The organism is Vulcanisaeta distributa JCM 11216 (assembly GCF_001315985.1).
Classification (GTDB): domain Archaea; phylum Thermoproteota; class Thermoprotei; order Thermoproteales; family Thermocladiaceae; genus Vulcanisaeta; species Vulcanisaeta distributa_E.
On the sequence record NZ_BBBI01000013.1, the window covers coordinates 1 to 51,678 of the forward strand.

Consider the following 51,678-nt stretch of genomic DNA (forward strand, 5'->3'; position numbering starts at 1 on the left):
TGGCTATGAACCTAGCCCAACTTGGTATTGATACGTACCTTGCGATAACTCGGCCATAATAAGGAGTGATCTATATAGGGATAAGATTGAGACCTTGGGTATTAAGGCATTTATTGGTATGAATATAGTCGATGCGAAGGACTCGGGTGATGGATTAAGGCTCACGCTCGAGAATATAAGAGGCAAAAAAGCTAAGATTCAGAGGAGGGAGGAGTTGATTGTAGACGTTTTAGTGAGTGCCGTTAGGCTACCGGTCATTGACCTGCCAGCACAATTAGGCGTGCCTATCGTCTATGCACCGGAAATTGGAGGTCTCGTACCTAGGAGGGGCTTTACGGGAGATCTCGGGCTTGGTAATGTTTATGTTGTCGGTGATGCCGGCGGATTACTCCCGGAGGCCTTAATCGTTAAGCAGGCTAGGATAACCGCATTAAGTATAGGCGTTAAGGAGGGTTTAGTGCCTGGTGAGGCTCTCGATAAGGAATTAGCCGAGTTCAAGAGGGATTTAGTCACTGTGAATTCCTCGTATTATAACGTAATCCTCAGGTTTGAGCAGGGGCTTCAGGGCAGTGGTTATTATGCCGAGCCCAACGTAGCTCATGCACCCATGTGGGCTGCCGCCGGGTCTATTGAGGATGTGGAAAATGCCCTTAGGAGTGCCAATAGGCAGTACCTATGCTTCTGTGAGGATGTTACCCTGAATGACGTATTAAAGTCGGTCAGGGTATTAATGCATGGTAGGGAGGTCAGGGTTAGGGTTCTTCATGGTGAGGAAGAGGAATATAAATCATTGAGGTTACCGGGCATGGAGAGGATAAAGAGAACCACTGGTTTAGGTACAGGTCCCTGCCAGGGTAAGTTCTGCCTTGTCAGTGCGAATCTAATACTAAGCTTCATATACCAAAAGAAGCCTAGTGAGCTTGGATTGCCGAGGATTAGGTTTCCCGAGGCGCCAATACCAATGGCCACGCTTGCGGGTGGTGAGTGATGAGTGAGGGTCATGGATTAATCTCTTTGACTGCCGATGCCGTGGTTGTTGGTGCAGGTATTGTTGGTTTGGCCGTAGCTATTACCTAGCTCGCAAGGGCCTCTCCGTCGTTGTACTAGAGAGGAGCTATGTTGGTTCTGGGAGTTCAACGAGGAATGCGGGTAGGTATAGGGTTCACTTTGGGAATAGGGAGAATACGGAGTTTGCAATCAGAGCCATTAAGAAATTAGAGTCCCTCAGTGGTGAACTTGGTTGGAACGGAGTCTTTGAGAGACAGGGCTACCTATGGCTTGTTAGGCGTAAGGAGGTTCTTGGGAATTACGAGAGACTTAACGAGAAATTATGGAAACCACTAGGTGTGCCCGTTCAGATACTCACGGTAGAGGAATTAAGGGATAGTTCCCATACATCAATACCCAGGGCATAGTGGGTGCTGTCTATGGTCCCCCCCAAGACGGCGCCTTCCACCATGATTACCTGGTGTTGGGTTATTACGAGAGGGCGCTCGATCTTGGTGTTAGGGTTTATGAGTACTCGGAGGTTAAGGGCGTTGGTGTTGAGAATGGTAGGGTCGTTAGCGTCTCAAGTAATAATGTTTTTGTGAAGACGAAGAATGTGGTATTCGCGGCTGGGGCATGGACTGGCGAGGTCATGAAAAGCACACTCAATATAGATATTCCGATTAAGCCCGTCAGAAGGGAAATTGGGATTACAGAACCTGTGAAACCAATAATTAATACCTACATAATAGATACTGAGACTAACCTATATGTCGGTCAGACAATGAGGGGGGGTGAGATATTGGGTAGTATAGAACTTGAGGGTGGCGAAGGTTTCTTACCCTATGGAAATACCCTTTCCTGGTTAACTGCCTGGGCTAGGGAGACGGTGAAGTTAGTGCCCAGTCTTAAGAGGATTAGGGTTATGAGGGTGTGGTCGGGTTATTACGAAATGACGCCTGACCATAGTCACGTAATGGGTAGGTTAAGTACGTGGCCCGAGGGTGTTTATGTGCTGTCTGGTTTCTCAGGCCATGGCTTCATGTTTGGCCCATACGCCGCTGAGTTGCTGGCTAATTACATGATTAATGGTGTTGTTGATCCAATAATGAAGCCATTTCTGCCCGATCGGTTTACTACGGGGAATCTAATCAAGGAATTACTGGTTATTTAATTTCCTATTTGCTCAGGTCTTCGTATTATTCATGTGTAATTCATGGAGTATCATTTAATTAATGTGTTTGGGTAATTATTAATCGTAGCTAATTATTAACCATGACGATGGAGCAGAGTACTACGGACATTGCAGTAAGTGTTAATAAGGTGGAGGCTGGGGTAAATGAGCTAATAAGTAGGTTAGCCACTGTTGTTGACCCGAGGCTGGTGACCAGGGAGCCTCCAATAGATGTTTTCGATAATGGCGATTCAGTAATAATACTCGCTGACCTACCTGGTATCAGGAAGGAAAATATTAAGGTCAGGTTGGTAGTAATTACGTGGAGATAATGGCCGAGCCACAGCCACTGCCGGCAGTCGGTAAGGCAGCTAGGGTGGAGAGGTTGAGTAATTTCAGGTTTATAGGAAGGTGGAACTCGGAGTGAGACTTAAGGTTGATAGCGCTAAGGCAATGTATAGAGATGGCGTATTACAGATAATTATACCTAAATTAGGTAGTATAGCAGAAACGGAGGTTTTAATAGAATAGTTATGAGTAATAAATAAGTATTTCATCTCTAAAAATCATACGATTAATAATTATTGATTTATTAGGATAAGGTATTTATAGGGGTCTAATTATTAGGTCGTGATGTCTATAGTGAAATTTGAGCCGGAAACCAGGAGGGTTCAATTAACGGGAGGCGCAACCCTAATAGTTTCACTGCCTAAGGAGTGGACTAGGCAGGTGGATCTTAAGCCTGGCGATGAGGTCCTCGTAATACCACAGCCAGACCTATCACTACTTGTTGTGCCTAAGAAGATGGTTAAGGCGCCGCTCCTTGAGTCATCAATAAACGTTACCCAGGACCTATCAAACATAGATCACTTGGAGAGGGTATTGCTGGCTCATTACCTATCTGGTTATGATATATTTAGGCTCAATTTTGACGTATCGACGCTGAACCTTAAGAAACAGGTTAAGGATATTGTACGGAGAAAGCTGACAGGCGTTGAGATTATCGAGGAGGGCAGAAACACACTTGTTATTCAGAACCTCGTTAATGTACCTGACATAAACATTAGGGACATAATAGTGAAGCTTGGCAAGACCGTTGTTGGCATGATTGATGACTTAAGAACACCGATAGAGAATGGTGATAAGGCGGTGGCCACCGACATTATCGAGAGGGATAATGAGGTTGATAAGTTCTACTGGCTCCTAAATAGGCAGTTGAAGAGGGTCCTCGTCAGTAAGCACGCCCTAAGCCTATCTGGCATTCAGGACCCAAGGAGTATTATTGAGTACGCAATAATTAATAAGTCACTTGAGAGGGCGGCCGACCATGCAGTTAAGATAGCCCGAGAGATCGTGAACCTTGGTGATAAGTACATATTGATAATGCCGCAGGAGCTTAGGCAGAAGTTCAGTGAATTGCTTAGTAAGGATTCCGTGATAATGAATAATGTTGGTAAGGCAATGACGGAGAAAGTGGACATGAGGGAGATTAATTACATAATTGATACTGTTAAGTATGAGATACGGTCAGCAGTGGACTCACTCGACTCGTCACTATTAAATTACAACCTAACCACCCAGGCGGCGGCATCCGCTAGGCTAATACTGGATAGTATCTATAGAATCGCTGAGTATGCATCGGATGTTGGCGAAGCATTACTTAACCTTGCAATTGAGCAGTTTGGTTGATTCGACCAAATTTGCTAAAAACTAAATTTTTCAAAAACCATCGTTATTATATCCTCAAAAAAGTAATGAGTTGCCTTAGATATTATTAATTTAAAGCCACATCTTCCCAAATAATCAATTAAATCTTCCCAGTTAGATAATGATGATTGAGTTAGGATAACCATGCGAACTCTGCCTTGGCACACCAACTGCATTAATGACCTGGCTACCTCATTACCATGAGGCCCACCGAAAATCCTCCAATCCTCACTCCAATTACCTGGCAGGTAGGGCGGATTACTAATTACTACGTCAATACGGAATCCAGCCTTAATTGTGTCCAGGAGGTTCGCAGTTATGACATCAGCATATTGATAGAGGCCATTATCAATTAGGTTTATCCTGGTATTCATTGATGCATTGTAATCAATATCAACAGCTAAAACCCACGTAATACCCTCTTTATTAATTACCTCCTCCAGCGCCGCCAGTGTTAGTATACCTGTTCCGGAACCCACATCGATTATACGTAAATATCCGTTATTAGCATAATTATTTAAAACCCAGCGAAGTAGCTCGACAGTTTGCCAAGTATCCTCAGCGGGGGGATATACATCGCCTAGTACTCTGATCCTCATATTATCTAGCTATCTAAAATAATACTATATATATTAATACGGAAGGTATTAGCAGAAATAGCGTTCCAAAGAGTAATGAGTACTCCATGGGTTTTCCCGAGCTCATTGAGAGTACCGTAGAGAGTATTACTAAGCTAATAAGTGGTAAAAATGCCTTAAGTAAGGCGTCAATTATTGAGAGTGGGTAGGGTGGTAACCACGGCGTTATCAACGCCATTATCGTTGGGTATAACGATACCGGTATAAGGGATGTTAATATACCGCTCAACAACTTAAGGTCGATAATCTCGCTGCCGAGTAGGTACCTATAAATAAATAATGCAATGCCGAGATAGGCAAGTACTGATATTATAGTTATGCCTATTGGCATGGAATTCATACCTTCTGCGAAAATCAGGAGTAGTAATTCGTAATTCTGTATGAAAGCCGTGACTAGACCAAGGACTATTATCACCATTGAATAAATAAGTAATGCGTTTGGCCCAAGCCTATACATATTTATTATTAATGGTCTCATCAGTAGTATATCAGTTAGTTCATCGGTTTTTATACTCAGTTTCTCAGTACCTTGGCCAAGGCTTATTATCCCATCGATTTTTTCTATAAGCGTCCTACCTTTACCCGTTATCTTCACATATGGTCCATCCCTGATAATTAAGCCATTAGCTCTTAGTATCTCAACGTCGTAGTAAATAGATGATTGAGGGGGGGCATTCAATTCTCTCCTCAAGTCCGATATCCTCATGGTTCCCCGATTAAGTAATAATCTCAATATCTGCAGTCTCCTTGGCTTCAATACGATATTACTTATATCATCAACGTCCCTACTCATTACAGCAATACCTATAGAGTAAGTATAAAAGAGTTCTTTCTTGGGAGTATTCTGTGGTTAGTTTTGATGATTTGAAGGTTTCACTGAGTACGTACATAACGAGGAATAGGCGGGTTACTTACCAGGACCTGCTGAAGTGGTCATCGAGTAACAAGGTAGGTAATGCACTACTGTACCTAATAATTAGGGAGTTAATTCATGAAAAGAGGTTTAAGGTTTCCGGGGAGTACGTAATTGGAACCATAAGAATTGGTAATAACGACATTAAACTATCAATACCAATGTATATAGAGGTACCTGGGGAAGTCACTAAGCAATCAATACCTACAAGGCGCCAGGCTAGGCAAAGACGCACTAGGAGCTCAAGCATTTTGGAGGTGTTTAGTGAAGATAAGAGGCCGGAGGAAAAGCGAACCACGGTAGAGATTAATGAGAATGTAGTAAGGGAGGTAAGGACAGAGACTTCTAAGGAGGTTAAGCACGAAGATGCGCAGCAAAAGGCTGAGCCTAAGGTTGAGGAGCACAAAGAGGAGGTGCGGAGTATTAATGAGGCGAGAGAGCCGAGAGGGAAAATAAGGAAATAACCAGCTCTATTAATACTGAGGGGGGGACGGGCGCTCCAACGGATTATTCGACAGTGCCCATGGAGGACTTCATGGTAATGCTTAGGAGAGTCATTGAGGAGGAATTACCACAGAACAGGGAGGAGGGTTATAAGGTTGCCATGGCAATGCTCAGTTACCTGCAGAGGTATTGGAGTGTTGGTGAATTGAGGCTTAAGTTCGATATTGCCAAGCAGCTTGGCAGCACTGGTGAGAATATCATGAGGATTGAGGATGGGGGGGTCTTAAGGGCTCTCAGGAGGTTGGGCATTGTGGAGGTTGTGGAGCCTGGCGTTGTTAATAGGGTTAAGGAATTACCCAAGGAATTCGTTAAGGTTAGGCTTGACTCGCTATTCACTTAGTTACGCAGCCACCTGCTTGAGTCTCTCGGGAGTCGTGTATACCTCGGTCCTGTGCCCCCCCTTTGATACAAGCACGAGTACGCCCTTACTGGCGAGAGCCTTAGTACTTGGTATGCAACACTTATTTTTGTGTTAAACCTAGTGGCTACTAGGTACGGTGTCGCATACTCCCACTTGACCACCTCCTTCTCAACATCGCTAAGGAGCTTTTGATCAATGAGTGATGCTTTAGCTGTTGGTCTCTCCTCAGTAGCTGCCTTCTTACCCCTCGCGGCTGGTTTGGCGGGGGGGGCTTGCTGTTGCTTTTCCTGCTTCTTTGCTAATTGCGAGAGTGTTGGTTTCTTCTTTCCACCCATACAGGTCAGTAACCCTACCGCACCTCCCTTTATAAACTATTCTTTTCCTCCGCATGGGAGTTAAGTATTATGCCTATGATTGTGTCGGAAAGGTTTTTTAAGTGCTTTTTTAAATCATGAATAATGCCAAATCCCACTTATCGTATTGAGAATATTGTCGCCACGGTAAACCTCGGCATTGATTTAGACCTGGACAAACTCGCGGAGAGACTCCCAGCGGCTGAGTATAACCCTGAGCAATTTCCTGGTTTGATCCTAAGGTTGCAAAGGCCGAAGATATCAGCATTGATATTTAGGACAGGTAAGATGGTGTGTACAGGGGGCTAAGAGTGAGAATGAGCTTAAGAGGGCCGTCAAGGAATTGGTAAGGCTTCTTAATGAGCATGGGGCTGACGTACCGCTCACACCGGAGATACAGGTGCAAAACATAGTGGCCTCCGGCAACCTGCATGCTGAAGTTGATATTGAGAAGTCGGCGTTAATGCTTGAGAATTCGATGTACGAACCCGAGCAATTCCCCGGCCTGATCTATAGGATGGATGACCCGAAGGTCGTCCTACTAATATTTAGTTCAGGCAAGATAGTGTGCACTGGCGCCAAGAGGGAGCAGCAGGTCAAGGATGCAGTCTTTAAGATACACGACGTGCTTAAAGACATTGGTGCCTTATACGAGGAGGAGGGTAAGGAGGAAGAGGAGTTTTGATGTCCATGTTCCCAGAGGCAGTACCCATAATAGGTCAGGAAGTTAGTCGAGTACCTAATTTAGTATTTACGAATAAGTTAGCAATGGAATTAAGAGGTGAGGTTGGTCCTGCTATTATAAAGAGATTAAGAATGTTGAGTAAGGAGGCCATTGGTATTGTTAGGATCAATGGAAGAATCCATGCCAGACTCCCAAATTCATTAAGTAAGTTTGATAAGGCAATCGTAATACTAGGGCCTGGGGGGGTTGGTGAGTCGTGGCTCAGGTATATAATGAGTCTCTCGAATACTGTAATCGGCTTCACGTTCGACTCACTAATGAGGATTATGAATGCAAGACCGCACTTACTTAATATACCTAATGAGTTGTTCATAGACCCAGTAATCAATGGCGAAACACCGGTACTGCCTAGGGCAATACCAAAGGTTGCCATTGATTGGTTAATGGATTATGTAGACTCGGGGGGGGTGACCTCTACGTGCTGGTACGTGGTGACTCCATAAATAATATCGACTTAATAATGCACTCACGGTTACTTTTCACCTATGATATTAAATTGGCCGAGCTATATAACAGCATTATTAAGGGTAACCTTGCTGGTAATTCAAAGGTGATTGTAAATGCTAGGTGTGATTTTTGTGGTGATTCACCAACACCAATCTGCGCATTGATTTGCTCCGACGTAGACTTAGTTAGGGAGGTTGGGGTTGAGTAACATGAGCTCACCGAAGAGGAAGGGTTCCACGCATGAGAGGGCCTTGGCCAATAAGTTATGGGATATGGGGCTTGCAGTACTTAGGGGGTTGCTCATCGGGCGGCGGTGTTAGAAAGAGGTTTGTGCCTGACATCGTAGCTATAGGCCCCCCCGGCTTCGTACTGGTGATCGAAGCTAAGTATAGGTCCGAGAGGGGGGGTTCCATAAGGATTGAGGGTGAGAAGGTGGAGAAGCTACTGGAGTTTGCGCGTAGGGCGAGGGGTGATGCGTATATTGCCGTGAAGTTTAAGGGCGATGACTGGCGCTTTCTACCGATCACGGACAAGGGGGGTTATCGTTGTGAGACCTGATGACTTAGGCAGTGCATATACACTTGAGCAATTGATTAATAAATACGTGAGTAGATCATTAACTGAATACTTAAGGTAATGTTGATAATTAATCTTTAATATTTTCTAAATCCATGAGTTACTTAATGTCATCAACTATACAGCGGGAGATAAAGGCACTTGTCGACCAGTTACTCAAGACTTCGGAAACTAAATCACTGAGATTTACGCGGGTTAGTATTAAGGCTTCTGACAATGGCTTTGAGGTGAATATAAAGATATACCTTGAGCATCCGATACGCTCAGTAGTGTTTATGAATTGGCAAAGTCAATGGTTAGTAAGTATGGTATTACAATAGACGATATAATGATATACTCACCTCACTCAAGGGCCATTAAGCTCACCTTCACCATTAAGAGGAGGTAATTTGCGGTAAAGCTTATTTATTGCGGAGATTACCCACATATTAATGAGTGCGCAATCATATATTAAATGGCTTGGCCATGCAGCCTTCGAAATAATGCTAAGCGGTAAGAAAATCCTAATTGACCCATGGATCTCCAATCCTCTCTCTCCCGTGTCTCTTAACGAAATATCCAATGTCGACTTCATACTCATAACGCATGACCACTTCGACCACCTGGGCGAGACTATAGATATCGCTAAAAAGACGAATGCCACCGTCGTTGGGGTCTTCGAACTTGTTAATTACCTCAGTGAGCAGGGTGTTAAGAATACCATAGGCATGAACGTCGGTGGTTCCGTAAAGTTAACCAATGAGATCGAGGTTTACGTAACCCCGGCTCTTCATAGTTCAAGTAGGGGGGGCGTACCCGTGGGCTACATAATAAGGGCTCCTGAGGCAACGATATACCACGCTGGAGACACTGGGTTATTTAGTGAAATGGATTTGCTGGGTAGGTTATTTAAGATCGATGTGGCTATGTTACCAATAGGTAGTTTATTCACCATGGACCCAGACAAGCCGCCTACGCATTAACAATGCTGAGGCCTAGGGCAGTAGTACCCATGCACTACAACACATTCCCAGACATTAAGCAGGACCCGCAGCAGTTCAAGGAACTTGCGGAGTCCATGCTCCCGGACATTAGGGTATTTATATTGAAGCCTGGTGAGATTTTACAATTGCCAATCAAATAACCAATTAGTGCCAAGCCCTTAATATTTAAAATCTCTCAAATGCTTCGTTGCTGGTATGGGTAATTTCGATGTTATTGTTGTTGGCGCGGGTACTGCCGGTTCCTATGCGTCATACTTACTCGCCAAGGCGGGGGGGCTTAACGTTGCCTTAATAGAGATGAAGGGTAAAGATAGGGTTTTTAAGACGACGGGTGACGCAATCGGTATTCATCATATCGAGCGAATGGCCATTAAGCCGCCGAGTGACGTATTCATGATTAAGTATGAAGGTGCCGAGTTATTCAGCCCCGACCTATCAATTAAGTATGTAGTGCTTGGTAAGGGTTTTGGACTTGATATGGCTAAGTGGGCTCGGTGGTTAATTAGTGAAGCAGAGAGGGCCGGTGCGCACATCTTTGATAATCACAAGGTTCAGGGACCAATAATTGAGAGTGGCATGGTTTCAGGGGGGGTTAGGGTGCTAAAGCCTGACGGTTCTACGGAAGAGTTTAGAGCCAGGGTGGTTATTGATGCCAGTGGTGTCGGCGCTGTCGTTAGGAGTAGGTTGCCGCGTGAGTGGTGGGTTTCTGAGCCATTATTGCCTGAGGACGTCTCGAATGCCTATAGGGAGATTATCCAGGTTGATTATGATATTGAGAAGCCCGAATTCATAAAGATATACCTAGACGCTAACATAGCGCCGGGTGGTTACTGGTGGTTATTCCCGAAGAGCCGAAATATAATGAATATCGGGCTTGGCCTATGGGGGGGTAAGTTGAGTGAGGAGCAGGGATTGAACCCTAGGCATAATTATGATAAGTACCTCGCCAATAGCCAATACACTAGGGGGGGCAGGAAGATAATACATGTGGGTGGAGGTATAGTGCCAACGCGCAGGCCATTACCGTCACTAGTGGCCAATGGCTTCCTAGCCGCTGGCGATGCGGCGGTCACGGTCAATCCAGTACATGGTGGTGGTATAGGCCCTGCCTTGCTCTCGGCTGAGTTGGCCTCTAAGACGGTGCTGGAGGCCTTTGAAAAGGGTGACTTTACCGAGAGGGGGGGTTATGGAGGTACAATATTGAGTATCTAAGGGCTTATGGGATAAAGCAGGCGATGCTTGATGTGTTTAGGCTCATGCTTCAAACGCTCACTAATGATCAATTGAATAGGGGGGGTTGAAGGCTAGGCTACTCACTGAGGACGAGGTGCTTGAAATCTCCGAGAAGGGCTCGCTGGAGTTATCGCTCATTGATAAGTTAAAGATTGGCCTACGACTAATGAAGGTGCCTGACGTGGCGTCTAAGTTAAGGCTTGCGCTGAGGTATATGGGCGTGGTCAAGAATTTATACGAGACCTACCCAGAGAGTCCCAGTGGTTTATCGAGTTGGTATGGTAAATTAACAAGTGTTTATCGTGATTACGCAGGTAAGCTTGGCATAACTTTGAAATGGTTAAGTAACACCTAGTACCTTAGGTATGTTCTTATCGAAGGGTGGGTAGATAATACCCTTCTCGGTTATTAGTGCAGTCACGTACTTGGGAGGTGTAACATCGAATACGGGATTGAACACGGGGGGGACGCCCTCAGGGGGGGCTATTGGCACACCCCTAATTTTCCTAACCTCGTCAGGATCCCTCTCCTCAATCTTCACATCCTCAACCCTACTCTTCATGTCGAAGGTGGATGATGGCGCTATTGCGTAAAACGGTATGCCAAGCTCATGGGCAATCACGGCCTCCTTAAACGTCCCAATCTTATTATACACATGACCATCCCTGAGTATCCTATCCGCACCAACCATCACGCTACTGACCATGCCCCTATACATTACGTAGCCGACTGCGGTATCCGTTATCAACGTGACTGGTATCCCATCAACCATCAACTCATAAACAGTTAACCTAGCGCCCTGAAGCCACGGCCTAGTCTCCGGCGCAATAACCGATACCTTAATACCCAATGCGTGGGCAACCCTTACAGGCGCCGTGGCGGTCCCAATGCCAGTACCCGTTGCCAACCCACCGGCATTACACTGTGTTAATATTGTGTCTCCATCATTTATCTTCTCAAGCCCATAAATACCCATCATCAACTCCGCATTAAACTCTTCATCGAAAATAGCCTTAGCCTCCATCTTCAAAACCTCAATTAACTCCCTCACGCTCTTAGCCTCACCATTATTCACGGCATCCCTAGCCCTATTATACATCCTCTCCGTAGCCCAGAAAAGATTATGCGCAGTTGGTCTTGCAGCATTGAGGACCTCCCTAGCCCTAGCCAACTCCCTTAGGGCTTCATCAAGTGTTGATTCATTGCTGTGGCTACGGCTAAGACCATCCCGTAAGCCGCCGTTATGCCTATTGCTGGTGCTCCACGTACAACCATCTGCCTAATGGCATCGGCCGTTGATGCGGGGTCCCTCAGCTCTACGTAAACCTCCTCAAAGGGCAATTTCCTCTGATCAAGTAGTACCAGCGTATTGTCATAATCGCGCCAAGTTATTGGCCTTAACCTGGGCTTTATCTTGCTTTTCAATTCCTCAATATTGATCCTCATACCCTACTGATAATAATCAATGGCTTTTAAGTCTTTTTAACAAGCCTTAGCCCAGGTATTTCTCGCGCAGGTAATTCAGCAGGTACGTTGGGTTATACGTATCATTGAAGGACCTTATGAGTAACTCCTTAGGCGGGTATATGGCGCCGTGCTTACAAATCCTATCCCTCAGGAATTCCCTAATCTCATTAAACCTCTTGCTTGCAACCTTGTCCCTTAGCCCAGGGAGTTTCGCGTAGATCATCCCAGCAATGACATTGCCCAATGTGTAGGTTGGGAAGTAGCCGAAGGATCCCTGGGACCAATGAATATCCTGGAGAACACCCTCAGCATCATTCCTAGGCCTGACGCCCAGGTACTTATCCATGAAGTCGTTCCAAAGCGATGGTAGGTCAGACACATCGAGCTTACCAGCTATTAACCCCTTCTCAATCTCATAGCGAAGGGCTATATGGAAGTTATAAGTCACCTCATCAGCATCAACCCTAATGAGGCTCGGCCTAACAATGTTAAAGTACTTGTAAATATCCTCTTCGCCATAGCCCTTAAGGAATGGCAACCTCTCCTTAAGTAATGGGTATATTAAGTGCACGAATTCCCTACTCCTACCAATAACATTTTCCCAAAACCTCGACTGGCTCTCGTGAACGCCCATGGAGACTCCACGGCCGACTGGCGTCATTTCCAGGGATGGGTCGATCATTAACTCATACATTGCGTGACCGCTCTCATGAATTACGGAGAACATCGTTGACCTAAAGTCCTTACCCTCATACCTAGTGGTTATCCTGACATCGTTTATGGACATACTCGTTGTGAATGGGTGTGTGGACACGTCCATGCGGAACCTCGTGCCCACGGGCATATCGAGTATCTTAAGTAACTCCTCATTGATGGACTTCATGGCATTAACATCATAAGGCACATCCTCAAGTGGATGCTTACTTGGGTACCTACTCTCACTCAACACCTTCTCAAGTATTGACTTTAGGTTAGGGAGTAATGTGTTGAATACGTTATCAGCATCGTTAACTGTAAAGCCCTCCTCATACAAATCCAGAAGTGCATTGTATGGGTGTCCCTCATAACCAAGCTTATCAGCAATAACCCTCTCCAGCTCCACAATCTTTGACAGGTATGGTTTAAACTTCTCGAAGTTTGACTCCCTCCTCGCCTCCCTCCAAACCACGGCAGCCTTCGTAGTGACCCTATTTAATTCCTCAATAATCTCAGGGGGGAATTGACGTGTAGTACTTCAACTCCCTCTTCAAAACCCTAATGATGCCCTTCTCAATATCTGTTAAGTCCTTGGCATCCTCATACTTACTAATCAAATCCCTGAGCCGAAGAAGGTACTCCCTACGCATAAGTGCTAAGTAGGCCAATGCTTCGCCGCGCGCAGACGCAGCCTCAACGGGCATATTAACCTCGAGATCCCACCCAAGCAGTGAGTTTGCGTGGTCAATGGCCCACACGAATTTGTATTCCCTGAGTAGGTCATCAATCTTCATTAACACGTTAACCGTAACATCCTACTTAAGCATTTCCTCTATTGCATGAGTTAATTAATAGGGAGATAAGGTTGTATAATCGAATAGCCGTCTTTAACTTACTCAACGATAAATTGCCAAGCCCCCAACTCCCTCCTAACATCGCTTATTAATGAACCACAATTATCCATATTAACCCCCCAGCTTTTCACATACGCAGCTCCAGTCATTGCAAGTCATAATCACGTTCATTACATCCCTAACCTTACCATCACATGACTTCATGGCTAATGTAAATACGGTATTTATTAAATCACCAACTGCATCGTAAATCACGTTCTCAATGACGGTCCTCAATTCATCAATCGTCAGTACGACCGATTCCTCAAGATTTATCACAGAAACTCCTAACTCGTCGGCCAAGGCCTTACTCGAGTCATTACTAAAGCCCCCCCTAGCCACAATTAGGGGCTTCGCGTTTAGTACCTTGGCATTAACGTATGCCTGCCTAATGGCGCTAACGTCGATCTTGCCTGACTTGACCTCAATGGCGTACTTATTGCCCGAGCCATCCTCAGCACTATGTCGACCTCACCAACCTCAACTCCATTAACGGTGACCTTAACTCTCCTACCAAGGACCCTAAGCCCAAGCCTACTCAGTAGCTCAGCCACGTAATCCTCAAACCTAACGCCTACATTAGCCACTAAACTAATATTGCGCAAACCCTTTAATTAATTTTGATATTTCTTAGTCCAATGATGATGGTTTGCAGCCCTGAGTAAATGACGAAACCACTGAGCACTGATTTCATAGCTTAAGATCTGTTTGTGGGTTTGCCATGGCGTTCATTAATGCGTTCCTAAGCTTAACATACTGATTAACCGAATTACTAATAATGCTATTCACCTCATCTCTCGTGAAGGCGCCCGTAACCTTTTGAATAGCCACAACGTTACCACCGGCAATGCCGGTTATATATACGCCATCGGACAAGTCCTCCTCCTCACGGGTTGGGTCAATAAGCAGGAGGTTGCCGATCTTAACGTGGGTTATGGTTAATGGTATTTTATCGATATTAAGTGCAAGTGGCGATCTAACGCCTTTATCTATCCTCAGTATATTGCCTGTGGGGTCTAGTTCGACCTTTGGTAATGCGGTATTCATTAATGCAGTCACGGCCGCTATCGTTGACGCATCCACTAGGTTACCATCGTGGTTGAGCACGTATATGTCGACCCATAGGAACCATGCATGTTTACCTGTGACGATTGACAGCGACTTAAAGTCTAGAAAGCCGCTGTGCCTTATTGCCCTATCCACGACCCTGGCTATCTCAATGGCATTCTCATCCGGTGGCCCCCCCGGCTCTATGTCCGGTGATGCCGTTGGCGCTATTTCCAGGTTCACGATTAACGCGCCCTCGTCTGGCGTATCTTCAAATGGCTTTCCAATCTCAACCTTTACACCAGCCATTACCTTGGTATTGCCGAGGGATACAAGGGAGCTTCCATCTGCGGTCTTTACAACACCAACCCTAATACTTAGTGTTCTATAATCATTCAATCCCCCCCTATTATCAATCCTAACACCCTGCTCAATCATCTTCCTCATGACATCTTGCTTAAGCTTCGGAATAATACCCCCCCTTTCCTGGGTTACACTCAGCATTTAGGGAACTGTCAACTTAAGTCCTTTTAACTTTATTCGTCTATGTATTTTGAGTATTAAACGGTTAATGACATCGAGGTTTCAACGTACTTACCCTTAAGGGTATTCTTCTCGAGCTTATATATCTGCTCGGCAGCCTTAAAGGCAAGGTCAACGGCTTGGCTAACCTCAGCGGGGTCCATTCACCATCGGCTTGCATTAACGTTATTAATCCACGTCCATACATAATGGCCAGTGGCATATCGCCCTCACCATACTGATCCTCAAGTTGATTAAGGTCAACGACTATGGTCCCAGAAACCTTACCTATGGAAACACCAACCAGTAAGTCCCTCATTGGTATTCCGGCGTCTGCCAACGCTAACGATGCAGCCGTTATACCAGTGACTCTGGTACTGCCGTCGGCCTGCAGTACCTCTATATAAACATCAATCGCCGTTCTCGGGAACCTCTCAAGAATAACCGCCGGTTCAAGTGCTGTCCTAATGACTTTGGATATCTCTATCTCCCTCCTGGATGGTGTTGGGCTTTTCCTACCCTCGGACGTGCTAAATGGGGTCATGTGATACCTAACCCTCAGTATGGCTTTGTCGGGCAACTCAAGGTGCTTCTGAGGCACTTCCCTTGGCCCATAAACCGCAGCCAATATAACAGTGTTACCATAAGCAACTAACGCGCTGCCCTCGGCGTTATTTATCACGCCGACCTCCATCCTAACGGGCCTATGCTCGCTTGGTAATCTACCATCACTCCTCTTGCCATTGGTAAGCAGGGTACTGGAGGTTGCTTACCCATTGGTCTTCATTTCTAACCTTGAAATATAAAAGCATTTTTAAGGGGTGGATTTCCTCAATTATTTATATGGTCACAATTAGGGAGGCCCGGGAAGGCGATGTAGATGCATTGGTTGATCTCGTAATTAGGCTAAAAAGGCTCAATAGTGAGTTCGATCCACTCTTCAGCGCTAGGAATGACTGCGCAGAGCGTGCCAGGGAATATCTACTGAATGCGCTACGTAATAGCAAAAACTACCTAGTACTTGTTGCCGAGGACATGGAGGATAGTTGGTGTGTTGAAGGCGGACATTAGGGAACGATTATTCTACTCACCAAGTATTGAGGGCGCAATTGTGGACTTCTACGTAATGCCTGAGTACAGGCGTAAGGGGGGGTTGGGTAGGATGATGCTTGAGAGAGCCATAACAATACTCCGTGAGAGGGGGGGTGCCCAGTTAATAACGGCGGAATTCCCAACCCAGAACCAGATAGCCGTAAACTTCTACAACAAGATGGGGTTTAGATCACTCGTTAGCATCTACGCGAGGGAGACCTAGGTCAGGGTAGGTCAAAAACCCTCGCAATCCAATCCCCCCCCATTTTATTACCAACCATTACGTAAACCTTAACCCTTGGGCACTCCTCAATTATCACAATAGGCACAATTATCATGCTAAACAATAGGTTGTCAGCTTTTATTATCCTTGTTGCCACGGGCTCCAGTTTATCCACGGCCTCCCTAGCCTAGGCGCATAGTTATTATTTGCTGTTATGACATCGCCAATCAATGCACCAATGGGTTTACCGCCCTGTATTATCAATACGTGGTCATTACTTAACTGCGTGCTGGTTAGGCTTAGGTTTATTGTGATGTCAATATCACTTAGAAGGCTCGTTAGGTGAAAGCCCTTATTGCTCACTAGGTGGTTGAAGATTGTAATTACTTGATTTAATGTGCAGCCCTTAGGTACGTCTATTGCCATAAAGCAACCGCCGTTTTTCAAGTATTTTTCTAAGGCCCTGGAATACTGGAGGCACCTAAACTCGTCACTGTTCATTATCATTTCCAATAAATTACCCGTGTAATTTATCTCATCCCTTCTAGTGAGGTTCAGTAGTTTTATGGCTTCATTGATTGATAAACCCTCGGCTAACTTATCAATAACCTCCCTCAATGCGCAATTCCTAGTGGCTAACCTATACAGTAGGTTGGGTAATTCCTGGCTACCACTAATTATAGCCTTGCCCAGTTCCTCGGCTTCCTTTGTTAATTTACCCTGCTTCCAAAGACCCAATGCTGATAGGGTTGGTATGATTACCCTGTAATTCGACCTACTAAGCCCGTGTGAGTCCAAATACTTCATTATGCCTCAGTGTCATCACCCTGCCTATTTTTCACAAGAAATGCCACTATGTCGAGAAGCTTAGAGATTGGTAGCCTAATGTACCAACCCCCCCTTAGGGTACACGGACTCGATCTTAGGGTATCATCACCCTCCCTAATCGTTAATAAATCCCTAACCTCAGTGCCTAATGAACTAATGAGCTCATTGATTGACCTAGCCTTAAGAATGCGTGTTACCCCCCCATCACCCTCAATAATCACTTGATACTCACCACTCTCCTGAATAATCCTAATACTCAAGTCCACAGTTTATCATTGCCCCGACAGTATTTAAAGCACTCATTCTAATCATAGTGGTAATACCCGTTACTGCATTAACAAGTCTTGCAATGCAAAAGGCCCTGTGAATAAAAATGCTTTAAATGACTTAGATCTAGAACACCCTTGATATGGCAGTTGACGTAGTCACGATATTAGAGGTATTAATAGTAATAGGTACATCGCTATGGGCACTGCAATACCTGGTTTCAAGGAAGACCCATGCATATGAAAAGCCAATGTTAATCAACGCCCAGGTGGAGAATCTACCAAAGGTCTCAATCGTACTGCCCGTTTATAAGGAGAGAAGGCAAAGCATTGAGAAAACACTCGACAGTATATCGTCACAGAACTACCCAAAGACACTCCTCGAAGTTTTGATAGTAATTGATAAAGATGATGTACGCACACTCAACGAGGCGCTGAAAGCCACCGAGAAATTCCTGGGCTCACTTAATATCAAGTTAATTATTAACGAGAAGACGGGACGTAGGCTTAAGGCGGTTGCCATGAATACGGCAATAAGGCATGCCGGCGGTTTAATCATTGGGTTTTATGATGCTGACGACATGTTCCCAAGGGACCAAGTCCTCAACGCAGTCCTCCTAATGCTTGAGCGGAACTACGCAGCCGTGGGCACCAGGGTATATAGGTTTAGGGATAGCGTGCTTGGTGGATTGATGTACCTGGAGTCAATAGTTTGGTATAACGCGATAATACCATTTCTTAAGTCCACGGTCAAGATAACGCCACTATCCGGTGAGGGTCTCTTCATAAGGAAGGACCTCGTTGACTCAATACCGCAGAGTATGGCTGAGGACGCATTATTATCACTGAAGTTATCCAGTCGCGGTTACTCAGTGGGCCTACTGGATTCCTATGTTTATGAATTAGCGCCTGTGAACATAATCAGCTTCATAAAACAGAGGATTAGGTGGAATAAGGGTTATGCCCAGACTTCGTTTTGATACTTAGGCAGGGTATCCAATGGAACTATGCCTTTAGGGTGCTGGCGCTGTACATATTAATAGCACTGCCCTCGGCCCTACTGCTGATTTCCGTGATTGGCTTCATCGCGGTTGCCTACATGACCGTAATAGGGAGGGTGTTTACGCTAGGTTCCCTATACCAGTTAGTGCTTGCTATGATCGTCTCCGAAGTCGTGGTTTTATACCTAATGCGTGACTTCATAAATGAGAGCATGAACATTGGGAGGGCAATAATCCTATTGCCAGCATATTGGTTATTGCTTGGTACCGTGACGATAACATCACCGCTAATGCCAATCAATAATTGGTTAAAGACAAATCGTTAAATACTCACTATCCCCACATTACTGGTGGGCGCCACCTTACTACTCATCACCACTTGATAACCAACTCTCCTGGCCATCCTATCGATGATGTTTACCACGGTATTCAACTCATCATGCGTGAGCCCCCAGGTCAACACTATCAATAAGCAACACGGAACCTGGTGGTGTGAGTATTAATTGAACAAGTATTGGTAGTAGGGCTCTCATTTTAAGACCGGCATGAAACATGGGGGGGACCCACCTATTACTTACCTTAATATAGCCCGAAACCCTCTTTGGAGCCGTGAAACCCGCCTTAATGCCCTCTATGCCAAGTTCATTAATTAAGTTCATTAACTCATTGTAAACACCCTCGTACTCAGGCCTTGTCTGTATCACGGAAAGTTGATGCACGGTGTACTGACCATCAGATCCCACGGAATTACTCGGTAGATCCACGGTGGTTTCATAATCCCTCTTCCACCAACAAACCCTGCCCTCACCAAGATAGTAAAACTTATTCTTGAGCATGTTCCTCAGGATAAACGACAGGGAATAAGCCCTCCTTGATGCATCCCCATCGCATACCATAAATGCATCCTCATGCATGACATGTGTCGGTGCCATACAAAGCCTGGTGTTTACAGGGTACCTCATGAAGCCCTCATTACCGACCTTCTCAACCACGGCCACCAACTCATTGTCTAGGTACAGCTCCTGGCGAACCCAATAATCCCTAAGTCTAAAGTTATAGTGATAACCAATGACGGAACCCTTACCAAGTTCAAAACCTATGCTACGCCCAAGGTTCTCCCCCCCATCCTCATCAACCTCATAATAAACACCAATCGTTATCACCTCATCGGGGTCCAACCCATAGGCCAGGTCCTCAGGTTCATGAATAATCAATAAATTACCCTCAAGGACAAGCCACTCCTCACCCCCCCTGCTCTGCATTAGGAGTGCCAGGGCCTCCATCAAGCTCGTCTTACCTGATCCACTGCGCCCAACAATTACCGCATTGCCATCCAGGTTAATCGTTACCCCCCCACTACCCAGGCCCTTGAATCCCTTAACTATCGCCCTTATGAGTCTCGTCATCATCATCAACCAATGCGTAGGCTATTATTAATATTCCGCTAACATTACCAAGACTAACATTACTAACGTTAATACCCATCTGCCTAATACTGCGTGATCCAATAACATTACTTAACTCACTTAATGCCTTGTTCAGTGTTTCATCAAGTCGATTCAGCGCCACATCAAATTCAACACCCCCCCTAACCAACTGACCGACGTTTACGTTTAGCGGTATAAACTTCCTAACATGCACTATTCTGGTCATCAAACCCAACTATTCACTGAAGGATAAAATACCTTTCCGTCCGGATAAGCCTTATATTTGATTCAGGTAAATGCTGCATTAAAATGGAGGTTGTATTCACGCCATGGCGTTGGGCTTACATAAGATCAACAAATAGTAAGGGTGGTGAATGCGTGTTATGTGCATACCTGCATAACAGTGACGAATTAGTGGTTTACAGGGGGGGTAGGCAGTGCTTTATTGTTATGAATAAGTACCCATACAACATCGGCCACGTAATGATAGTGCCCAATAGGCACGTACCATCAATCGCAGACTTAAGCAAGGATGAGTTGAGCGAATGCAGTGCGCTGCTAATGGCGATTATCAAGGCGTTGGCTAAGGTTCTGGGTATCGGCTATGGTGATTTTGACATTGGCATAAACATTGGCAGGGTTGCCGGCGCGGGCATTGAGGAGCACGTGCACATACACATTGTTCCCAAGCCCTCAGTGGTATCCTTCAAATCAATAGATGCGGGGGGGTTTGTTATGGAAAGGACCAGGGAATTAGCGGGCAAGCTTAGGGAAACGATTCCACAATTCATTAGTTAACGCGTTAATTACCCTGGGTATTCTACGGTCCAATACCTAATTAACCATGATACATTCACGACCTATTCAAGAATGTACTTTTTATAAACGCTTAATTCAATGAGAAGTGTGCCATTCACAGGTGAGCCATTAAAGGCGTTACTCACGGATGTAATCACACCCAAATACTTGTACTCACTAATGAATTCCCTTAAATGTGGATCAGTAACCAATAGCGAGTTCCCAGTGCTAACAATAGGTACTGGGACAAGGCAGGTACTCCTAATAGCCGGTTTCTCAATAAATGATTATAGGATAAGTAATACACTTGTTTACATGGTGCTTAATAAATGCATGAACCACGTATACCCAATACCCACATTTAGCGCCTCACAATTAGGTAAGTGGTCAATTAGAATAATACCCATGGCAAATCCCTGGCCCTTCAGCTCATGGGACATCATTCGAGGTAAAAGTGGGTTTTACACAATTGATGATGAGGGCATCCCTGTAAGGTATGATGCATTAACACTCAGGAGTAGGTACTCAGTGAAGCTACATAATATTGTGCATGAAGTAAATCCCGAGCTCATAATAATGCTCATAGGCTCCGATAAATGGTCAATAACAACCCCCCCAGAACTAATAAGGATTAATGACTATAACACCGAAAAACCAGACCCAGCTGACTTCATGCACCACTTCTCCTATGAGAATTACCCCCCCACAATAATACTATCAATACCCAAGGATGCCGAAATGCGTGAAATAGCCAATGAGGTCGCCCGACTAATTAGGGAATACAACGTCAAGCCACGGGAAGTCAAGCCCCCCCTCGAGGTCGTGGTTAAGGTTCACGGTGACATTGATAACATATCCAACGTACTTAAACTCCATGGTCTTTTAGTAAGTGCTGACGGGGATAAGCTAGTTATTAAGGCGAGTAATAGGTCTCAGTCATTATTAAATGCATTGGTAGATAATGGTTTAATTGAGTATTACTTCGATGTCGAGATCTCAGAAATTCACCTTCAATAATCCCTACATAATTTAATAAATAATTAAATAGTCAAGGTGCAATACTTAGAAAACTTAATTATTCCCCAACCCAAAGTAATTAGACTATGGAGAAACTTGCACTTGCATACTCAGATAAATACCTGGACTATAACTTTGGCCCATGGCACCCCCCCTTCAAACCGCATAGGGAAAGGCAACTAGTGGAGTTGCTTAGGGAACACGGTTTATTGTTCCTACGTTGACCTGGTAGAACCCAGACCTGCCTCAGATGAGGAGTTAATGCTTGTCCATACGAAGGATTACATTGACTATGTAAAGAGGGCGAGTATAAATGGTGTTGGTTACTTGGATTACGGCGATACACCGGCCTTTAGGGGAATTCATGAGGCGGCGGCCATTAGGGTTGGCGGTACATTACTCGTAACAGAGCTCGTTAACGGGGGTAAGTACGTTCACGGCTTCAACCCAGGCGGTGGATTCCACCACGCAAAGCCCAGCGAGGCTGCGGGCTTTTGTGTGTATAATGATATAGCGATCGCCGTTAAGTGGCTTAGGAAGCACGGTATTGGGCGCGTGGCTGTGGTTGATGTCGATGTTCACCATGCTGATGGTACGCAAGTAATCTTTAACAGTGAGGATGTGCTCTTAGTATCGACACATGGTTATGACGGTCAATTCTACCCAGGTACTGGCTGGATTGATGAGGATGGCATTGGCGCAGGCAAGGGTCTTAAGGTGAACATACCATTACCGCCGCACACGGGTGATGACGTATACTCCATGGTTATTGACGAGATAATAAGGCCAATACTTGACAGATACTCACCTGAGTTTCTTATTCTCCAATTTGGGGGGGTTGACGCACATACAGGTGATGAGCTGGGGGGGATTCTTGATTTAACCACGGAGTCTTACCTTAAGGTCCTCGGTACCATTCATGAGATGGCCCATAAGCATGCCGGCGGTAGGTTAGTCCTGACAGGTGGTGGGGGCTATAATATCTGGAACACGGTTAAGACTTGGTTCCTTGCCACGGTATTTCTCACGGACCCAAATAGGCTTGGTCAGTTCTCGAATTACTTTGACCAAGAGCCCACAAGGACTCCAGGCCGTTATTATGAAGAGGCATTATACATAATTGACGCAGTAAAGCAAAGATTTGGCTTATGAAACTACTCAATATGCGATACCCTCTTTGTCTGGAAGGACCTTATCTTAATTATGATCCTGTACCCACAGTATGGGCAATGAACACCGGGTGTTATCATATCCTCAAGTGAGAATACCCTACCGCACCTGAGGCACATGTACATCTTTCGACCGGCAACCTCACCAGTGGTCTCTTCACCAACCTCTCCACTCAATGTACTAGCTGGTTCCCTCTCACCACCCTCCTCAAAGAATTCCTCACTCACGCCGTATTGATGAAGCAGACCCCTTAAATTTGTTTTGCATTATTCTCTGAACCCTATCCTCGGCGTTGATTCTACTCAGGACTGGCAATACTCCCGTGGCCACGAAGCCCTGCCACGACCTATCACCAGCAGCCATCAACTCCCTAATCCTCGTACCACTATAAACCTCCTTATTAAAGAATGGCGTATTAAGGACTTTAATGCCGCCGTACTCAAGACATAACTTCGTAAACTCATCGTTTGTGTAGCTATGTCGAATGATGGACATTGCTCACGAACATAGGCATGCCATAACGCCGAGTCACCCCCCCTTGTGTCAGGTACTGCGCAGTACATGACCTTCTCGATTAGGTTCAACTCCCTGAGCATTGAAACAAGCATCTCAATCCTCTCTCCAACAGTGAACGGATTCCTAGGCGTAAACGACTCATTCGCTGACCCAATGGCAATAACCAACTCATCATGCCTACTCAATATCCACTTAATTACTTCCTCATGCCCTCTATGCAACGGTTGAAACCTCCCAACAAACAATGCCCTAACCATACAGCGCCAGTTAATGAGGGGGGGTTATTTTATCTATTTCCTAAATGATTATACTTAATAAGCATAAGGAGCAGTAATAATTATATGGTTAGTATTAAGGAGACCGAGGTCGTGCTCATCGAGGCCGTCCAACCCTTCGACATTAACTCACTAGGTAATTTATTCGGTGGCCGAATGCTCGAGTGGATGGCCAACATAGGAACAGTAGCCGCCACCCGATTCTCAAGGGGGGGTCCAGCCGTCCTCGCATACCTAGACAGACACTTCTTCATAAGACCCGTCAGGCTTGGCGAATTCGTAATACTCAAGGCTAGGGTTGAGTATGCCGGTAAATCATCCATGGAAGTCCGTATTGAAGCCTCGAAGGAAAGCCCAGGTGGTAAGCAGGAATTAGTGACGATGGCCACGGCATCCTACGTGGCTGTTGATGAATATGGCGTCCCAAGGCCCATAAATAACGTACTTGAGCCCACTAATGAGGAGAGGCAAGTCTACGAGGAGGCCAGGAAAAGATATGAGGAGAGGAAGATAAAGATTGAGGATAGGAAACTTAGGAGATTTGACCTTACAGACCCAACTAAGGGACTTAGGTGGCGCGTTGAGTCTAGTCGCTGGGCCACTCCGTCGGATGCCTTCATCGGTAACCTAGTGTCTGGCGGTAGGTTATTGGCCTGGCTCGACGAGATAGCCGGCCTACTCGCGGCCAGGTACTCAGGTGGTGCCGCAGTGACGGGTTCCGTGGATGAGACAGCCTTCTACGCGCCAATTAGGGTTGGGGGGGATATAGTCACGATTAGGGCTGGGATTACCTACGTTGGTAAGGCATCAATGGAGATAATGCTCGATGTAATTGCCGAGGGAGCTTATGGCCAGGCTAGGCATGTGTGCACGGCATACTATACGTACATTCACGTCGACAGTAGTGGAAGGCCGGCGCTATTCCCGAGTACGTGCCCAGCAATGACTATGAAAGGAAGTTGTTCATGGAGGGCGAGAAAAGAAGGCAGGTTAGGGATGAGGAGTTGGCGAAGATTAAGAGGATGTGGACGAGCCCTGGGCCTTAGTGCCCACCTTCTTCTCCTTATACTGAGTCACTATTGATCTAACCCTATCGGTTAACCCGCTCGTGTGGCTCTCGCTCTCTATCAACTTTATTATCCTGGCAATAAATGTTTCATCCCCTGGATCTTTACACCTAATCCAAACCCTACCATTCTGGCCGACAGTCACGTCGCAGTCAAGCTCCTCACTGAATATGCCAACCATTGAGCCCCCCCTCCTACCGATCACCCTAGCCACCTTACTCGCATCAATCTCAACCAGCGTCCCACCCTCAATCCTACCAAGCCTAGCCTCCTTAAGGGTCAATGTCACTGGGTAATCCTTGGTTAGGTTGAAGTCCACAATCCTGGCGAGTACAATATCCCCCCCAATGCCCAATAGGCTTTTTAAATCAACAGTCGTTAAATCAACAGGCTTAAGAGTGGCCTCTTGAACAGGTAGGTATGCCGAGTATGGGGATTTAATGTCGATAACCCACCCAGTGAGTCCAATATCAACCACGTAACCAATAACCACATCCCCCCCAACCCTCGGATTATAAATACCACTAAGTGGTATGACCTCCACATCCCTCTCACCCCCCTGATGTTTATGAGCCCAACAACCGCCGAGTAGGCAATATTACCATCCCAGTAAACACCGCCACTGACGTTGTAATCCCTAGTGGCCACGGCATCCCCCCCAGGCAATACGATCTGCCTATCACTTACGTACAGAGGCATAATTAAGATAATCCTGTGGGTTCCCTATTTTATTTTTAATCCCAAGCCAGTGCTATGATGTGGAGACTATCTTAACATCGCCAGAACCGTGGGTTAATTCATTAACCTTGGCGATTATCGTGTCCTGAAGCCCAGCGGGAACCTCAAGTTGCATCACCAACGAGCCATCACCCTCAAACCTCTCCTTAACCACCCTACCCATCCTCGCCAGTGTATTCCTAACCTTATGGGCATGCTCAGCGGGGGCCCTAATCTCGAGGACACTAACGGCCACCTTAAGAGGCAAAACCCTCTGGAGAGCCTTTATTATGGCATTAACCTGCTCCTCCACGGGCTTAAACGGGTCTATGGCGACATCGACCTGCTGCATGGCGGCCTCAACCCTCTGCGGAGGTACTGGGGGGGTCCTAGTTCTCGTGTCTATGCAATTCCTACTAATCCAATCAATTATCTGCTTCCTCTTCTGCTCAATGAGCCTCCTCCTCTGCTCAGCCGTGAGTGGTAACTCGCCATTCTTGACAATGAACTCAGCCACCTTCCTGGGGGGGTCCGTAGTCTTGAAAACCCTCATTAACGACTCCTCACTCGCCCTGAGACCCTTCCTGGCGTCCTTATATATGGTGTCCGTTATCAAGACCTTATCAATGCTAACAGACTTACCAAGCCTTAGGTCAAGGGCTGCGTCTGGGTCAACGAGTATCTCGAAGACGTAGCCATCCTTCTCATACCTGGCAATCACATAATTCCTCCTACTCATATTTATCTAGCCCTATGCAGGGGGGGAATTTTTAATTCTTCCACAACATGGCCTACGGAGCCCTCCACCTGGCAACCCTCAGGGTAAGCAATGTACCGACAATACACCAGGCGGCGCTGGAGATGTATGCAATGCCTATCTGCAATGCGGAATAATGCGTCACACCGACGGCGTTTTGTATAACCATGGCGGTGGCCGAGGTCGGCACCAAATACGCAACCCACCAGGCGCTGCCTAAGTACGTGGCCGGGTAATAAACAGGGGGGGTAGTACGCCGAGCACGAGCGTTAGTAGGCTGACGACGGCCCAGGTATACCTAATGTATGTGAATAGAGTCGATGTGTAGAAGGCTATGGAGGAAGTAGCGTACCAAAGGAGCACTAACGAAGCCGTAATCTCCAGGATACCCAACAAATCAATTGTCGTCTTAAGCGCCATTAATACTGTGAATAAGACAATGCCGGGCAGTGTAAATATGACCTCACTGAGTGCGAGGCCTATGGCGTAAGCCAGCGGGCTGGTTGGCGTAGCCACAATCATCTGCTGGAACTTAAGTTCAAGCCTGTAATAGGCGGCGTCGCCGATTAGGGCCGTGCCGCTTGATAGCATTGTCCAGACGAGACCGCCGATTATGCCCATGACCATGCCAATGCCCCCGGTAAAGCACTGTGAGCAGTATTAACAGGGAAATAGGCGTTGCCAGGGTGGATACGGTCCAAAGCGGCGACCTAAGTATCGGCAGTAACCCATTAAGCCAGGCAAGCACCAGGACAGCCCTTAATTGATGTCTCAAACCACCCTCAACTTTCCTCATTCTCCTCACCCAGGACCTTACAGTCACGAGCACGTAGTGCTCCAGGGACTTGGGCGAGACCCTAATGGCGCCATCCCCAACCTCATCGAGGGAATCTACGAAGGAGAAGCATGAAGAACCAACCCGAATACACGATCCATTACTCATGGATGCTGGGTACTCAACAACATACTTACCAGGCAGTTTATTAACGAGTTCGCTAGGCCTGCCACGCGATACTATCAAGCCACTATCTATCAGGAAAACCATGTCCGATATTTGCTCGGCCTCCTCAATATAATGGGTCGTTAGAAATATCGAAGCCCCACTATTACTATACCGCCGCAGTGAATTCCAAACAACGCGCCTAGACGCTGCGTCAAGCCCCCCCACCGTTGGCTCGTCAAGAAACACGACCTCGGCATTCGAGGCAAGTACGGCGGCGACCAGGACCCTCCTAGTCATGCCACCGGACAATTGATAAATGGGCGTGTTCCTAAGGTCCCACAGGCCAAGCTCCTCAAGTGAATCCCTCACGGCCTTTCTCGCGTCATTCCTGGGTAAGCCACGAAGCAGTAAGTATGAGTAAACAAATTCGTGAGGGGGGGTCATGTAGGATATGGGCCTAGCGTCCTGCGGAATCACGGCAATCCTACGCCTAACCTCAGAGGCTTGACTAACGACGTTGAAACCAGCGACGTAGGCCTCGCCACCATGAGGCATTAACTCGGTCGTTAATATCCTAATGAGTGTTGTTTTACCGGCACCGTTTGGGCCCAGCAATGTGGCTATCACGCCATAGCCAACGTCGAGGTCTATACCCCCCCTTAAAACCTCCCTGGCCCCCCCGAACCTCCTTATTAATCCCCCCCTAACCATTATTGCCTGCATTTACATGGCTTGTTGAGGGACCTCAAATTTAAAAAGGGTTCTATGCATATGCCGTTTGAATGGGCGATCCAAGGAAGCAAGGAAGAAGTACCTGGGCGGTAAGCCAAGGAGGCTTTGGAATAGGCAGTTGCTTGAGGAGGAGCTTAGGCTAATTGGCGAGTATGGCCTCAGGAATAAGAGGGAGCTTTGGCTTGCAAGGACGATACTCAGGGAAATAAAGCATAGGGCTAGGTCACTATTGTCAATGCCCGCCGAGCAGAGGGCTAGGTTGGAGGCCGAGTTTAAGGCGAGGCTGTTTAAGGCCGGTTTCATACCGGAGCAGGACATACCACTCGACGCCGTGCTATCGCTAGATGTTAGGGCAATACTGGATAGGAGGCTCCAGACAATGGTCTATAGGAAGGGCCTGGCGAAGACTATCTACGAAGCGAGGCAATTGGTGACTCATGGCCACATAGCGGTTGATGGTAGGGTCGTTAGGTCACCAGGTTACTTAGTGCCTAGGGAGCTTGAGGAGAGGGTGACCTACGCAATGACAAGCCCAATACTAAAGAGATTACTGGCACAGCCACAGCAGGAGGCGCAGCAGGCTCAAAGCCAATCAACCTAAGGAAGGTTTTTATTCAAGTTCATAGACTACACACCGTGGATACATCATTAATCCTAGGCATCATTGGACCCATAGTCACCATAGTCACGATTTTGGGTACGACACTTTACTGGCTCGGCGGCAAGTTTAGGGAGATTGACATGAGGTTCCAGCAGATAGATGAAAGGTTCAAGCAAATCGACAGAAGGTTCGAGGAAATAGATAAGAGATTCGAAAAAATTGACGAGAGATTCGACAAGTTAGAAAAGGACCTGAAGAGTTATGTTGATATGAGGATTAATGAGTTGAGGAATTACGTTGATGAGAGGTTTAATCAGGTTAATACGAGGATTAGTAGATTGGCTGAGGCATATAGTGATTACCAGGAGTTCTTCGTTGAGTACCTCACTGCCGAGGGCTTGTTGAAGGCTGAGAAGGCCGCAATGCTCCGTAATGAGGCTAGGAGGGTCATGAGACTCGCGGTTTCAGGCAACCCGTTGAGTAAGGAGGAGTGGGATAGGATTAAGGAGCTTCTTGATAAGGATGAGTTAACGCTTGAGGAGGCCCTTGAACTCCGCGAACTGGCTAGGAAGGTGGTTAGGGAGTACGGGGGGGAGTACCCAGAGGCCTGGAAGCTTCATATATACGCAAGTATAATGGTTGGTGAAGCCATTAGGAGACAGTCGCAGCAGCAACAGGGGGGGCAGAAGGAGCAGGAGAAACAAAGGCAGTGCTGATACACCAATTTTAGTGCTAATAAAGCAGTGCTCCTCTCTTCTTCCTAACCAACCTGCCGGTGCCTGGATCAACCACTAGGTTTAACGTCTCCAGGGTCGTCTGCCCAATGAGGACCTTATCCAAGCCATCAATTATCATCACAGGCACGACCTTCCTACGACCCTCAACCTCTATTAACGCGGCACTCGCCACATACTCAACCTCACCCCTGGCGGTCTCAGCAACATCCCTATAGAACATGGGTAACCTTAACTCATCGGCTAATTCCCTGGGCACCGCCGTATCCGTAGCGCCAGTATCGACCAAGGCATTCACATCCTTAATTACGGAGCCGTCTAGCGAACCAATCCTAGCCCTAACCCAGACCTCACCCATGGCCATTTAAACACATTGAATTAGTTAAAAAATAAGTTTTAATCCCACCTAAAAGACCCTAACGGCATTCCTCAGGAACCACACATACGGCGGCTTATCCCTATCCCTGGCACTAACGACTTTAACATCGAATAGGTACGCCAAGTCACCAAGCCTATCCTCGATCTCCTCTATTACCCTGACCTTAACATCCAATGGGTCCCCCCCCTATCAATCACCAGTATGATATCCACGTCGCTCGAGCCCGTGACCCTACCCGTCACCACGGAGACAAAGACGTAGCACTCAACGCCGTACTTCCTGAGTATCGGTGAAACCTCGCTAATCAATGATCTCCAATCCTGAGCAGCCTAATCCTCCTCATAGGCTCCATAACCTCCTCACCAACACCACCTCCTAACTGATTAGCCACCAGGCCAGCAACGACCTAATGTTGCGCGTCCCTGGCGGCTCAACCCCCCCGAGCTTTATGAGTAATGCCTTAATTGATAATTGAGCAGCTATCTCAGCATTAACCGACGCGGCGGTGTAAAACCCTCTCAAAGGATACCCTGGCAGCCACTATGTACTCCTCAGCCCTCCTCATGAAGTCCTCCGCAACGTCAAGGCTTATGAAATTAGCAAGGCATTTCTTCCCCCCCATTCAGGGTAATAAACCTACTGATGCAGGGCTAAGAGCAGCACACCCGCCCTCTCTAGCTTACCCGTGGTTGGGTCTACCCTCAGGCCGAAGGTCTCCAACGTGGTTACCCCCCCAATGAGCACTTGCTCAACCTCATCGCTAATTAAAACCACGTTAGTCCCCCCCTCCTCACCCATCAACCTAATAACTGCCACACTCTCCTCAAGCATTGCCTCACCTCTCGCGGTCACCACCCTAACGCGCCTACCGGTGCTGGCAATGCCAAGCTCCTCAGCGGTCCTCTTGGGGATTACTGTGTACGTGGCGCCTGTATCCACAAGCGCCCTGAACTTACTAACTCCCTTACTGCTGATTACCTCAACATCCATGTATACACGCCCCACAATTAACTTAGAGCCATTGCTCATTAATATGGATTTCGGAAGACTTAAGTATTGGGGGGGTGATACTTAGTATCGGGGGGGTGATACTTGCTCTTCAGTACTGAGCCAAAGACCTCACTAAGCGAGCTCTTTGATAGGGAGGTCGAGATAGAGAGGTTTAGGAGCGGCCTTAATGAGCGGTTGGTCCTCGTGCTTGGGATTAGGAGGGTTGGTAAGTCAAGCCTCGTGCTCTCGGTACTCAACTCCCTGGGCATTGACTACGTATTCATCGACGTTAGGAAGCTCTATGACAATGTCTCGAGGAAGGTGCCTACGGAAAGAATATACAACGAGTTGAAGTCGTCGCTGAGCAGGCTTAGCTTTTGGGAGAGGATTAAGGGAGTAATTAATGAAATCGACGTATCCCTCGGACCCATTAGGTTTAGACTTGGCTCTTCGAGGATTAGGGATGGGATTGCGAAGATCCTTGAGGCAGTAAATAGTGCCGGTAGGCGCGTTGTGCTTGTCTTCGACGAGGCCCAGTACCTTAGGTACTCAACGACCGGCCTCAGACCATTACTGGCGTATGCCTATGATTACCTAAGGAACATAACCCTCGTACTCACGGGCAGCGAGGTTGGTCTCTTACACGACTTCCTGGGGGGGCTTGACGACCCATCATCGGAGCTCTACGGTAGGTACTACTTCGTCATTGAACTTAAGCCATTTAATAGGGAGAGATCCATTGAATTCCTAAGGAGGGGGGGTTCAGGGAGTTGGACATTAACGTGGATGATAGGGTAATCGAGAGGGCAGTCGATGAACTGGGCGGTATTGCGGGTTGGCTCGTTTACTTTGGCAGGCTTTACCCCCGAGAAGGGTGAGGACGCAATCAACGAGGTTAAGGAGATCGGCGCCAACCTAGTTAGGACTGAGCTTGAGGAGTTATTCTCAAGGAGTCAGTACTACCGGTACATAATGGAGGCCGTTGCCGTGCTCGGCAGGGCCCGGTGGAGCGACATCATGAGGTACCTAATGGCTAGGGCGGGTGGGAGACCAACCAACGCAACACTGTCCCGGGACCTAAGCAACCTGGTTAAGATGGGTTTCCTCGCCAAGGATGGTGATTGGTACAGTATCCTGGATCCAATAATTAGGTATGCCGTGCTTAAGACGAGGTAGTTAATTACGGCATCCACAGTTTTTCATAAATATTCTCCCGCTTACCTATAATGATCACCCTTATGATGCGTTGCGTATGGTTTATTTAGTAGATTATCCCGTAATCACCCAACCCTAGCTCGGCATAATCCCCTGAGCGTTCCCTTAGGCTCCTTCTCGCAAATTGGGTTGTTGGCTAGTTCATTAATCCTCTATAGGATCCCATCACGCACATCATTAGGGAGATTCCTCAATGACCTCTCTGCCTCTCGCGAAAACTCCACCCTGTAATTATTCATTGCTTAATCACGTCCTCCTCCCTCAATGTTTCATATGTCTCGTCACTGATTAGTAGGTCTAGCGTGTCTATGTACGCGTCAAGCTCCTCCGCATATGCCCTAGACCACTGGGCGAGTGCGTTAAGGTTTTCCCTCCTGAACTCCCTAACAATGCCCAGCACCGCGGTTGTTGCTGAGTACCACGCGAATATTGTAGCCATTAGGTAGGCCGACGTTTCACCAACCTCATTAAGCGCTCGTTTGTTAATCCTGTCCATGAGGCCATCAAACCCATACTTAACCACGTTATTTATGACCCATTGGTCATGCTCAATGAGTATGGATAATGCGTAGACGAGGTCCTCGGCACGTGAGTAATTAGTTGCCCTAATCAACCTAGCCAATTCCCTACCAAGCGCCAACTCGACTCTGCTAAAGTCATTAATGCTGATCCTTCCCAAACCAATATTGCCGGATACGTGCTGGGTTAGCTTGATTATTGGGTTTATGATCTTAACCGTAAATGTCGAGAGATTTGTCAGGAATGCGTTGCTGAGGTTGTCGGTATTCAAGACTGTACGAACCCCCCCATTATCTAACGCATCCCTAAAGGCACTCAGGGTATTATCTATTAAATCCCTTGGTATGCCCAGGGCAGTCACGTAATCAATGGGCTGCTCAACAACTAATGCCGCAGCTCCACCAAGCCCCCCCACAGGCCTTGGAATCAAGTACTGCTGCAATACAGCCAGCGCCTCCACATTAGTTTCTGCTTAATTTCTCTTAAAAATCATTCTCGGCCTAGGCCAATGCAGTCATTGTAGTGCCTTATTAATTGAGTTGGTAGTACTTTATCGATGAGGGACAGGGGTTCGCTATCGACAATACTTGCCGGAGCATTAGTACTAATTGCCCTACTCATGGGTATTGGCATCACCGTTGAGGTTATGTCCACGGTAATAACCCTGGAGAACCTAGCCGCTAATCACGTGAACACGGTGGGCAGGGCAGCCGCCACGTACAGCGGCTTAATAACGCAGGGAGTGCATTAATAAGCACCAAGGGCCCTGTGACGGTGATCGGCGCCGTGACGCCAAGTGGCTTTGAGACAGTTAACCTAACGACTTATGAATATGTAAACAACGGCACAGAGCCCGAGCTACTACTAACCAATGTTGGGCCTGTGATGCTCGACCCAACGCAACCAGTTACGAATAACCCAGCCCCCCCAGTCACTGACCCAATTAGCTACTACCTATACCACTGGGTCTCCGCGGTAGTAACCACGGGGCAGAACCAACAAAGCCAGTACACGGGAGTCATAATAACACTGGGCAATAACTACTACCTACTACACATAGACCCCCCCAACTACATAGTCGGCCCATTAAACAGCTTAAACACATACGTAACCAAGGACTACGGCATTGGGCAATGGGGGGGCTGCCAAGTATTATATGGGGGGGCATGGGTGTCGGTGGTTCATGGACCACATGCCCAGCGCCACCACCTGGGCCAATAAGCACGGCCGTGTATAACGGGTACTGGCCCCAGGTAACAATTAACCCCATTAATGACACGGCAATAGGCATAGACATAACGTTCCTAAACGGCACGGGCTTCATCAGGCAACCACAGTACTTCACCCTTTACGTACTAAGCCAGGACAGCGCGGCTTGGCTAAGCCCAACATGCCAGGGAACACACATAACAACCCAGATATCCAACCCAAACCCACCATACAACCCACTACCAGCGCCGAATAACTGCACCTTCGACATGACCTGGATACAATACCCAAACCAACAGGGTATTGCATGTTACAACCACGGCTGGACTTGGTGCGTGCTGCCACAGCCAGTAACCTACAGCATCGTGATCAATATGAACAAGCAATTACCCAGTAAGTACTACCTGGTAATGGTAATTACTTACCCACAGGGATACCCAAGCCAATGGTTTATATGGAACATCACAGGCACGACGCAGAACTACCCAGTATGGCTCGATGCACCGGGTCAACCAGCATTAATTGAAACACCGAGCTAATCCATAATCAATCAATTCTTCAATAAAAACGCAAACAACTATATATTAACCACGGCATTATAAATATTATATTTATTTGTTTCACGAAACGAGGCAGTTCCACGAGGCAGTTCAACGGCCTTTCCAAACGAGTCCCTTATAAACCCAGCCATGCAATGGAGTGCGATGACCAGGTCCAAAACCAATTGGACACTACCTAAACTAATAATACCAGTAGTAACTCTACTAGTAATAATAGGAGTAGTTGCTGGGCTGGGACACCCAGCCCTAGCGCAAACAACGTATGGACTACGGACCAGTATCAGTACCACTACCGCCAAAGACCTACACCTACACCCTGTACTGGAACCTAACAGACGCAAGGCTCGAGTACGGAGCAACACCATCATGTTCAGCCTGCTACACCAATCTAATTAATTACATGGCTCCCTGGTACTTCACCGCAGGCAAGTCCTTCACAATATACATAACCAACGCAAGCGACGTCTACTACTGGAACGGGCAACAATTCGTACTATACTCATTAAGCCCGGCTGTAATGACGGCCACGGCTACGGCTAACGCAACGGGCGGCGTCACCTGGACCGTGAGCACAACACTAACTGGCGGAGTAACACCAAGCCAGGTCTATGCCAACTGGACAATAGCAATAGTCCTAAACGGCTACGGAGGGGCCAATTGGCTAGTATTCAACGTAACATCAGTATTCATGGACCTACAGGACCTAATGATGAACCTAACAAAAGTGAGCACCAGCAGTTACATACCGTGTCGCCATCAATAGCAAAGAACTTAATACCAGCGGTCACAACCACAGTAACATACACACTACCAAACAGCACTACTACATATACTGCATATGCATACCCACTCTTTAGGCCGGTCTACGGCGGAACTCCGACAAGCTACTACGTCGTGCTTCCAGACCTCTACTTCTTCTTCCTATACGTTGGTGCAACCACAAGCACATCAACAATATATCCATTACCATCAGCACCACAGCTAGAGGCATCAGTAACCCTGGGCACTGGCGTAACGGTCTTTGGACCAACCACCTCCAACAGCACGGTATCGGGAGCCAGCCAAGCCATCTATGGCACTGGCAAATCATACACAGGCTTCGGCCCAATCTACTACGTAACAAATGAATTCAGCGGCCTCAACTCAGCAGACCACAATTACCCAAGCGTCACTGCCCAGCCAATAACAATAACAGTGAGTGAGGTCTACCCAAGCGGCCAATCAGTAACACTATTCAACTACACGACAGCGAACACGAATAATTACACCACACCGGAGTCATTCAATGTAGCCCAAGCCTACACCTGGAGCTACACCGGAGGCACTCCAGCAGTAATTAGTCTATCAGCGCTATGCAACGCGGCAGGCGTTGACCCAGCACTACTCGTTGGAGTCCCTGTTGTTGAGTTCTACCTTGGTAATGTCACTGACCTGAAGGGTAACCTAATAATTGGTAATGCCACGTACATACCCAACCCAATACTTGCGGAGAAGCTATACGTTAAGTGGTTGCTCGCAACGACGCCGACGGCTACCGTAGTCAGTGAGAATTACCTGCGCTACTACGAATCAACACCAGCCCTACTACCCGTGGGCTACTTCAGCGGCACTGGGCCTGGAGCACCGACCCCCCCGCAAACCACTGGATTCCCAACTCCAGAGCTCTACATATTCTATGAGAACCAGCCAGTGTTTACGGCCTCGATATCTATTTCAAGTGGGTCAACGGTAACTCAGGTAACTGTGAATAACATAACCGTGGCCTTAATGCCCGTCTTCATAAACATAACCCAGTATGCATCCGGAGTTGCTGCGGCTAATCAGTTACCGCTAAGTCCAAACATAGTGCCGTACCTGACGATTTACTACACCTTCTCAACAACGCCTGTGATAAGCCCAACGCCATCAGCAGGTGCGGTCCAGGGTATGCTATACTACGAGGAACAGGTGTGGACCAACGAGACAACCTATGGAACCTACTTCCCGGCCGCAATAGGTCAGTTCCCACCGTTTGAGGAGTCGTCAATATCCGGCGTGCTTGTAACACCTGAGGTTGATTGGTTCGTGGCGCCGCTACTCACGGGTAAAATAACCGTCTCAGGAACTGGGTCAGTTAGCCCATCAATAACAGTAACCTCACAGCAGGTCTACTACTACACCTTCTGGCTGCAGTACAATGGCATGACCGTGGGCTACGGAATATTCGAACTTGGTTACCAGCCGGGCAGCATCTACAATGAGCAGTACAAGATGGCAACACCAGAGATGCCAATATTAGACGTGTACCCAGTCAGTGAGAGTAACACGACATTACTGTCCTTCTATGACAACGCCACCGAGCTCGCCGTAATGACACCGACCGGCGTAATGCCAAGTGGCAGCATAGTCTTTGCCAACGTGACTGTGGAGAGGGCCTTCATAGCAGCCACATACACCGTCTATAACGTGCAGTTCCTCAATCTATGCAATGATACTATAACCGCCGGTACGGTCTACGTGAGTGAGTTAACGCCAAGTGGTGCAACGGTCTCATTACCGCCGGTGCAGTTGAGTTCTGGGGGCCTATATCATGAAGATTACGGCACCAATGGCTCTGCAGATATCCTCAGTATCGGGCGCACCATACATAGTGACCGCATCGCCAAAGTTCAACTTCACGTTGAACTTCTACGGCTACATAATGCCGAGTGTAGGCTATACCACGAGGCAGCCCGAGTATAACTATGTGCTGACACCAGGAATTATTAATGTGATTTACTTCCCACTAATTGACATAAACATACAAATACTGAGCCAGACAACACCGCAGTACCCACTGTGGGGGGGCTTCGCAGTCAGCGTCTACAACTACAATGGAACATTCGAGATGTGGCATGCAATAACCAACTCGAGCGGTCTCGTGTACGTAATGAACGTGCCACTCAACGCCAGTTACATACAGCCGCAGGGCAAGGCATACGTGATGCTTAAGGTGAGGACGATAAGCCCAGCCACGGACAGCGCCTACTCGTACGCCCAAGTATCATATGAGTACGGACAGACCTACGAGAACTACACAAATGCAATGAATATACCAAGTGGGTACTACGCATACACGCTGGGTACTAGGGGGGGTCCATTTGATGAGGACTTGGTAATTTACTACCAGCAGTTCTCAGTGCCTGTAACAACGACATGCGGCCAGGTGTTTAATGTCACGGTGCCCGTGGAGACATTGAACATATACGTAACTGACCTGAAGGGCAACGTACTGAGCAGCCAGCCAGTCTACCCATGTGCCACGCCGAGTTACTGCCCAAGCTTCTACTACAACGTGACCCTAGTGCTTGCCGACCAGTACAGCCCATACGACCTAGCCAGCCAGTGGGCAGCATCAACGCCGGCCTTCACATTCTATAACAACCTAACTGACTTCAGGGTTGTTGGGCAGACCTGGATGCAGCCTATCTACAAGGCATTAGAGAGTGAGTTCGAGTCGTTAATGAATACCGCCACTTATGAGTACCAGTACGAGAACCTAAGCTTACCGCTATACGCAATGTGGTACACTGGTAACTACAGCTACTACATACTAGCAGCATTACTGGCCAACTACAGCACTGCATCGCCGTACGCAGTGTTCAGCTTCCCATCAATAGTGCCTCATGAGGGCACCGTATTCGTGAGACTATTCATGCCAGGACAGGTATTCCCAATGAAGGTCTACTACCTAGGGCAGGAGGTATTCAACAACCTAGTCCCAGTGCCACAGCCCAACGAGATTGCCGTGGTGACACCAAACGGGCAGGTGCAATACGTGACAAGCTATACTGTTTATGAGGGCGGTATTGGCAGTCTCAGTACCGCCAGGCAGCATAGTCATTGAGACCAGCGTCTACCCAGTCACCTTCAACATAACCAGCAAGAGCGGACTATACCCAGTGGGCAACACCTACCTAGGCCTAACATTCACTGACGTGCTCTACAGGGAGTACGTAATGCCAGGAACAACGCTGGGCACGTCGACGGCCCAGCAGTACATAAGCAACATACTATATCCATTTAGTAACGCAATCTTAGCTAATTCAATGGGTTATAGCTCGGGAATACTAACGCCGAGTGAGATTTACGCGATAATGAATAATGGCACGTACGCAATAGTCGAGACTTACGGCGCGACAACGATGGACTATAACCCGAGGACGGTTTTAGGCTATGAGCCGGTTAACAACTACTACTCAATGGCTGGCTACGTACTGCCAGACCTAATGGGCTTCTTCGTCAACTCCAGCAGCCCGACAACGGGCCTAACGCCGCTATACATGACGAGTATATTCCCGAACGTATTCAAGCCAGCACCATCTATCGTGGTCTTCAACCTAACAATGGGTATACCGACATACTCAACAATACTTGGCACGACAGCGACTGCCTACCCCCCCAACGACACGCTACTATACGCACCAAGCGCATCCTACAGCGAGTATAGGCTATTGATTAACGAGACACTGCTGCCGCCAACCTACGTATCGCTCAATGGAACGAGTGGACAACCATCAGCAACGCTGCTAGAAACAATATATCCAACAACTTATGCTGCCGAGATTTCACAGCAGTACTATTCAGTGATTAACTTCACGTATGTAATCCCATCATACGTGTACCCAGCAAGCTATAGGCTGTGGGAGGCCTACATAAACGCCACTGGTATGTCATCAATAACCAACGCCACAATAGGCATATACGCAGCCAACGCCACTGGTTGGTACTTCGTATACAGCGTTAATGAGACATCACTATTCCAGGAGGCAATGACAAGGACAATACCGCTATACCTACCACTGAATGTGGCCGAGATAGAGAGTACAGTAGAGGGTGCCAATGCCATTGCAGTAGTGCTATATGTCTACGGCAGTGGCTCACTGTACATATTACCACCGGCGGCGGCTGCTGATCACGTGCACGTGCAGTACCCAGTACTAAGCACTGGATTCGGCGGTACAGTCGAAGAATACACATCAGCTAATCTATACGTGAATTCCACAGGCACAGGCACAATGACGATAACGTACTCATACCCAGTTCCCAACACTGAGTGGTACCCATACTTCGGAAGCCCACTGACAGTTGTAATACCAGTACCAAGCAGTGGTGAGGCTGTTTTCGACCTACCATGGTGGGCACCAACCACCGGTGCCTACGGCACGAGGATAGCCAGGTTCTGGGTCATGGGCGCATCAAGCGGTAGCTACCTAGTAACGCCGAACATTGGTTATGGAAGCATAACCGCAGTAATAACACCAGGCCAGTACACGCCAACGGCGCCATCACCACTGCCTGAGCTAGCCATAAGCAGCTATGTGCTATTGAACTACATAACGCCTGAGCAGGGAGCATCGACGGTCTACACTGGTGAGATACCGCCAGGCACAGTATCAAGCAGCGGCTCACTGTACATGACTGCGATCGGCGCTGGTACAGGCGGTACATCAGCACCAATGCTAATGTACGATACGCTATTCCCAGAGAACCTGTGGAACGTGACAATGAGTACTATGCCGGCCAATGGTGTGTACAACATTAGGACGATTGCCCTGGAGAGCGTTGACATATACAACAACGCCTCATTCCCAATATTCGTGACTGGCTTCACATACTCATCAGCAGGAAGCAGCTACCCACTGAGTGTACCAACACTGAGATTGCCCCCCCAGGAACAATTGCGGAGATACCTGCCCAGTACATCTATGGTAGTAGCTATGAGTTCTCATCAACATGGTGCGACCTAGGCAACTACACACCATACATACCAGACCTATCAGCAGTCTTCTACTACACACCACCCAACGCCACCTTCTACCTAGCCAACGGCACGCCATTACCATTCACTGTGTACCCGAACGGCACAGTCGCCATTGGAACCCACACCTACAGCATAAGCCAACTGGAGGTACCGCTACAGTCACCAAGCATTAACTTCACAACGCTGTATGCAGCAGTGAGTTGGATAACGTGAATACCACGGCGACAGTACCGCAGTACCCAACCACAACGCCACCATTCGGCGAGTACTACTACAGCTACTCAAGTTCGATAGTTGGTGCTCAGGCAATATACTATGACCACGAGGCATACCCGGTCAATGGCAAATGGGACATCGCTGGTTATGTAGGTGTTCCATCAATACCGAACCTACTACCAAGTGCGAGCAGCGATACTGAGGCTAAGATGGTGTTCACATACCCAACAATACCACTGGCCGCAATTGAGGACTGGGACGGTAGGCCACTGCCCAACCAGATGGTCGTTGAGTACGGAATGGGCACAACACCGGTGCTCTGCGCAGGCACTGCACCGGTTGCCATTGACTTCAGCGGCGTTAATGGGCAGTTACTGCAACCACTACCTGCCGGTAATAGGACCGTGGTGTACTGGTACGACAGTTGCCTACTGTACACAATAACTGGCGGCGCTTACCCATTCATTAACGTATACGACACAAGCATACAAAGCGATGTGAATAATTTAGGTAACCCAGTCTTACAGGCGGCTGTTGAAACCCACGTGGTGCCGGCCACAATATACCTAAAGAGCGCCACAGGCACTGGAATACCCGGCGCCCTAGTTGTCGTGTTTGACCAGCCAACAATGGGCAATGAGTTCCTAGGCTTCAACATAACAGGCACTGACGGCTCAATAACACCCGTTGACTACAGGATATACCCACCAGCCACGAGCCAGCTACCACCAACCAACTACTACGTAGTCGTGTACTACAACGCCACTGGTGCACCACTGACGTGGCAGGAGATACAGCAGGCAGTAAGCAGTGGAGAGCCGCTTTACCTAGTGCCCGTGTTTGAGAACACATTCAGTATACAGAGGACCGTGACGGCCACAGAGGCCATCGAGTCCTTCACACTAAGCAACATACTGACCACGGCGAACATAGTCGTTGTACTATCGAGCTTCGGCCCAGCGCCAGGCGTTACCCTGAGCTACAGCGTATCCGAGCCCGAGTGCCCAGTGACCATATCAACAATATCAACACCAGCCACAATCGTTGGTTATACATACACAGTATCGCCATTGGTGCCATCGCCAAGTACATGCACAATGACCACGGCAATCAAGCCCACGATGGCTACAACGAATGCGCAGGGACAAGTGTCGACCAGCACGTTCGTGGTGCCAATATCACCATTCACAGCCCAGGTAACTGTAACGGTACAATCATGGAAGGGCATACCGCTGGGCTACACCTACACCTACTACGTAACGAGCAGCAACGCATCAACACCAATACAAGTGTCAATACCTGCCGTTGAACTAACAGTGACTCCCGTTAGCGCCAGCGGTGCACCACTGGGCACTGAGCTACGGTGAATGTAACGTGCCAGACACCGAGTGGTCCAGTTACAGTGGCTAGCGGCGTTGGTCAGCAGAACGTTGCAATACCAATACCGAGCAGCGGATCAATAACATGCACAGTAACTGGCTATAGCTATGGAAAGAGCGCGAGCACCACGGTGACGCTAACGAGCAGCCAGGCCGGGCAGACAATGACGCAGACACTGAAGATACCAGTGAGTGGGTACTACATACCGGGCGTGGGCTTTGTGCCCGTGAGCACGCTGATACTGCTGGCTGTGGTGATAATAATAGTGGTGATACTGATAGTGATACTGCTGATTGAGTACAGCAACTGGAGGAGGAGGAGACTAGCCGGCTTGCTGGGTCCGCCGAAGTAAGGGCCTTAAATACATAAGCCGCCTTAAAATCAACCCTTTCCCTTCAAATCTTTTCTTTTTCCTTTCCTTCTCCTTCCTCCCCCCCAGAACCAACAACCTTATATTCCAGTCCCGTGAGTTAAGTAGTAGTGGGTAAGGCAGATAAGGTCAATAGGGATGAACTGCTCAGGCTTCTCAGGGAGGATGAGGAGCTTAGGCTAGCCGTGATGGGGCTTCTGGGTATTACTGACATTCAATCATCCCTTAGGCAGTTAATAAACGCCATTAATAAACTTGCGGAGGCCCAGACAAGGTCTGTCAATGCGATGCAGGGTATTGCCGAGGGTGAGGCCAGGATTACGGAGATGCTTGGTAAGGTCACTGACATGTTGGCTAAGATAAATGAGATGATTATGGACCTGGCGGAGACCCTGAGTAGGACCATCGACATGGTTGATAGGCTTGCCAAGGGCCAGGAGGGGGGCTCGGCAACGCCATTAGGCAATTAGCGACGTACAGAGGATCACTTGGGAAGCCGTTAAGCAGTTAATTGATGGTGAGGGCAAGGTACTCGACCTACTCAAGCAATCCCTCGACTCCCAAGGGAGACTTTGGCAGGAGGTTAAGAACCTGCAGGAGCAGGTCAAGGCACTCCAGGAGGGCCAGAACAACGTGTTAGCCGAGATAAGGAGGTTAGCTGAGAACCAGGCCGGCCTATTGCAGGAGGTTAGGAGACTTGTTGAGGGTCAGGAGGCCCTTAGGATTGACGTGAACAAGCTTTGGGAGGAGAACAACAAAATATGGCGGGAGCTTAATGAATTGAAGGCAGTTCAAACAAAAATGCTTGAGGATAACAACAAGCTTTGGGAAGAGGTGAAGGCGCTTAGGGAGGGTCAGGAGAGACTTTGGGAGGAAGTTAAATCGCTCCGTGAGGGTTATGAGGCGATTAGGACTGATGTTAATAGGTTGTGGGAGGAGAATAATAAGCTGTGGCAGGAAACAAAGGCCTTAAGGGAGGGTCAGGAGAAGTTATGGCAGGAGGTTAGGGCTTTGAGGGAGGACCAGAACAGGCTTTGGCAGGAGAACAAGAGGATCAACGAAAACATAGAGAGACTTTGGCGGGAAGTTGATGCACTAAGGGAGGTGCAGAACAAGCTCCTTGAGGAGAACAATAGAATTTGGCAGGAAATCAAGGCGTTACGTGAAAGCCAGGACAGGCTTTGGGAGAGGTATGATAGGCTTGATAGGAAGTTATCGGCGATTGGCGCCAGGTGGGGCGTGCTTAGCGAGGACGCCTTCAGGAGGGCTGTCGAGGAACTGCTCAGCGGGGGGGCTGGTTATAGGGTTGAGAAGTGGAGTTACAATGACACTGAGGGCTACGTATTCGGCTACCCAAGCGTCGTTGACCTTGACATAGTGGTTAGGGATGACAAGGCCTTCGCCGTGGAGATAAAGTCCTCGGTGAGTAGGGGGGGCGATGTCATGGCGTTTAGGCGCATTACTGAGTCTACGAGAGGGCCACGGGCAGGAAACTAGACGCCAGGTACCTAGTGACCTACTTCATTGGGGGGGAGAGGGATGAGAAGGCAGTGATTGAACTCGCAAACTCCCTGGGGGGGATAAGGATCATAGAGCCTGAGGAATTGACGATACAGTGAGCGTGGTTTTCATGAAGGCTTAGAAGAACCCTCTTACTGAATAAGTACTTCAGCGAATTCAGGGATGCGCGTATTGATAGGGGGGGCCTTGAGGAGGAGGCGTTTAGGAGGAGAAGCTACCATTAATACTCGAGAGACTCAGCAACTTGCAGCGTTGGTAATCCAGGGCAGGTGGGCATTGAGGAGTTGAGGATTAGGTTAAGGCCCGTGTTCGAGAGGCATGACGTTAAGTACGCGTTCCTATTCGGCTCGAGAGCCAGGGCTGGGGGGGTGGGTAGGGACTACGACATCGCCGTTTCAGCAAGCCTCAGGAGCGCCCTGGAGCTCGGTGGGTTAATAGTGGACATAGCCGAGGCGCTGGGCGTCACCGAGGACCCAATCGACGTAGTACACCTAGAGAGCGTGGGTGCCTCAATCCTCTACTCAGTGATTAGTGTGGCGTGGTGATCTACGGTAATGAGGACGAGGCCATGAACTACCTATGGAGGAGGTACCTGGAGTTCCTGGACATCAACGAGTACGTAAACCACCCAGAAAGGCGCGCAGGCACCTAACAGAGCCAACACCACAGACCGAGGTCTCAACAAACTAATGACCAACCAGAACACCAAGCCACTGGATAATGAGGACTAGAACAGAACCCAGAATTAATCAACAGTCAAACCCAGAAATACCCAAGAACACCACCAAGCAATTAATGATTAGTACCAATCACCAGGACAATAAACCCAGCAAAACCATGAACAGGAACAAGGACCTCACACTGGCGAGGAATTCACGATAGTTAACACGGCATAGGGAGGTCATTGAGCTGCCCTGGCTGGTTAGGTTGGTTTTTCTTCCTTGGTTGTTTTTAGAAATTTCTAACGTGGTGGGCAAATACGCAATTACTCATGACGGGCCGTGCTCTGTTGGGACTTTGGTTATTGTACTTGGTCCCTGTTTCCCGGTCTCGTGCCTTGTCGTTCAGCGTGTTGGGTGTTTCCTTTTTGGTTCTCATTGCGTTAGTTCCTTTAGCGTTCTCCTCATGGCTTCCTTGTGGAGCGGGCTTTGCCAGGCTATGTACTTGCCGATTCCTAGTTTTGGGTCTTTCCCTGGTGGTGGTTCGTCGATCCATAGGTATTCGTGTCTCTCGGGTATGTCGTCAATTATTAGGTTTAATTCAACGAGCCTGTCCATGAGGGGGCATTCTCTCACTGGTGAATAATGTGTCTGGGTCCTCGATGGCGTCCAGGAGCCAAGCCCTCTCATCGCCCGAGAGGGATGATACAAACGCCCTCAACCTCTTCCTACTAATCACATCATTAACCACCTTCTCAATATTCCAACCAGCCTCGTATAACTGACCCAATAGTTTCGGGTTTCCACCAGTTATTCTCCAGACCTCATTGAATTCCGGCTTATCTCCGGGTATCTGCTCATAAAGTTGCCTAAATCCCTCCCTAGACATGTTCCACATCGCCAGTAAATCAGCCCACCTATGCCTACCGATCTCGCGCCTCGAAACACCCTCGCTGGTGGCTGCTATCGTGATTATCCTCTCGTACATATCTGGTGGGTACTCAATTAGGTTCAGTAGGGCCTTAACGTACAGCGCGGACTCCCTGACCCCCCCAATCGCCTGGAATGCATCATCAACGATGATCGCCACCTTGCCCCTAGTTGCCTTTATTAGGTCGTAGGCCACGTTGTAGGCTATCCAGGCGATTCTGGCTAGTTCGTTTTGTGCAATAGCTCCTTAATCAGCTTAAGAAACTCCTCCCTAAGGTCGTTAATACCAATCTCCGCGAGAGCAAGCCTATTAACCGGGTTCACATAAACAACCTCAAACCCCCAAATCCCTAAGCAACTCCACGGACTGTAGGAGCCAAGCCGTCTTACCACAACCCTCAGGCCCATAAACCACCCTGAACCACACCCATCCCACGCCCGGCCCAATACTCAATAAGCCTGAGGGCTTGTTCCCTATCCGTGAACCCAACCTGCAGGTCCGGGGCCAGATTCAGCCTAATCCTCCTCACGTCAATCCCAATTAAAATTAGTAAGGCTGTATAAATACTCCATCATGCCGTATAAAAATAACGAGTCGTAAGGCCCATTAAGGCGGACAACGCCCACACTAAGGCGTTTATAGCAAGCACAGCCACATCACCTCGAGCCAGCCCATGGCCAACCCAACAACGGCATCACCCACACTGACTGAACAAGTGATTAAGCCATTAATAGGGCCTGGCTGAGTCGTGATTTTTACGTGTTTTCTTTTGTGCGTTTAGAAATTTCTAAACGTTGGCTTAACACATAAACCCAACGCGGTGCTGGTGTGTTTGAAGCTGGTTATCGCTATTCCCTGCTTAATGGGGGGGGTCTAGGAATAGTTAATTAGTGATGGTGTGAGTGGTGAAGTGCCGTAGAGGTAGGTCTAGAATGACGAGTTTACTACAGGTGAGTGAGTAATCCTCAAAATTAAGTAAATAAGTATTTAAGGAGCTGGTTGGGTTTTGAGGTGTGGAAGCCCTTGAAAGGCCTTTGCCTAGGCCTACGAGTGAGGATTACGTGGTGGTTAGGCTTTTGGAGTCGTTGGTTGAGGCTAGGTTAGCGCTTAGATTTCTTGACGAGGGATTAGTCAGGAATGCCGCAGGTAAGGCTTTCCAGGCCTGGAGGGCGTTTTTGGCTGCCCTGCTTAGGCTCGAAATCGATAAATTACTTCAAGTGGTCAAGACCGAGGAGGAGAGGAAGTGGCTCATGGAGAGGGCCGTGCCCAGGGTACCAACAACGAGGTTGGTCAGGCTATCCCAAATGCTTGAGGAGGTTGGTCATTACGGATTATCCGCATGGACCGCGGTAGCCCTAGAACTACACGACTACCAATACAACGGCCCAGACCCCGACATGGCACTATCAAAGTTCAGGGATAGAGAGGAGGCCGCGGTGGCCGTGGTGAGCCTCATAAAGGAGTTAGTGAATAGAATCGAGAACCTAAAGCCAAGGATAAAGTGGAACGACGAACTCGAAAACGCACTAAACGAATTAAGAAAAGCCACTAAATAAGTCCCGGAGACCACATTAATGAGGCAGTGCCTACATCCTCCTCACTGCCCATCATGAATGGCATGTTGCCCATGGCCACTAAATCCGCATTGGAAGGCCTGGACCCGCTATGGTTCCTAGCAATTACGTGAAGCCTATGTTCATAAACCTCGAGTGATTTTGTGCACGGCCTTGGTCTCGAGTTCATGAGTAATCCTCCTCACGTCAACCTCACCGAGCTGGGCAACGGTCTTAATGACGCTGTAATACGTTGAGCACTCCCTGAACTCCTCCCTAATGGGAAGAATGCTTCGTCCCTGAGTGGGGGGGAGCCAGGCTCGAGGAATAACCTCCCTATGACGCCATTGATGCTAATCCTCACCGACAAATGCGTGGTAGTAAATACACCTAGCACCAGATTTGCTACACCACTTAATAATCCTGGTCTTACCAACCCTACGCCTACCATAAACAATGGCCAGGCAAGGCCTCGAAAAATACGCCTAATTCAAGGCTCTCCAAGGCTCCAATAAATTTAGTAATAACCACGGTAGACCACCCCAGTTATTATAACGACTCAGGTAATCAAACTCAACCATCACATTATGGCCATGTACCTCAACTCGAGTTGAGGCATTAGCGTCAATAATCGTAGTACTTAACACAATAGTATCCATACTAATTATCATTGATAACTTATGTATTTAATTAATAATTATTAATTATTTATACTCACGTAAAATTGAATTAATGAGTAAGATTTATAAACCCATTAGTTAAAATAAGCAGTGATATGCAGGGCAGGTGCCCGAGGTGCGGTGCACCGATTAAGGGGATTTACAGGGTTGGTAAGAGTTCGAATATCTACTACGTCGCTGTGCACGCCGACGGCACCCAGCACTACCTGGGGCCGTTGCACTATAAGTATGGGACTAGGACGAATAAGATAGTGGTTAGGGGGGGCGCGGTGGACATCAATAGGGAGTTGAAATACATGGAAGAGATCACGAAGGCAATAACCGAGGAGAGACTGGGCAGGGAGGACACCATAAACGCCATTGAGGAAATCATGAAGGCAACCACAGAATTAATAACAACAGCAACACAGAAATACCCAGAGATAGCCACAGCAATAACACCATGGATAGAATACATAAACAAACTAATACAAAGCCAATAAACAATTCAAACCAACAAAAACACTCAAAACAACCACCCACAACCACGAGCCAAGCCATGTTAATTCTCCATCCCCAGCCACTTAGAAATTTCTAAACGTGATGTGTGAAAAATTATTAGACGTGGATTGACATGCGTTCTTGGTCTTTTTCTCATTACTTATGTTATTACTGGCTTAGCTTACGCTGAACTATTATCAATTAATTCCTTGACTATCATTAATATACTTAACAGCAGCTCAGGCCTAGCCCTCACAGTCACCTCAGGGTCTAGGTTTAAGTCCTTAGTCAACACTGTTATTAATAACTCCTCAATATCAAGACCCCCCCTTGCCATGGCCTCCTCGTACAACTCCCTCGGAATCTCAGTAACCACTGCGCACATAACCAATCAACTCCAATCCCTGAACGCAAATTATTAATCCTTATGTGCGTCCTCCGCAATGCCTCTCATAGTCTCTATGTAATGGCGCTTGCCAAGTTGCGTTTGCCTACCAATACAAGCCTTGGTTTTTCACCAGTAAGTATGCGATATTTCCTTTAATAACTTAATGACGTGTTTAACCTCTGGGTAATTTCTAACATGAATGCAGTACTTAATCCCAAGCCTTTCACAGGTTTCTATGTTTTGCCGTGAATCATCCACGAATATTACCCTGTTAGTACCTACTATATTTACTACGTACTTAAGTTCCTGTTCCTTGCTGGCAAACCTTGGCCTACCAAGAACCTCCCTAAAGATGCTCAGTAATTCATGCCTCTCCAGGAACTTTATTACGGCCTTCTCAGACTGCAGCGTTGCAATGTATTTAGTGCCTGGGAAGGTCGTAATTAATTTCTTGATTTCATTATTTAGTTCGCTTGTCTTTACGGCTTCCAGTTCCTGCCTCTCCACAAACTCATGCGCCAACCAGAAGGTTTGTGTTCCGTGGGTCTCCTCAAAGAGCTTGTTAATACTCACGACCCTAATGCCCAGGTACCTGCTGAGTTCCTCCCTCAATTTTCGCCAATCAATGTTTAGCCTGGTTATTACACCGTCAAAGTCAAGGACCAGTGCGTAGTTGGCTATAGTATCCTCCATAGATTACCATCCCCCCCTCCACGCATTAGTAATACGCCGCTGTCCATCTGCCTAATTAGGTAGTGGTCGCTTGGGAATAGGTCATACTGAGGTAGGTCCCAGGGCAATTCACCCCCCCACATGCCAAGGGTCAGGTAGACATATGCCAGGTTATACCTCGGGTCCTGGTAGGCCCTCGCCATTGAGAGGCCCCCAGAGCGGTGCCGTTGTGTGCCACTTACCGTCAACCTCGGTAACCCTGAACCTACCATTGGGGGGGTCTTCCTTCAGATCAACTGAGTAGAAGCCGTGGGGGGGCTCGGGGGGGTCAAGCGCAAGTACTGCCCTTACTCCCACCTTATTAACCTCCTCATCACTTATTGTCCTAGCCACCGAGGGCGTGCCCGTTATACCAGACAGCGATATGTGCTTGAATGGGTACTCAATGCGTTCTCTGGCGTAGGACGTAACTAACCTGCCTCTGTACCACAGTGAGTCGAAGGCCACGTCCCTACCAGGCAGGTATTCCTGGATTATGAAGTCCTCGATGGATGCCCTGCCCTGGAGCACGTTCAGCCTAACCCAGAGCTTCGCCTCCTCAGGGTTATTAACCCTGAGACTAAGTCTACCACCCGCACCACGCCTAGCCCTTATCCATAGTGGGCCTCCCAGCCTGGAAAATGCCTCATCAATGTCATCCAAGGTCTTGATACTCATGGTCCTAGGCACGGGCACCCCCCCTGCCCTGGTCATCTTATCAACTATCACGGCCTTATCAGGGGGGGCTATTGACTCCGGGCTCGGTAAGTAAGTCCTCACGTTAATTGGGTCAAACAATCCCCTGTTACTCGCCACCACGTTAGCCTCAACACTTGGGTGTGGGTGTAGAAACTCAATACCATGTTTCCTAATTATGTCCAGTATAGTGCTTAGGAAGTTTGGGTCATCATGGCGAGGGGGGGTCCTATATCTGGCATCAACATTGGCGAAGTGTATATAGTATGGGTTGTGGTCAGTGCCCACGAGGTATAACCTCAAATCAACCTGGCTCTCCGCAAGTCTTAGGGCATTGACAAAGTTCACACCGCCAATACCGCCAACACCCGTGATTAATACCCTGGCACTACGCATTTCCCTCAACCTCAGTGGGTATAACGCTCGCTTTTATACCTAACCACATAAAGGTTCCAGGGACCACCGTTCCTATCCACGACGCTCAAGTATAGTAGGGCCTCGCCATCACTCATCAGTAGTGATGGCGTATCTGCGCCAAGCACTGCCTCCCTACCAATGAATAGCTTGGATAGTTGGGTTGCATCGATGAGTACGTACCTAAATGAATCACCGACATTATATGGGTGATCCATAATAAAGGCAACTATGTAGCTCTATACGGCTTCTGCGAGTAGTCGTTGGATGCTGACAATAGGTAATACGTGTCACCAACCCTGTAGAAAGAGGCATTATGCAGGCTGTGCCAGGGACCAGGGACTCCGGACCCATTGACCAGGGGGTTTCACGGTTATGAAGTTACCACTAATGGAGAACCTAAGTAGGTATAGGCTCCTTGGGTATGGCAGTATGTTGCTCACCACCAAATCAATCATGGGCCCCCCCCTCATGTACACGTTACACCCAAGGTCAACCTCAGTCGCGTTACCGAAGACCTGCGGGGTAGCGATTATCGCCTCGTCCTTAAAGCCGGAGTCCGGGTTCCCCGAAACGGCGAGCCTAACCCTATTACCCCCCTCTTCCTATCCACATAGACGAGGTAGTACGAGTCACCAAACCTAAAGGGCGCCGCGGTTAATCCATCCCCCCCAACCACAGTACCAACCTCCCCTAAATGAAAAACCATCAAGCGACCTATAAAAAACGATGGAACAATCCCGAGGACCACTACAGATAGAGCATACAAACCAATTGAGCCATCAAAATCCCTAAAAACAGAACCCCCAAACAGCATAATTAGTAACGCCAACAAGCACAGGCCTAACCTCAACAACACTGCCAAATGGGAACACGGACATAACAACCCAAAACCAGGGAACACCCCCCAAATAAAAACTAAACCCCATTAGAAATTTCTAAAACACTACACCTGAAATTACACACCGAACACTAAATCACTATGAACAATGAATCTATTCCTTAGGAATGTCGACCTTATTGGGAAGAACGCGTGGGTTATTATTACGTGATTTGGAACCCTAATGTGCGGTGCCTTACTCAACTCAAGAACGCCGTACTTACTTCTGAGACCTAATCCTAACTTCCAACCGTCAATGGTGGCTCTATACATGGTACAGTATTGATTAAGGCCTGCTTTACACAGTAGCCAAGAAGACCACTTAATCCTGGCATAGTAAATGGGCACCACGTTACTATGCATGGTCCTAACCATGGCATACATAATAAACTTAGCCTAATTGGGTAATACCTAATGAGGCCCGCGCCTTTCGTGGTTAACGAGGCGTAGTGAATACCAACTTCGACAGGTACGTAATACGAGGAGTACCCAAGATTCCACAACCGAATGCCTAGCAATGCATCATCAGCGTACAAAAAAGTCTCATTAATAAAGGGCCTACCATCAAAACCAATAGCCTTAATAACGCCGGCCCTAACAACCATGTAAGAGCCATCGGCATAAGTGACAAAGTGAGGCCTATCAGCTGTGGGGGGGCAATTAGCTAAACCGTGTCCATTACATATACCAATGCTAGTCAACATATCGTCAACAGCCCAACCAGCCGCATAGATC

At 47.7% G+C, this 51,678-nt stretch carries 70 protein-coding genes and 11 pseudogenes; 39 read left to right on the forward strand and 42 right to left on the reverse strand.

Annotation, left to right across the window (positions count from 1 at the left end):
• The first annotated feature begins 94 nt into the window (after positions 1-94).
• The 4 genes and pseudogenes from JCM11216_RS10200 to JCM11216_RS10215 all read left to right on the forward strand — a co-directional run bounded on the left by JCM11216_RS10200 (position 95) and on the right by JCM11216_RS10215 (position 3,850).
• Positions 95-988 (forward strand): hypothetical protein, encoded by an 894-nt coding sequence (locus tag JCM11216_RS10200; protein ID WP_243676011.1) that lies wholly within the window; start codon positions 95-97, stop codon positions 986-988.
• A 139-nt stretch (positions 989-1,127) separates the two neighbouring features.
• Positions 1,128-2,161 (forward strand): annotated as a pseudogene (locus tag JCM11216_RS10205) (FAD-binding oxidoreductase); the annotation flags it as partial.
• 101 nt (positions 2,162-2,262) lie between these two features.
• Positions 2,263-2,493: a hypothetical protein gene (locus JCM11216_RS18920; RefSeq protein WP_243676012.1), complete on the forward strand. Its 231-nt coding sequence runs from the start codon at positions 2,263-2,265 to the stop codon at positions 2,491-2,493.
• Between the two features lie 301 nt (positions 2,494-2,794).
• Complete coding sequence (locus tag JCM11216_RS10215) at positions 2,795-3,850, forward strand: phosphate uptake regulator PhoU (RefSeq protein ID WP_054854136.1); 1,056 nt, start codon at positions 2,795-2,797, stop codon at positions 3,848-3,850.
• A 14-nt stretch (positions 3,851-3,864) separates the two neighbouring features.
• Here JCM11216_RS10215 and JCM11216_RS10220 read toward each other — a convergent pair whose 3' ends face one another.
• Positions 3,865-4,467 (reverse strand): methyltransferase, encoded by a 603-nt coding sequence (locus tag JCM11216_RS10220; RefSeq protein ID WP_054854137.1) that lies wholly within the window; start codon positions 4,465-4,467, stop codon positions 3,865-3,867.
• Between the two features lie 13 nt (positions 4,468-4,480).
• On the reverse strand, positions 4,481-5,299 hold the full coding sequence (locus tag JCM11216_RS10225) for a hypothetical protein (protein WP_054854138.1): 819 nt from the start codon (positions 5,297-5,299) through the stop codon (positions 4,481-4,483).
• Positions 5,300-5,352: 53 nt separating this feature from the next.
• Here JCM11216_RS10225 and JCM11216_RS10230 point away from each other — a divergent pair, with 53 nt between their 5' ends.
• The gene (locus JCM11216_RS10230; RefSeq protein ID WP_054854139.1) at positions 5,353-5,883 is read left to right on the forward strand and encodes a hypothetical protein; all 531 of its coding nucleotides are present in this window, start codon (positions 5,353-5,355) and stop codon (positions 5,881-5,883) included.
• Between the two features lie 53 nt (positions 5,884-5,936).
• Positions 5,937-6,263 (forward strand): hypothetical protein, encoded by a 327-nt coding sequence (locus JCM11216_RS10235; RefSeq protein WP_054854140.1) that lies wholly within the window; start codon positions 5,937-5,939, stop codon positions 6,261-6,263.
• On the opposite strand, the pseudogene JCM11216_RS10240 reads toward JCM11216_RS10235, so the two are convergent.
• Positions 6,264-6,619 (reverse strand): annotated as a pseudogene (locus tag JCM11216_RS10240) (40S ribosomal protein S25).
• A gap of 123 nt (positions 6,620-6,742) precedes the next feature.
• On the opposite strand from JCM11216_RS10240, the pseudogene JCM11216_RS10245 reads away from it, so the two are divergent.
• The 6 genes and pseudogenes from JCM11216_RS10245 to JCM11216_RS10265 all read left to right on the forward strand — a co-directional run bounded on the left by JCM11216_RS10245 (position 6,743) and on the right by JCM11216_RS10265 (position 10,976).
• Positions 6,743-7,322: pseudogene (locus JCM11216_RS10245) on the forward strand (TATA-box-binding protein).
• Positions 7,322-7,825, forward strand: a complete 504-nt coding sequence (locus tag JCM11216_RS10250) for a hypothetical protein (protein WP_243676013.1) — start codon at positions 7,322-7,324, stop codon at positions 7,823-7,825. The pseudogene JCM11216_RS10245 and the gene JCM11216_RS10250 overlap by 1 nt, the downstream one beginning before the upstream one ends.
• The gene (locus JCM11216_RS18925) at positions 7,801-8,037 is read left to right on the forward strand and encodes a hypothetical protein (protein WP_243676014.1); all 237 of its coding nucleotides are present in this window, start codon (positions 7,801-7,803) and stop codon (positions 8,035-8,037) included. The genes JCM11216_RS10250 and JCM11216_RS18925 overlap by 25 nt, the downstream gene beginning before the upstream one ends.
• Position 8,038: 1 nt before the next feature.
• Positions 8,039-8,466, forward strand: a pseudogene (locus JCM11216_RS10255) (Holliday junction resolvase).
• Positions 8,467-8,836: 370 nt separating this feature from the next.
• A pseudogene (locus JCM11216_RS10260) lies at positions 8,837-9,528 on the forward strand (metal-dependent hydrolase).
• Between the two features lie 55 nt (positions 9,529-9,583).
• Positions 9,584-10,976: pseudogene (locus JCM11216_RS10265) on the forward strand (NAD(P)/FAD-dependent oxidoreductase).
• On the opposite strand, the pseudogene JCM11216_RS10270 reads toward JCM11216_RS10265, so the two are convergent.
• The 6 genes and pseudogenes from JCM11216_RS10270 to rrp41 all read right to left on the reverse strand — a co-directional run bounded on the left by JCM11216_RS10270 (position 10,962) and on the right by rrp41 (position 16,023).
• Positions 10,962-12,067: pseudogene (locus tag JCM11216_RS10270) on the reverse strand (S-methyl-5-thioribose-1-phosphate isomerase). The pseudogenes JCM11216_RS10265 and JCM11216_RS10270 overlap by 15 nt on opposite strands.
• Positions 12,068-12,113: 46 nt before the next feature.
• Positions 12,114-13,578, reverse strand: a pseudogene (locus JCM11216_RS10275) (carboxypeptidase M32).
• Positions 13,579-13,749: 171 nt separating this feature from the next.
• Positions 13,750-14,019 carry a hypothetical protein gene (locus tag JCM11216_RS18930; protein ID WP_243676015.1) on the reverse strand — a complete coding sequence of 90 codons (270 nt, stop codon included), beginning with the start codon at positions 14,017-14,019 and terminating at the stop codon, positions 13,750-13,752.
• A 17-nt stretch (positions 14,020-14,036) separates the two neighbouring features.
• Entirely contained in the window at positions 14,037-14,264 is a 228-nt protein-coding gene (locus JCM11216_RS18935) for a hypothetical protein (RefSeq protein WP_243676016.1), read from the reverse strand.
• 103 nt (positions 14,265-14,367) lie between these two features.
• Positions 14,368-15,228: an exosome complex protein Rrp42 gene (gene rrp42 / locus JCM11216_RS10285; protein WP_054854141.1), complete on the reverse strand. Its 861-nt coding sequence runs from the start codon at positions 15,226-15,228 to the stop codon at positions 14,368-14,370.
• Positions 15,229-15,284: 56 nt separating this feature from the next.
• A pseudogene (gene rrp41 / locus JCM11216_RS10290) lies at positions 15,285-16,023 on the reverse strand (exosome complex exonuclease Rrp41).
• A 66-nt stretch (positions 16,024-16,089) separates the two neighbouring features.
• On the opposite strand from rrp41, the gene JCM11216_RS18940 reads away from it, so the two are divergent.
• Positions 16,090-16,317, forward strand: coding sequence for a hypothetical protein (locus tag JCM11216_RS18940; RefSeq protein ID WP_243676017.1), 228 nt, complete (start codon positions 16,090-16,092; stop codon positions 16,315-16,317).
• Positions 16,271-16,561: a GNAT family N-acetyltransferase gene (locus JCM11216_RS18945; RefSeq protein ID WP_243676018.1), complete on the forward strand. Its 291-nt coding sequence runs from the start codon at positions 16,271-16,273 to the stop codon at positions 16,559-16,561. The genes JCM11216_RS18940 and JCM11216_RS18945 overlap by 47 nt, the downstream gene beginning before the upstream one ends.
• Position 16,562: 1 nt before the next feature.
• On the opposite strand, the gene JCM11216_RS18950 is transcribed toward JCM11216_RS18945, so the two are convergent.
• The 3 genes from JCM11216_RS18950 to JCM11216_RS10305 are packed head-to-tail and all read right to left on the reverse strand — an operon-like array spanning position 16,563 to position 17,649.
• Positions 16,563-16,736, reverse strand: a complete 174-nt coding sequence (locus tag JCM11216_RS18950) for a hypothetical protein (protein WP_243676019.1) — start codon at positions 16,734-16,736, stop codon at positions 16,563-16,565.
• Entirely contained in the window at positions 16,703-17,368 is a 666-nt protein-coding gene (locus tag JCM11216_RS10300; protein WP_054854142.1) for a hypothetical protein, read from the reverse strand. The genes JCM11216_RS18950 and JCM11216_RS10300 overlap by 34 nt, the downstream gene beginning before the upstream one ends.
• Complete coding sequence (locus JCM11216_RS10305) at positions 17,368-17,649, reverse strand: hypothetical protein (RefSeq protein ID WP_243676020.1); 282 nt, start codon at positions 17,647-17,649, stop codon at positions 17,368-17,370. The genes JCM11216_RS10300 and JCM11216_RS10305 overlap by 1 nt, the downstream gene beginning before the upstream one ends.
• 149 nt (positions 17,650-17,798) lie before the next feature.
• Here JCM11216_RS10305 and JCM11216_RS10310 point away from each other — a divergent pair, with 149 nt between their 5' ends.
• Positions 17,799-18,635, forward strand: a complete 837-nt coding sequence (locus JCM11216_RS10310) for a glycosyltransferase (RefSeq protein WP_243676021.1) — start codon at positions 17,799-17,801, stop codon at positions 18,633-18,635.
• Complete coding sequence (locus JCM11216_RS18955; RefSeq protein WP_243676022.1) at positions 18,632-18,982, forward strand: hypothetical protein; 351 nt, start codon at positions 18,632-18,634, stop codon at positions 18,980-18,982. Before JCM11216_RS10310 ends, JCM11216_RS18955 begins: the two co-directional genes overlap by 4 nt.
• Here the strand turns inward: JCM11216_RS18955 and JCM11216_RS18960 are convergent.
• Genes JCM11216_RS18960 through JCM11216_RS10320 form a run of 3 tightly spaced genes read right to left on the reverse strand, consistent with a single transcriptional unit; the run spans position 18,979 to position 20,309 of the window.
• Positions 18,979-19,119, reverse strand: a complete 141-nt coding sequence (locus JCM11216_RS18960) for a hypothetical protein (protein ID WP_243676023.1) — start codon at positions 19,117-19,119, stop codon at positions 18,979-18,981. The two genes, JCM11216_RS18955 and JCM11216_RS18960, sit on opposite strands and share 4 nt — an antisense overlap.
• Positions 19,094-20,068: a hypothetical protein gene (locus JCM11216_RS10315; RefSeq protein WP_243676024.1), complete on the reverse strand. Its 975-nt coding sequence runs from the start codon at positions 20,066-20,068 to the stop codon at positions 19,094-19,096. The genes JCM11216_RS18960 and JCM11216_RS10315 overlap by 26 nt, the downstream gene beginning before the upstream one ends.
• A complete protein-coding gene (locus tag JCM11216_RS10320) occupies positions 20,034-20,309 on the reverse strand; it encodes a hypothetical protein (RefSeq protein WP_054854144.1) in 276 nt (91 codons plus the stop codon). Before JCM11216_RS10320 ends, JCM11216_RS10315 begins: the two co-directional genes overlap by 35 nt.
• An 83-nt stretch (positions 20,310-20,392) precedes the next feature.
• On the opposite strand from JCM11216_RS10320, the gene JCM11216_RS10325 reads away from it, so the two are divergent.
• From JCM11216_RS10325 to JCM11216_RS10335, 4 genes are all read left to right on the forward strand, one after another.
• A complete protein-coding gene (locus JCM11216_RS10325) occupies positions 20,393-20,881 on the forward strand; it encodes an HIT domain-containing protein (protein WP_054854145.1) in 489 nt (162 codons plus the stop codon).
• A 99-nt stretch (positions 20,882-20,980) separates the two neighbouring features.
• Positions 20,981-21,898 (forward strand): hypothetical protein, encoded by a 918-nt coding sequence (locus JCM11216_RS10330; protein WP_243676025.1) that lies wholly within the window; start codon positions 20,981-20,983, stop codon positions 21,896-21,898.
• 86 nt (positions 21,899-21,984) lie between these two features.
• Positions 21,985-22,122: a hypothetical protein gene (locus JCM11216_RS18965; protein WP_243676026.1), complete on the forward strand. Its 138-nt coding sequence runs from the start codon at positions 21,985-21,987 to the stop codon at positions 22,120-22,122.
• Positions 22,123-22,159: 37 nt separating this feature from the next.
• A complete protein-coding gene (locus JCM11216_RS10335; RefSeq protein ID WP_243676027.1) occupies positions 22,160-23,050 on the forward strand; it encodes an acetoin utilization protein AcuC in 891 nt (296 codons plus the stop codon).
• 2 nt (positions 23,051-23,052) lie between these two features.
• Here JCM11216_RS10335 and JCM11216_RS10340 read toward each other — a convergent pair whose 3' ends face one another.
• From JCM11216_RS10340 to JCM11216_RS10345, 3 genes are all read right to left on the reverse strand, one after another.
• Complete coding sequence (locus tag JCM11216_RS10340; protein ID WP_048057262.1) at positions 23,053-23,193, reverse strand: DNA-directed RNA polymerase subunit P; 141 nt, start codon at positions 23,191-23,193, stop codon at positions 23,053-23,055.
• A gap of 94 nt (positions 23,194-23,287) precedes the next feature.
• Positions 23,288-23,431, reverse strand: a complete 144-nt coding sequence (locus tag JCM11216_RS18970; protein WP_243676028.1) for a hypothetical protein — start codon at positions 23,429-23,431, stop codon at positions 23,288-23,290.
• Positions 23,431-23,841, reverse strand: coding sequence for an adenylyltransferase/cytidyltransferase family protein (locus JCM11216_RS10345; protein WP_243676029.1), 411 nt, complete (start codon positions 23,839-23,841; stop codon positions 23,431-23,433). Before JCM11216_RS10345 ends, JCM11216_RS18970 begins: the two co-directional genes overlap by 1 nt.
• A gap of 84 nt (positions 23,842-23,925) precedes the next feature.
• On the opposite strand from JCM11216_RS10345, the gene JCM11216_RS10350 reads away from it, so the two are divergent.
• Positions 23,926-24,942: an acyl-CoA thioesterase gene (locus JCM11216_RS10350; RefSeq protein WP_243676030.1), complete on the forward strand. Its 1,017-nt coding sequence runs from the start codon at positions 23,926-23,928 to the stop codon at positions 24,940-24,942.
• Here JCM11216_RS10350 and rrp4 read toward each other — a convergent pair.
• The 5 genes from rrp4 to JCM11216_RS10370 all read right to left on the reverse strand — a co-directional run bounded on the left by rrp4 (position 24,874) and on the right by JCM11216_RS10370 (position 28,066).
• Positions 24,874-25,470: an exosome complex RNA-binding protein Rrp4 gene (gene rrp4 / locus JCM11216_RS10355; RefSeq protein ID WP_243676031.1), complete on the reverse strand. Its 597-nt coding sequence runs from the start codon at positions 25,468-25,470 to the stop codon at positions 24,874-24,876. The genes JCM11216_RS10350 and rrp4 overlap by 69 nt on opposite strands.
• A gap of 207 nt (positions 25,471-25,677) precedes the next feature.
• Positions 25,678-26,382: a ribosome assembly factor SBDS gene (locus tag JCM11216_RS10360; protein WP_054854146.1), complete on the reverse strand. Its 705-nt coding sequence runs from the start codon at positions 26,380-26,382 to the stop codon at positions 25,678-25,680.
• Positions 26,383-26,434: 52 nt separating this feature from the next.
• On the reverse strand, positions 26,435-26,590 hold the full coding sequence (locus JCM11216_RS18975) for a hypothetical protein (RefSeq protein WP_243676032.1): 156 nt from the start codon (positions 26,588-26,590) through the stop codon (positions 26,435-26,437).
• Between the two features lie 26 nt (positions 26,591-26,616).
• Positions 26,617-27,021 carry a hypothetical protein gene (locus tag JCM11216_RS18980; protein ID WP_243676033.1) on the reverse strand — a complete coding sequence of 135 codons (405 nt, stop codon included), beginning with the start codon at positions 27,019-27,021 and terminating at the stop codon, positions 26,617-26,619.
• Complete coding sequence (locus tag JCM11216_RS10370) at positions 26,939-28,066, reverse strand: ABC transporter ATP-binding protein (protein WP_243676034.1); 1,128 nt, start codon at positions 28,064-28,066, stop codon at positions 26,939-26,941. The genes JCM11216_RS18980 and JCM11216_RS10370 overlap by 83 nt, the downstream gene beginning before the upstream one ends.
• Positions 28,067-28,121: 55 nt before the next feature.
• On the opposite strand from JCM11216_RS10370, the gene JCM11216_RS10375 reads away from it, so the two are divergent.
• Entirely contained in the window at positions 28,122-28,676 is a 555-nt protein-coding gene (locus tag JCM11216_RS10375; protein WP_054854147.1) for a 30S ribosomal protein S4, read from the forward strand.
• A 35-nt stretch (positions 28,677-28,711) separates the two neighbouring features.
• On the forward strand, positions 28,712-29,392 hold the full coding sequence (locus JCM11216_RS10380; RefSeq protein WP_054854148.1) for a hypothetical protein: 681 nt from the start codon (positions 28,712-28,714) through the stop codon (positions 29,390-29,392).
• 16 nt (positions 29,393-29,408) lie between these two features.
• On the opposite strand, the gene JCM11216_RS10385 is transcribed toward JCM11216_RS10380, so the two are convergent.
• The 5 genes from JCM11216_RS10385 to JCM11216_RS10395 form a co-directional block, all read right to left on the reverse strand.
• Complete coding sequence (locus JCM11216_RS10385) at positions 29,409-29,768, reverse strand: retroviral-like aspartic protease family protein (RefSeq protein ID WP_054854172.1); 360 nt, start codon at positions 29,766-29,768, stop codon at positions 29,409-29,411.
• 48 nt (positions 29,769-29,816) lie between these two features.
• Complete coding sequence (locus JCM11216_RS18985) at positions 29,817-29,963, reverse strand: hypothetical protein (protein WP_243676035.1); 147 nt, start codon at positions 29,961-29,963, stop codon at positions 29,817-29,819.
• Positions 29,942-30,097 (reverse strand): hypothetical protein, encoded by a 156-nt coding sequence (locus tag JCM11216_RS18990; protein ID WP_243676036.1) that lies wholly within the window; start codon positions 30,095-30,097, stop codon positions 29,942-29,944. The genes JCM11216_RS18985 and JCM11216_RS18990 overlap by 22 nt, the downstream gene beginning before the upstream one ends.
• Positions 30,098-30,164: 67 nt before the next feature.
• Complete coding sequence (locus JCM11216_RS18995; protein ID WP_243676037.1) at positions 30,165-30,311, reverse strand: HEPN domain-containing protein; 147 nt, start codon at positions 30,309-30,311, stop codon at positions 30,165-30,167.
• Positions 30,312-30,425: 114 nt separating this feature from the next.
• Positions 30,426-30,779: an aspartyl protease family protein gene (locus tag JCM11216_RS10395; RefSeq protein WP_054854173.1), complete on the reverse strand. Its 354-nt coding sequence runs from the start codon at positions 30,777-30,779 to the stop codon at positions 30,426-30,428.
• A gap of 102 nt (positions 30,780-30,881) precedes the next feature.
• Between JCM11216_RS10395 and JCM11216_RS19000 the strand changes: the two genes are divergently transcribed.
• Positions 30,882-31,577 carry an ATP-binding protein gene (locus tag JCM11216_RS19000; RefSeq protein ID WP_243676038.1) on the forward strand — a complete coding sequence of 232 codons (696 nt, stop codon included), beginning with the start codon at positions 30,882-30,884 and terminating at the stop codon, positions 31,575-31,577.
• Between the two features lie 51 nt (positions 31,578-31,628).
• The gene (locus JCM11216_RS19005) at positions 31,629-31,955 is read left to right on the forward strand and encodes a hypothetical protein (protein ID WP_243676039.1); all 327 of its coding nucleotides are present in this window, start codon (positions 31,629-31,631) and stop codon (positions 31,953-31,955) included.
• 274 nt (positions 31,956-32,229) lie between these two features.
• Here JCM11216_RS19005 and JCM11216_RS10405 read toward each other — a convergent pair whose 3' ends face one another.
• The gene (locus JCM11216_RS10405; RefSeq protein ID WP_054854149.1) at positions 32,230-32,973 is read right to left on the reverse strand and encodes a hypothetical protein; all 744 of its coding nucleotides are present in this window, start codon (positions 32,971-32,973) and stop codon (positions 32,230-32,232) included.
• Between the two features lie 96 nt (positions 32,974-33,069).
• Here JCM11216_RS10405 and JCM11216_RS10410 point away from each other — a divergent pair, with 96 nt between their 5' ends.
• From JCM11216_RS10410 to JCM11216_RS19010, 12 genes are all read left to right on the forward strand, one after another.
• Positions 33,070-33,264, forward strand: coding sequence for a hypothetical protein (locus JCM11216_RS10410; protein ID WP_054854150.1), 195 nt, complete (start codon positions 33,070-33,072; stop codon positions 33,262-33,264).
• Positions 33,265-33,281: 17 nt separating this feature from the next.
• Positions 33,282-33,734 carry a hypothetical protein gene (locus JCM11216_RS10415; protein WP_243676040.1) on the forward strand — a complete coding sequence of 151 codons (453 nt, stop codon included), beginning with the start codon at positions 33,282-33,284 and terminating at the stop codon, positions 33,732-33,734.
• Positions 33,680-34,261 (forward strand): hypothetical protein, encoded by a 582-nt coding sequence (locus JCM11216_RS10420; protein ID WP_243676041.1) that lies wholly within the window; start codon positions 33,680-33,682, stop codon positions 34,259-34,261. Before JCM11216_RS10415 ends, JCM11216_RS10420 begins: the two co-directional genes overlap by 55 nt.
• A gap of 283 nt (positions 34,262-34,544) precedes the next feature.
• Positions 34,545-35,045 carry a hypothetical protein gene (locus JCM11216_RS10425; RefSeq protein WP_054854153.1) on the forward strand — a complete coding sequence of 167 codons (501 nt, stop codon included), beginning with the start codon at positions 34,545-34,547 and terminating at the stop codon, positions 35,043-35,045.
• On the forward strand, positions 35,030-37,003 hold the full coding sequence (locus tag JCM11216_RS10430) for a hypothetical protein (protein ID WP_054854154.1): 1,974 nt from the start codon (positions 35,030-35,032) through the stop codon (positions 37,001-37,003). Before JCM11216_RS10425 ends, JCM11216_RS10430 begins: the two co-directional genes overlap by 16 nt.
• Before the next feature lie 1,094 nt (positions 37,004-38,097).
• Positions 38,098-40,050 carry a hypothetical protein gene (locus JCM11216_RS10440; protein ID WP_054854156.1) on the forward strand — a complete coding sequence of 651 codons (1,953 nt, stop codon included), beginning with the start codon at positions 38,098-38,100 and terminating at the stop codon, positions 40,048-40,050.
• Between the two features lie 214 nt (positions 40,051-40,264).
• On the forward strand, positions 40,265-41,647 hold the full coding sequence (locus tag JCM11216_RS10445) for a hypothetical protein (protein ID WP_054854157.1): 1,383 nt from the start codon (positions 40,265-40,267) through the stop codon (positions 41,645-41,647).
• The gene (locus tag JCM11216_RS10450; RefSeq protein WP_054854158.1) at positions 41,644-42,012 is read left to right on the forward strand and encodes a hypothetical protein; all 369 of its coding nucleotides are present in this window, start codon (positions 41,644-41,646) and stop codon (positions 42,010-42,012) included. Before JCM11216_RS10445 ends, JCM11216_RS10450 begins: the two co-directional genes overlap by 4 nt.
• A 128-nt stretch (positions 42,013-42,140) precedes the next feature.
• The gene (locus tag JCM11216_RS10455) at positions 42,141-42,500 is read left to right on the forward strand and encodes a hypothetical protein (RefSeq protein WP_054854159.1); all 360 of its coding nucleotides are present in this window, start codon (positions 42,141-42,143) and stop codon (positions 42,498-42,500) included.
• A 163-nt stretch (positions 42,501-42,663) separates the two neighbouring features.
• A complete protein-coding gene (locus tag JCM11216_RS10460) occupies positions 42,664-43,527 on the forward strand; it encodes a DUF3782 domain-containing protein (protein WP_054854160.1) in 864 nt (287 codons plus the stop codon).
• Between the two features lie 293 nt (positions 43,528-43,820).
• Positions 43,821-44,096, forward strand: coding sequence for a nucleotidyltransferase domain-containing protein (locus tag JCM11216_RS10465; protein WP_054854161.1), 276 nt, complete (start codon positions 43,821-43,823; stop codon positions 44,094-44,096).
• 175 nt (positions 44,097-44,271) lie between these two features.
• Positions 44,272-44,433, forward strand: a complete 162-nt coding sequence (locus JCM11216_RS19010) for a hypothetical protein (RefSeq protein WP_243676042.1) — start codon at positions 44,272-44,274, stop codon at positions 44,431-44,433.
• Positions 44,434-44,645: 212 nt separating this feature from the next.
• On the opposite strand, the pseudogene JCM11216_RS10470 reads toward JCM11216_RS19010, so the two are convergent.
• Positions 44,646-45,670, reverse strand: a pseudogene (locus JCM11216_RS10470) (ATP-binding protein).
• Between the two features lie 484 nt (positions 45,671-46,154).
• Here JCM11216_RS10470 and JCM11216_RS10475 point away from each other — a divergent pair.
• Complete coding sequence (locus JCM11216_RS10475) at positions 46,155-46,697, forward strand: PaREP1 family protein (RefSeq protein WP_054854162.1); 543 nt, start codon at positions 46,155-46,157, stop codon at positions 46,695-46,697.
• Here the strand turns inward: JCM11216_RS10475 and JCM11216_RS10480 are convergent.
• On the reverse strand, positions 46,690-46,884 hold the full coding sequence (locus tag JCM11216_RS10480) for a hypothetical protein (protein WP_054854163.1): 195 nt from the start codon (positions 46,882-46,884) through the stop codon (positions 46,690-46,692). The genes JCM11216_RS10475 and JCM11216_RS10480 overlap by 8 nt on opposite strands.
• Before the next feature lie 12 nt (positions 46,885-46,896).
• Positions 46,897-47,091: a hypothetical protein gene (locus JCM11216_RS10485; protein ID WP_243676043.1), complete on the reverse strand. Its 195-nt coding sequence runs from the start codon at positions 47,089-47,091 to the stop codon at positions 46,897-46,899.
• A 378-nt stretch (positions 47,092-47,469) separates the two neighbouring features.
• Between JCM11216_RS10485 and JCM11216_RS10495 the strand changes: the two genes are divergently transcribed.
• Entirely contained in the window at positions 47,470-47,856 is a 387-nt protein-coding gene (locus tag JCM11216_RS10495) for a hypothetical protein (RefSeq protein ID WP_054854166.1), read from the forward strand.
• A gap of 179 nt (positions 47,857-48,035) precedes the next feature.
• Here JCM11216_RS10495 and JCM11216_RS10500 read toward each other — a convergent pair whose 3' ends face one another.
• From JCM11216_RS10500 to JCM11216_RS10525, 10 genes and pseudogenes are all read right to left on the reverse strand, one after another.
• The gene (locus tag JCM11216_RS10500; RefSeq protein WP_243676044.1) at positions 48,036-48,245 is read right to left on the reverse strand and encodes a hypothetical protein; all 210 of its coding nucleotides are present in this window, start codon (positions 48,243-48,245) and stop codon (positions 48,036-48,038) included.
• A gap of 123 nt (positions 48,246-48,368) precedes the next feature.
• Positions 48,369-48,935: a hypothetical protein gene (locus JCM11216_RS10505; protein WP_054854168.1), complete on the reverse strand. Its 567-nt coding sequence runs from the start codon at positions 48,933-48,935 to the stop codon at positions 48,369-48,371.
• A complete protein-coding gene (locus tag JCM11216_RS19015; RefSeq protein ID WP_243676045.1) occupies positions 48,920-49,117 on the reverse strand; it encodes a hypothetical protein in 198 nt (65 codons plus the stop codon). The genes JCM11216_RS10505 and JCM11216_RS19015 overlap by 16 nt, the downstream gene beginning before the upstream one ends.
• Positions 49,086-50,045 (reverse strand): hypothetical protein, encoded by a 960-nt coding sequence (locus JCM11216_RS10510; protein WP_243676046.1) that lies wholly within the window; start codon positions 50,043-50,045, stop codon positions 49,086-49,088. Before JCM11216_RS10510 ends, JCM11216_RS19015 begins: the two co-directional genes overlap by 32 nt.
• An 11-nt stretch (positions 50,046-50,056) precedes the next feature.
• On the reverse strand, positions 50,057-50,281 hold the full coding sequence (locus JCM11216_RS19020; protein ID WP_243676047.1) for a hypothetical protein: 225 nt from the start codon (positions 50,279-50,281) through the stop codon (positions 50,057-50,059).
• A 96-nt stretch (positions 50,282-50,377) separates the two neighbouring features.
• Positions 50,378-50,521, reverse strand: a complete 144-nt coding sequence (locus JCM11216_RS19025; RefSeq protein ID WP_243676048.1) for a hypothetical protein — start codon at positions 50,519-50,521, stop codon at positions 50,378-50,380.
• A 74-nt stretch (positions 50,522-50,595) separates the two neighbouring features.
• Complete coding sequence (locus JCM11216_RS19030; RefSeq protein ID WP_243676049.1) at positions 50,596-50,772, reverse strand: hypothetical protein; 177 nt, start codon at positions 50,770-50,772, stop codon at positions 50,596-50,598.
• 82 nt (positions 50,773-50,854) lie between these two features.
• Positions 50,855-50,992 (reverse strand): hypothetical protein, encoded by a 138-nt coding sequence (locus JCM11216_RS19035; RefSeq protein ID WP_243676050.1) that lies wholly within the window; start codon positions 50,990-50,992, stop codon positions 50,855-50,857.
• A 29-nt stretch (positions 50,993-51,021) separates the two neighbouring features.
• Positions 51,022-51,216, reverse strand: coding sequence for a hypothetical protein (locus JCM11216_RS10520; protein WP_054854169.1), 195 nt, complete (start codon positions 51,214-51,216; stop codon positions 51,022-51,024).
• Positions 51,183-51,678: pseudogene (locus JCM11216_RS10525) on the reverse strand (hypothetical protein); the annotation flags it as partial. The gene JCM11216_RS10520 and the pseudogene JCM11216_RS10525, both read right to left, overlap by 34 nt.

Excerpts from the sequence above, each read along its gene's own strand:
- JCM11216_RS18940 (WP_243676017.1), top strand. The coding sequence starts at position 16,090 with ATGGTCACAATTAGGGAGGCCCGGGAAGGCGATGTAGATGCATTGGTT.
- JCM11216_RS10480 (WP_054854163.1), bottom strand. The coding sequence starts at position 46,884 with ATGAACTCGAGACCAAGGCCGTGCACAAAATCACTCGAGGTTTATGAA.
- JCM11216_RS19025 (WP_243676048.1), bottom strand. The coding sequence starts at position 50,521 with ATGATTGATTTGGTGGTGAGCAACATACTGCCATACCCAAGGAGCCTA.
- JCM11216_RS10215 (WP_054854136.1), top strand. The coding sequence starts at position 2,795 with ATGTCTATAGTGAAATTTGAGCCGGAAACCAGGAGGGTTCAATTAACG.
- JCM11216_RS18980 (WP_243676033.1), bottom strand. The coding sequence starts at position 27,021 with ATGGGCATAATCGGCGGTCTCGTCTGGACAATGCTATCAAGCGGCACG.
- JCM11216_RS18920 (WP_243676012.1), top strand. The coding sequence starts at position 2,263 with ATGACGATGGAGCAGAGTACTACGGACATTGCAGTAAGTGTTAATAAG.
- JCM11216_RS10420 (WP_243676041.1), top strand. The coding sequence starts at position 33,680 with ATGGGTGTCGGTGGTTCATGGACCACATGCCCAGCGCCACCACCTGGG.
- JCM11216_RS10425 (WP_054854153.1), top strand. The coding sequence starts at position 34,545 with ATGGACTACGGACCAGTATCAGTACCACTACCGCCAAAGACCTACACC.
- JCM11216_RS19015 (WP_243676045.1), bottom strand. The coding sequence starts at position 49,117 with ATGGCGAGGGCCTACCAGGACCCGAGGTATAACCTGGCATATGTCTAC.
- JCM11216_RS19035 (WP_243676050.1), bottom strand. The coding sequence starts at position 50,992 with ATGGGGTTTAGTTTTTATTTGGGGGGTGTTCCCTGGTTTTGGGTTGTT.
- JCM11216_RS18970 (WP_243676028.1), bottom strand. The coding sequence starts at position 23,431 with ATGGCTGCTGGTGATAGGTCGTGGCAGGGCTTCGTGGCCACGGGAGTA.
- JCM11216_RS10360 (WP_054854146.1), bottom strand. The coding sequence starts at position 26,382 with ATGAGTAGGAGGAATTATGTGATTGCCAGGTATGAGAAGGATGGCTAC.
- JCM11216_RS10505 (WP_054854168.1), bottom strand. The coding sequence starts at position 48,935 with ATGGAGGATACTATAGCCAACTACGCACTGGTCCTTGACTTTGACGGT.
- rrp42 (WP_054854141.1), bottom strand. The coding sequence starts at position 15,228 with ATGCTGAGTGTAACCCAGGAAAGGGGGGGTATTATTCCGAAGCTTAAG.
- JCM11216_RS10345 (WP_243676029.1), bottom strand. The coding sequence starts at position 23,841 with ATGGTTAGGGCATTGTTTGTTGGGAGGTTTCAACCGTTGCATAGAGGG.
- JCM11216_RS10410 (WP_054854150.1), top strand. The coding sequence starts at position 33,070 with ATGAGGGACAGGGGTTCGCTATCGACAATACTTGCCGGAGCATTAGTA.
- JCM11216_RS18965 (WP_243676026.1), top strand. The coding sequence starts at position 21,985 with ATGGAGAAACTTGCACTTGCATACTCAGATAAATACCTGGACTATAAC.
- JCM11216_RS10320 (WP_054854144.1), bottom strand. The coding sequence starts at position 20,309 with ATGACCAGAATAGTGCATGTTAGGAAGTTTATACCGCTAAACGTAAAC.
- JCM11216_RS10220 (WP_054854137.1), bottom strand. The coding sequence starts at position 4,467 with ATGAGGATCAGAGTACTAGGCGATGTATATCCCCCCGCTGAGGATACT.
- JCM11216_RS10330 (WP_243676025.1), top strand. The coding sequence starts at position 20,981 with ATGAGAAGTGTGCCATTCACAGGTGAGCCATTAAAGGCGTTACTCACG.
- JCM11216_RS10510 (WP_243676046.1), bottom strand. The coding sequence starts at position 50,045 with ATGCGTAGTGCCAGGGTATTAATCACGGGTGTTGGCGGTATTGGCGGT.
- JCM11216_RS10315 (WP_243676024.1), bottom strand. The coding sequence starts at position 20,068 with ATGATGATGACGAGACTCATAAGGGCGATAGTTAAGGGATTCAAGGGC.
- JCM11216_RS10440 (WP_054854156.1), top strand. The coding sequence starts at position 38,098 with ATGAGGGCGGTATTGGCAGTCTCAGTACCGCCAGGCAGCATAGTCATT.
- JCM11216_RS10335 (WP_243676027.1), top strand. The coding sequence starts at position 22,160 with ATGCTTGTCCATACGAAGGATTACATTGACTATGTAAAGAGGGCGAGT.
- JCM11216_RS10225 (WP_054854138.1), bottom strand. The coding sequence starts at position 5,299 with ATGAGTAGGGACGTTGATGATATAAGTAATATCGTATTGAAGCCAAGG.
- JCM11216_RS10300 (WP_054854142.1), bottom strand. The coding sequence starts at position 17,368 with ATGAAGTATTTGGACTCACACGGGCTTAGTAGGTCGAATTACAGGGTA.
- JCM11216_RS19030 (WP_243676049.1), bottom strand. The coding sequence starts at position 50,772 with ATGGTTTTTCATTTAGGGGAGGTTGGTACTGTGGTTGGGGGGGATGGA.
- JCM11216_RS10520 (WP_054854169.1), bottom strand. The coding sequence starts at position 51,216 with ATGTATAGAGCCACCATTGACGGTTGGAAGTTAGGATTAGGTCTCAGA.
- JCM11216_RS10350 (WP_243676030.1), top strand. The coding sequence starts at position 23,926 with ATGGTTAGTATTAAGGAGACCGAGGTCGTGCTCATCGAGGCCGTCCAA.
- JCM11216_RS10495 (WP_054854166.1), top strand. The coding sequence starts at position 47,470 with ATGCAGGGCAGGTGCCCGAGGTGCGGTGCACCGATTAAGGGGATTTAC.
- JCM11216_RS10340 (WP_048057262.1), bottom strand. The coding sequence starts at position 23,193 with ATGTACATGTGCCTCAGGTGCGGTAGGGTATTCTCACTTGAGGATATG.
- JCM11216_RS10310 (WP_243676021.1), top strand. The coding sequence starts at position 17,799 with ATGGCAGTTGACGTAGTCACGATATTAGAGGTATTAATAGTAATAGGT.
- JCM11216_RS10325 (WP_054854145.1), top strand. The coding sequence starts at position 20,393 with ATGGAGGTTGTATTCACGCCATGGCGTTGGGCTTACATAAGATCAACA.
- JCM11216_RS10395 (WP_054854173.1), bottom strand. The coding sequence starts at position 30,779 with ATGGATGTTGAGGTAATCAGCAGTAAGGGAGTTAGTAAGTTCAGGGCG.
- JCM11216_RS19020 (WP_243676047.1), bottom strand. The coding sequence starts at position 50,281 with ATGGATCACCCATATAATGTCGGTGATTCATTTAGGTACGTACTCATC.
- JCM11216_RS19010 (WP_243676042.1), top strand. The coding sequence starts at position 44,272 with ATGAGGACTAGAACAGAACCCAGAATTAATCAACAGTCAAACCCAGAA.
- JCM11216_RS10250 (WP_243676013.1), top strand. The coding sequence starts at position 7,322 with ATGTCCATGTTCCCAGAGGCAGTACCCATAATAGGTCAGGAAGTTAGT.
- JCM11216_RS10370 (WP_243676034.1), bottom strand. The coding sequence starts at position 28,066 with ATGCAGGCAATAATGGTTAGGGGGGGATTAATAAGGAGGTTCGGGGGG.
- JCM11216_RS10385 (WP_054854172.1), bottom strand. The coding sequence starts at position 29,768 with ATGGGTGAGGTCTGGGTTAGGGCTAGGATTGGTTCGCTAGACGGCTCC.